The organism is Microlunatus sp. M237 (genome assembly GCF_056896895.1).
Genome location: NZ_JBXHBL010000003.1, coordinates 281,836 through 338,334 on the forward strand (window position 1 = coordinate 281,836; position 56,499 = coordinate 338,334).

The following is a 56,499-nucleotide window of genomic DNA, read 5'->3' on the forward strand; positions in this document are numbered from 1 at the left end:
GCCACGCAGCTGCTGCACCTGCCGATCGCCTGGAGCTTCCGCGACGGCGCCACCTGGGGGGTGGCCCTGGCCCTCGGCCTGTCGTCGCTGCTCGTGCTGGTCTGCCTCGTGCTCCCCTCATCGACCCGGGTGTTCCTGACCGACCCGGAGGAAGGCGCAGACGGACCGCCGGCGCCCTGACGACGGCGGAAGGATCAGTCCTCAACCGCGATGGTCTGCGCCACCGTGAGGTCGTGCTGAGCCTCGGTCTCGGCCTCCTGCCTGACCCGCCGCAAGAACGTCTGCGTCCGCTCCTCGCGCGGGTGAAGCAGCACCTGCGCCGGCGAGCCCTCCTCGACCACCACACCCTGGTCCATGAAGACCACCCGGTCGGCCACCTCGCGGGCGAAGCTCATCTCATGGGTGACCACGATCATCGTGGTGCCCTCGTCGGCCAGGCGTCGCATCACCCCGAGCACCTCCCCGACCAGCTCGGGGTCCAGCGCCGAGGTCGGCTCGTCGAAGAGCATCAGCTCCGGCTTCATCGCCAACGCGCGGGCGATGGCCACCCGCTGCTGCTGGCCACCGGACAGCTGGGAGGGATAGAAGTTGGCCCGATCGGCCAGCCCGACCATCTCCAGCAGCTCAAGCCCTTGGGCGCGGGCCTCCCGCTTGGAGAGCCGCTTCACCTGGGTCGGGGCCTCGATGATGTTCTCCAGGGCGGTCTTGTGCGGGAAGAGGTTGAACCGCTGGAAGACCATCCCGATCCGCGCCCGCTGGCGGGCGATGTCGGCGTCGGTGCGGCGGTGCAGCCGGCCCTTGCGCTCCTCGATGCCGATCAGCTCGCCACCGACCCAGATCCGGCCACCGGTGAGGATCTCCATCTGGTTGATCAGCCGCAGGAAGGTTGTCTTGCCCGAGCCGCTCGGACCGAGGAGGCAGACCACCTCGCCGGTGTCGACGGTGAGGTCCACGCCCTTGAGCACCTCGTTGCTGCCGAAGGTCTTGCTGACATTGACAGCCCGGACCAACGGGGTGGCGCTGGGTTCGGTCCGGTCAGCCCCGAGGGAGGTGGTGGACGCGGCCGGGACGTGACTCGCCGGATTGCTCACTTGGCACTCCCCGCCGCCAGGCCGACGGTGGCCAGCTCCTTGTCCGAGCGGACCGTGGCGCCGAAGCCGCGACCGAAGTGACGTTCCAGGTAGGACTGGCCGACCATGAAGATGCTGGTGATGACCAGGTAGTACACCACCGCCGCCAGGTAGGAGGGCACGATCTGATAGGTCCTGCTGCCGATGGCGCCGACCTGGTAGAACAGCTCCGCGGTCAGCGGCAGCGCGATCAGCAGTGAGGTGTCCTTCATCATGGCGATCGTCTCGTTGCCGGTCGGCGGCACGATCACCCGCATCGCCTGCGGCAGGACGATCCTGATCATCGCCTGCCGCGGCTTCATCCCCAGCGCCTGGGCCGCCTCGGTCTGACCCTTGTCGACGCTGAGGATGCCGGCCCGCGCGATCTCGGCCATGTACGCCGCCTCGGAGGCGCCCAAGCCGATCACCGCACCGACGAAGCCGCTGAACAGCAGGTTGGCGTCGATGGTGAAGAACCGCCAGTCACCCGACAGCCCGAACCACTCGATCAGCTTCCAGTCGAAGGGAAAGCCGAGCGCGATGCCCTCGGGGAAGATCAGCCCCATCCCCGCGCCCATGATCGTCAACAGCACGATCCGCGGGATCGAACGGAAGAACCAGGTATAGGCCCACGACACGGCGCGCAGCACCGGGTTGCTGGACAGCCGCATGACGGCCAGGATCACCCCGCCCACCACACCGACGACCATGGTGGCGAAGGTCACCAGCAGCGTGCCCTTGAGCAGTCCTTCGATCACCGGTCGCTGGTTCATCACCTGCAGCACGAACGCCCAGTCGAAGACCGGGTTGAAGATCAGCATGTTGAGCAGCATCAGCAGCAGCACGGTGATCACCGCGACGGCCACCCAGCGCCCGTAGTGGCGAACCGGAACGGCCGAGATCAGTCCCGGCCGTTCCTCGGTGCCCGGTGTGGCCGTCATCTCACGGGTTGACGGCGAAGTCGGTGATGGCGCCGTTCTCGACGCCCCACTTGGCCAGAGCAGCCTGATAGCTGCCGTCGGCCTGGACCGCCTTCAGCGCTGCGGCCAGCGCTTCGGCGAACTCGGTCTGGTCCTTGGGGACGACATAGCCGTAGGGCGCGGCCTCGTAGACGTCACCGAGCAGCTCCATCTTGCCGGCCGACTGCTTGACGGCGTAGGCGGTGACGGGGGAGTCGGCCAGCATGGCGTCGGCCCTGCCGCTGACCACGGCAGCGGTGGCCTGGTCCTGGCCCTCGAACGGCAAGATCTTGATCTTGTTGGCGCCACACTTGGCCTGCCGGGCGGGCAGATCTTCCTCCTGCTGCACCGTCTTGTCCTGCACCGCCACGGTCTTGCCACACGGGTCGTCGAGCGTCACGCCCTTCGGGTTGCCGGCCGGCGTCGCCCATTGGGTCCCGGCCGAGAAATAGCTCACCATGTTGACCTGGGTCTTGCGCTGCTCGTTGATGGTGAAGGACGAGATGCCCATGTCGTACTTGCCGCCAGTCACGCCGACGATGATGGTGTCGAAGCTGGACGGTTGGAACTCGGCCTTCACGCCCAGCTTGGCAGCGACCGCGTTGAACACGTCCACGTCCATGCCCTGCACCGTCTTGCCGTCCCCGGCGAGGAACTCGTTGGGCGCATAGCTGGCGTCGGTGCCGATGACGATCTTGCCTGCGGTCTTGATCTTCTCAGGCAGCTTGGCTGCGAGGGCCGGGTCGACACTGGTGGCCGTGGTGGGTGTGGTCTCACCGGCCGGCTCACCGGACAGCGAGTCGGAGCCGCATGCGCTCAAAGCCATCGTGGTGACGGTGGCCAGCACCAGACCCATCTTGACGCGGACGTTCACAAGTACCTCCTGTTGCGGGCGCTCGCCCTCGTGATGCGGCGCCCATCCTGACGACGGACCTCGGTGTCCCGAACGAAATCCTCGCACGCCGCACAAGACGTGCGCCGCGTGTACCGGTGATCGCAACCTGATTGTCGGCTTTCGGAACCTGATCGACATCGGGGTTGCGGTACGCGCTGGGCGGCGCACGCCGGTCAGATCAGCCGACCGGCTCCGGCGGACGGCAGGGCGACGAAATGGGCCGGGGCACCGAAACCGGCGGTGGCGAACTCGTCGTGGATCCGGGCGGCGACGGCTGAGGCCGAGCCCGCCTCCACCAGCGCGATGATGCAACCGCCGAAGCCGCCGCCCGTCATCCGGGCCCCGACCGCGCCCGCCCGCCGGGCCGCTTCGACGGCGAGGTCGACCGTGGGGACGGTGATCTCGAAGTCGTCGCGCATCGAGGTGTGCGACGCGTCCAGCAGAGGGCCGAGCCGACGGTAGTCGCCGGCGCTGAGCACCTCGACCGCCTCGAGCACGCGGGCGTTCTCCGTCACCACGTGGCGGACCCGGCGCTGCATCACCGGGTCGTCCAGCCGCCCCAGGGCGTCGTCGAGGTCGGTGACGTCGCGCAGAGCCGCGACGCCGAGGATGGCCGCGGCCTGGTCGCAGGTGGCCCGGCGGGTCGCGTACTCGCCGTCCACATGCGAGTGCGGGGTGCGGGTGTCCAGCACCAGAATCTCCAGACCGGCGGCGGGCAGGTCGAGCCTGACCTGTTGGGTGTCGAAGCTGCGGCAGTCGAAGAAGAGGGCATGGTCGGCGGTGCACATCGTCGACGCGGCCTGGTCGAGCAGCCCGGTCGGAGCTCCGACGAAGGCGTTCTCACAGCGTCGGGCGAGCTTGGCCCGGTTCAGCGGCTCGATCTGGAGGGCGTTCAGGTCGGCCAGGACGGTCAACGTGGCGCACTCGAGCGCGGCCGAGGAGGACAGGCCGGCGCCCAGCGGTACGTCGGAGGAGAGCACCAGGTCGGCGCCGCCCACCGCATGACCGGCTTCCTCCAGCGCCCACACCACGCCGGCGACGTAGGCCTGCCATCCGGCCATGCCGGGGACCAGCTCCGCACGGGTGAAGGTCTCGGTGCTGTCGTTGTTCAGTGACGTCACCCGCCAGCTGTCGTCGTCACGCGGCGCGGCCGCCATCATCACCCGCTGCGGCAGGGCGTACGGCATCACGAAGCCGTCGTTGTAGTCGGTGTGCTCCCCGATCAGGTTGACCCGACCCGGTGCCGCCCAGACGCCGGTGGGTGGGCGTCCCACCCGGCTGGTGAAGTCAGCGGCGAGGTCGTTCGGCGTGGTCACGGTCATCTGGGAACCCTATCGAGTCGGTGACGGCGCAGGGGGCGGGGTGGCGCGCCCGCCCCGGGGTGCGTCAGTCGTCCTCCAGATCGTCGTCCAGGCGGGCCAGCCAGGTGGCGAGCCGCTCCACCGGGACCTCGAACTCCGGGTTCAGGTCGACGAATGTACGCAGCTGCTCGGCGAGCCACGCCAAGGAGACCTCGTCGTCTCCTCGGCGTGACTCGAGCTCCTCAATGCCGCGGTCGGTGAAGTACATCCACCACAGCCATCAGCTGAAGGCAACTTCCATCAGTTCGCGCTGCTGCACGTCATGCGCCTTGGCCGATCCCACCGACGGGGCCGACGAGGACGGCCGGGTGACCGGCTGCAGGTCCACCGTCACCGAGGGATCCACCGCGGTCAGCGCCCGCGGCAGGTTGAGCGCCATGAACGGCCAGGCGCCCTGGTTCTCCGGCTCCTCCTGCACCCAGCGGACGCTCGTCGCGTTGGGATAGCCCGCCAGCACGTCGACGATCTCCTGGGCCGGCAGTGGATACAGCCGCTCGACGGCGACGATGGCCACCGAGTCGTCCACGTTGCGCTTCGCGCGCTCGGCTGTCAGCTCCCAGCGCACCCGGCCCGAGCACAGCAGGACCGTACGGACGGCGTCGCGGTCGGTCACGCTCGGATCGGCCAGGACCGGCTTCCAGCTGCCCGAGGTGAAGTCCTCGGGGTCAGAGGTCGCGGCCTTCATCCGCAGCATCTTCTTCGGCGTCATGACCACCAGCGGACGGTGCCGCTCACCGAGCGCCTGTTGCCGCAGCATGTGGAAGTGGCTGGCCGGCGTTGACGGCTGCGCGACGGTGATCGCCTCTTCCGACGCCAGCTGCAGGAACCGCTCGATCCGGGCCGAGCTGTGGTCCGGGCCCTGACCCTCATAGCCGTGCGGCAGCAGCAGCACCACGCCCGACTTCTGCGTCCACTTGGCCTGCCCGGAGGTGATGAACTCGTCGATGATGATCTGCGCACCATTGGCGAAGTCACCGAACTGGGCCTCCCACATGACCAAGGACTCGGGCCGCGCCACGGAGTAGCCGTACTCGAAGCCCATCGCCGCGTACTCGCTCAGCAGCGAGTCGAAGACGAAGAACTTGCCCTGGCCCTCCTCGAGGTGGCGCAGCGGCACCCAGCTCTCACCGGTCTCGCGGTCGACGACGGCGGCGAACCGCTGCACGAACGTGCCCCGGCGGGTGTCCTGGCCGGTCAGCCGGACCGGGCGTCCCTCGACCAGCAGCGAGCCGATGGCGAGGATCTCGCCGGTGGCCCAGTCGATCGGACCCTGGGTGATGGAGGCGGCGCGACGCTGCAGCTGGGGCAGCACCTTGGGATGCACCGTGAAGCCGTCCGGCACATTGGTGTGCGCGTCCGCGATCTGCTTCATCGTCTCCAGCGTGATCGCGGTGCCATGGCCGGCGGCGGACTTGCTCGGATAGACCGGCACCCGGCGGTACGGCGTCTCCTCCGACGTGGTGGTCGTGTCCCGCACCTCGCGGAACACGCTCTCGAGCCGCTGCTGGAACCTGCTCAGCACCGCCTCGGCGTCCTCCACCGAGATGTCGCCACGACCGATCAGCGCCTCGGTGTAGAGCTTGCGGGTGGAGCGCTTCTTCTCGATCAGGTCGTACATCTTCGGCTGGGTGAAGCTCGGGTCGTCACCCTCGTTGTGGCCACGGCGGCGATAGCAGACGATGTCGATGACGACGTCCTTGTTGAACTCCTGCCGGAAGGCGAACGCGAGGCGCGCCACCCGGATGCAGGCCTCGGGATCGTCGCCGTTGACGTGGAAGATCGGCGCTTGGACCATCCGGGCCACATCGGTGCAGTACATCGAGGACCGCGACTCGGTCGGAGAGGTGGTGAAGCCGACCTGGTTGTTGACGATCACGTGGATGGTGCCACCGGTGCGATAGCCGCGCAGCTGGGACAGGTTGAGCGTCTCCGCCACCACGCCCTGGCCGGCGAAGGCCGCGTCGCCGTGCATCAGGACCGGCAGCACCGGGAACTCGTTGCCGCGGTCGAGGATGTCCTGCTTGGCCCGGGCGATGCCTTCCAGCACCGGGTTGACGGCCTCCAGGTGGCTCGGGTTGGCGGCCACCGAGGTCTTGATGGTCGCGCCGCTGAGGGCAGAGAACTTGCCCTCGGCACCCAGGTGGTACTTCACGTCGCCGGAGCCCTGGACGGTCCGGGGATCGATGTTGCCCTCGAACTCCTGGAAGATCTGGGCGTACGACTTGCCGACGATGTTGGCCAGCACGTTCAGCCGGCCGCGGTGCGGCATGCCGATGCACACCTCCTCCAGACCGGAGTCGGCCGCCTGCTCGCAGATCTCGTCCAGCAGGGCGATGGCGGACTCGCCGCCCTCCAGGCTGAACCGCTTCTGACCGACGAACTTCGTCTGCAGGAAGGTCTCGAAGATCTCGGCCTCGTTGAGCTTGTCCAGGATCCGCAGATGCTCCTCGCGCGGCAGGGACTCGTGCGGGCGCTCCACCCGGTCCTGGATCCATTTGCGCTGAGTCGGCTCCTGGATGTGCATGTACTCGATGCCGATGGTGCGGCAGTAGGTGTCACGCAGGATGCCGAGGATCTTGCGCATCTTCATCAGACCCTGGCCACCCGCGAACGAGCCGGTGGCGAACTCTCGGTCCAGGTCCCACAGCGTCAGGCTGTGGGTCTGCACGTCGAGGTCGTGGTGGCTGCGCTGGCGATACTCCAGCGGGTCGGTGTCGGCCATCAGGTGACCGCGGACGCGGTAGGCGTTGATCATCTCGAAGATCCGGGCCTGCTTGGAGACCTGGTCCTCGTGGTTCGCGCTGACGTCCTGGGCCCAGCGGATCGGCTCGTAGGGGATCCGCAGTGCCGAGAAGATGTCGTCGTAGAAGTTGTCCTCGCCGAGCAGCAGGGCATGGAGGCGGGCCAGATACTGACCGGACTGGGCGCCCTGGATGACACGGTGGTCGTAGGTGGAGGTCAGCGTCATCACCTTGGAGACGCTCATCTCGCTGAGCCGGTCGGGGTCGGAGCCCTGGAACTCCGGCGGGTACTCCATCGAGCCGACACCGATGATGGTGCCCTGGCCGCTCATCAGCCGCGGCACCGAGTGGCTGGTGCCGATGGTGCCGGGGTTGGTCAGCGTGATGGTCGTGTTGGCGAAGTCCTCGACGGTCAGCTTGTTGTTGCGCGCCTTGCGCACGACCTCCTCGTATGCGGCCCAGAACTGGGCGAAGTCGAGGGACTCGCAGTTCTTGATCGACGGGACCAGCAGCTGGCGGGTGCCGTCCTCCTTCTGCATGTCGATGGCCAGACCGAGGTTCACGTGGCGCGGCACGACCATGGTCGGCTTGCCGTCGATCTCCTCATAGCCGTTGTTCATCGCCGGCACGGCCTTGAGGGCCTGCACCATGGCGTAGCCGATGAGGTGGGTGTAGGACACCTTGCCGCCACGGGCACGGCGGAGATGGTTGTTGATGACGATGCGCTGGTCGACCAGCAGCTTCACCGGCAGCGAGCGGACGCTGGTCGCGGTGGGGACGCTCAGCGAGATGTCCATGTTCTTGGCCGTACGGGCCGGGGCTCCGCGCAGCGTGGTCTTCTGCGGCTCGGACGGGGCGACGTCGGGTCGGTGCGACGGGTTGGGCGGATCGGCCGGCAGTCCGCCGACGTTGCCCGGCTTGCTCGGCCGTGCCTCCTTCACCGAGTTCGGCTTCTCCACGCTGGAGGCTGGGCGGGTGGGCGAGCCCTTCGCCGCGGTGCCGTTCGCGGCCTTGGCCGCGGTGCCGTTCAGCTGCTTGTCCGCGGGAGCGGACGTCGCGGCCGGGCCCGAGCTCTGCTGGGGTGCCGCCGCGGTCGTGCTGGGCTTGGTCGCTGCTCGCTGCGGGGCGGGGCTGGTGGCATTATCGCGGCCGGGCTGCGCGGCAGGGGAGGCGCCGGACTTCTCGGCGGACCCGTTCGAGCCCGTGGTCGTCTCCGCGGCTGCGTTGTGGGTACGGAAGTACTCCTGCCAACTGGCGTCGACCGAGTTGGGATCTGCGCGGTACTGGTCGTACATCTCCTCCAGCAGCCAGTCGTTGGCACCGAACTCGACGGGGGAGTCGGCCAGCGAGGCAGAACTTGAGGGGCCGTTGGTGGGTTGGTCGGGCGCGGGGGCCACTGTCGCCTTCTTCCGTTGCGTTTCATCTCATGTCGGCAGGGGCCTACCTGCCGTCGTCCCTAGGCTACCCAAGTTTACGTACCAGAGGTCGGGTGGTTGCAGCGTGGCGACGGAACCGGGCCGACCGGGTCACTCAGGCCGACGGTGCGGCGCAGCTGGGCGTGCCGGATGTCATCGCCATGTCCGCGGCCGCGCAGCGCGATCCACAGGGCGCCGGCAACACCGTCACCCGATCGGAGCACCGGAGCGTTCAGGTGGTTCAGCCGGCGGGTCAAAGCCGCGGATACCGGACCCGGCCGGGTCGCGACGGATCCCGCCAGCACGACCGGCTCGCCCGGGACCGGGTCGAGCGACGACAGCGTCTGCCACAGCAGCAAGGCGGCTTCCTCGGCGATCACGGCCGCCCGCGAGTCGATACCGGCGAGGTCGGTGACCAGGGGGGCGAAAGCGGCGAGCCAGGACGGTGACCGCGAATAGCAGGCCTCGACCAGGCCGCTCTGGTCGGCAGCGCCGCTGTGGCGGAGGACGGCGCGCGCCAAGGGGCCGAGCGGTCTGCCGGTCTGCAGGTCCTCGAGGGTGGCCCGGACCGCCGCCCGACCCAGCCAGAAGCCCGAACCGTCGTCACCCAGCAGCCACCCCCACCCGTCGCGACGGGCAGCCAGCTCATCGCCCTCGACCCGGCCGGCCACGGCCCCGGTGCCACCGACCAGGACGTAGCCCGCGACGGCCGGCGTGGCGGAGCAGAAGGCCACCGCCAGGTCGGAGACCACGCGCGGCAGCACCGCCAGGCCTGCTGGTGCCAGCGCGCCCAGGTAGGCCGCATCGCCGACGACCCGGGTGGCGCCGGCAAGTCCGACGACCAAGGTGGCGACCCGGGTGGGAGCCAGCGGGTCGAGCTCGGACAGGGCGGCGGACGCCACCCGGCGGATCTCGGTCGCGGAGCCGTGCACCCCGACGTTCGTGGGGTTGCCGGGCCCGCCGTCGGCGACCGCCAGCACCCGGCCCTGGGCATCGGCCACCGCGACCCGGGTCGCTGTGCCGCCCACGTCGGCACCCACGTACAGCTCGGTCACGGCTCCTCCGCTCGAAAACGTCGGAAATGTAACGGCGTGTTGCAAGTTCGTGCAATACCTGCCGCAAATAACTGCAGCACATCACCATCTGTGTTTAGGTGTCCATACTCATCCAGCGGGAGAGAGGAGCAGCCGGTGCGCAGGTTCCCCGGCCGCCCCACCAGCCACGACCGATCCGATCTCGCCAGCTCGGCTCGGAACCAACTGACCTCGCCAGGCGTCGGGTCACGCCAACGATCCTGTCCGCCGGAGCACGCCACCTCGACGACGAGATGGACACCTTCCATGAAAGGTATGTGATGACAGCGGACAAGAAGCCCCTACAACGTCGCCAGTTCCTCAAGGTCGCTCTCACTGCAGCGGCTCTCGCACCCATCGGAGGCGGCCTCGCCTCCTGCGCCGCCGGCGGCGGCGACACCCCGGCCTCGAGCTCGGGGCCCTCGGGAGCGGTCTCTGACACCAACCCGTTCGGCGTTGCTGACAACTCGACCATCGACGCCGTGATCTTCAACGGCGGCTACGGCATCGACTACGTCAAGTTCGCCGCGGACCAGCTCAAGAAGGGCCTACCGACCGTCACGGTCAAGATCGCCCCGTCGACCAACATCGCCCAGGAGCTGCAGCCACGCTTCGTCGGCGGCAACCCGCCGGACCTGATCGACAACTCCGGTGCCAACGCGATCGGCATCAGCACCATCGTGGCCCAGCTGGAGGACCTGACCCCCGTTCTGGATGCGAAGAACCTCGAAGGCCAGGTCATCAAGGACACCCTTTACAGCGGCGTCACCACGCCCGGCACGTTCGAAGGCAAATTCGTCGCCCTCAACTACAGCCTGACCGTGTACGCGCTGTGGTATTCCGCCTCGCTGTTCGAGGAGAACGGCTGGACTCCACCGAAGACGTGGGATGAGGCTTTCGAGCTCGGTGGCAAGGCGAAGGAGAAGGGCAAGTACCTCTTCGTCTGGGGCAAGGAGGCAGCCACCTACTACCAGACGATGGCCATCGCCTCCGCGATCAAGGAGGGCGGCGACGAGGTCCGGCTGGCGCTGGAGAACCTCAAGCCGGACTGCTGGTCGCTGCCGGCGGTGCAGGCCACCTTCACCGCGTTGGAGAAGATCGTCAAGGCGGGCTACTTCAAGCCAGGCGGCTCCGGGACCCAGTTCACCGCCGCCCAGGCGCAGTGGTCGAACAACGAAGAGGCCATCTTGTATCCGTCGGGCTCGTGGATCGAGAACGAGATGAAGAAGCAGATCAAGCCGGGCTTCGACATGACCGGCGCTCCGGCGCCGACGGTCACCAGCGACAGCGCACTGCCGTACTCGGCCCTGCACAGCACGGCCGGCGAGCCCTTCGTCGTGCCGTCTCAGGCGAAGAACGTGGCTGGCGGCAAGGAGCTGCTGCGCGTGATGCTCTCAAAGGAGGCGGCGACCAACTTCGCCAAGACCATCCTGGCCCCGACCATCGTCAAGGGCACCATCCCGGCCGACGGCTTCGGCTCCACAGCTCTGGTCTCGCAGACCGCCCTGCTGGAGGCCGCCGGGGCCGATATCTTCTCCTGGATCTTCGTCGAGTACTACGGCATGAACACCGACCAGCTGGTCGTGTGGAACGCCTTCTTGGACGGCAAGGCCGACGTCGCCGCCCTGACCTCGAGGCTGCAGCAGATCACCGACAAGGTGGCGGGTGACAGCTCGGTCACGAAGATCGAGATCACGTGACGGCAGTCGTCGCGCCGCCGCGCACGGACGGGGCCGGACCTGGCCCCGTCCGGTCGCGGCGTTCCCCCAGGACGCGGCTGACCTTCGACAAGGTGAGCTTTATGGCCGTCTTCTTGGGTCTGCCGCTCGCCATCTACGCCATCTTCGTCCTGTCGCCGTTCGTGCAGGCCTGCTACTACGCGCTCACTGACTGGTCCGGGTTCACCCCGACCCAGAACTTCGTCGGGCTGGAGAACTTCCGCAAGCTGCTCGACGACGACATCTTCATGACGGCGCTGGGGAACAACATCTTCCTGGCGCTCGTGTTGCCCGTGATCACCTTGGTGCTGAGCTTCACGCTGGCCAACCTGGTCACGGTCAGTGGCACCAACCGTGGTCAGACCCGGGGGCTCAAGGGCTCCGGCTTCTATCGGACGGTGTCGTTCTTCCCGTACGTCATCCCGGCCATCGTGATCGGCATCATGTGGGGCCAGATCTATGACCCGAGCGCCGGTCTGCTGAACGGCGTGCTGACCCGGATCGGTCTGGATCGGTTCGCCTCGTTCGCGTGGCTGGGCGATGAGCGCACCGCGATGCTGGCCAGCGTCTTCGTGATCGTGTGGAGCATGGTCGGCTTCTACATGGTGTTGTTCGTGGCCGCGATCAAGGGGATCCCGGCCGAGCTCTACGAAGCGGCGCGGATCGACGGCGCCGGCCGGTTCCGCACGGCGGTGACGATCACCTTGCCGCTGGTCCGCGACAACGTGCAGACCGCCTGGATCTATCTCGGCATCCTCGCCCTCGACGCGTTCGTCTACATGGCTGCGCTGAACCCGGGCGGTGGGCCGGACAACTCGACGCTGGTGATGTCGCAACAGTTGCTGACGACCGCGTTCCGCAAGGGTCAGTTCGGTCTCGCCTGCGCCATGGGAGTGATCCTGGCCGTGGTGACCCTCGCCTTCGCGGCCGTGGTGTTCACCGTCAACCGCCTGCTCGGCGGGAAGGAGGATCGATGACCGCCACCCTGACCGACCGCCCCAGCGCCCCCGCCACGGCCGCCCCGCGCAAGGTCAAGGCGTCCGGCTCGGAGCGTGTCTTCGGCACCGTGTCGCACACCGTGCTCATCATCTGGGCCGTGATCGTCGTCGCGCCGCTGTTGTGGACGCTGGTGACGTCGTTCAAGACCACCCGGGCGATCTTCGCCTCGCCGTTCTCGCTGCCCACGTCGCTCAACGTCGAGAACTACGTCAACGCCTGGACCACCGCGGGGATCGGGAGATATTTCGTCAACACCGTGCTGGTGGTGACCTCGGCGCTGGTGATCGTGATGATCCTCGGAGCCATGTGCGCCTATGTCCTGGCGCGGTTCGAGTTCTTCGGCAACCGGGCGATCTACTACCTGATGCTGGCCGGGCTGACCTTCCCGGTGTTCCTGGCCATCGTGCCGTTGTTCTTCGCGCTGAAGAACTTCGGGCTGCTGAACACGCTGCCCGGGTTGTCCTTGACCTATGTGGCGTTCGCGCTGCCGTTCACGGTGTTCTTCTTGTTCTCGTTCTTCAAGGCGCTGCCGGAGGAGATCGCCGAGGCGGCGGCCCTGGACGGCGCAGGGGAGTGGTCGACGTTCTTCCGCGTGATGCTGCCGATGGCCAAGAACGGGATGGCCTCGGTGCTCATCTTCAACTTCCTCGGGCTGTGGAACCAGTTCCTCATCCCGGTGGCGCTGAACACGAATGTCAACAACTACGTCTTGTCCCAGGGGATGGCCAACTTCGCCTCCCAGGCCGGCTATTCGGTCGACTTCGGCGCCTTGTTCGCCGCCGTCGTGATCACGGTTGCCCCGGTGCTGGTGGTGTACATCATCTTCCAGCGTCAGCTGCAGGGCTCGGTGTCGCAGGGCACGCTGAAATAGGCCGCAGCGGTCCCGCCCGGGTGATTCGGTCACGGGCGTGCCGGTGTGCCGACGGGCGTCAGCGAGCGCCAAGCCAGCTGGCACACCGCCACGGTGAAGACGACCAGGGCGACGTTGCGCAGCGCCGTCACGATCGTGGCGAGGACCGTCATCACCTGCCCCTGTTGGCCCAGCAGGCCGTCGTAGAGCAGCGGGTAGACCAGATGCGTGAGCAGCGCCAGGCCCAGCAGCCCGACCGCCAGCCTCGACACGTCGCGCCGGCTGGGGGCGCCTTCGGGGTCGAGCGTGTGGCGGAGCAGCAGGAGCACGGCCATCGGTCCGCCCATCCACAGCAGATACTGCGGGCTGAGCGTCTTGTTGGTGACCGTCATGATCGCCACGGTGGCCAAGATAACCAGCCCGACAGCGGTCGGACTGGGGTTCGCGCAGCGGAAGGCGCGCACGAAGAGCGCGATGATCACCACCAGGCCCGCGACCGTGGCCAGGTCACTGAGCCGCAGGAAGACGGTCACGGCGGGGCCGAAGATCTCGAACGCCTGGAACTTCGACATGTCGACCACCCAGTCGCCGGAGCTCACCGCGCGGGCGATCATCAACGGGGTGGCCCAGATCGACTCGATCTGCAGCCCGCGGCCGGACTGCCAGGTGAGCGGGGAGACCAGCCGGGTCCAGCCGCCGGCGACCAGGCTGAGCAGCGCCAGCCCGAAGCCCACGCCGACGAACCCCCAGGTGACCGCGCGACGGTCGGGCTTGTGCGCCAGAAACGCCGGCAGCAGCAGCGCCGGCCACAGCTTGATCGCCGCACCCAGGCCGGTCAGGGCACCGGTCACCCACGGACGCCGCCGGGCCGCCAGCAGCGCTCCACCGGCCAGCACCGCCGGAAGGATGTCGAACCGCAGGTGCGACAGCGGGCCGATCAGCAGCACGAAGAGCAGCCAGAAGTCCACCGACTCGTCGTGACGGCGGCCCGCGCTGCGCCACAGGGCGTACGTGAAGGCGGCGTCCAGCAGCATCATCACGGCGACGAAGGCGATGAGATAGCCGACCCGGGAGCCGCCGGTGACGGCATGCGGCAACCACAGGATCCAGGCGACCGGGGTGGGATATTCGGTCAGCGTCTTGGCCAGGCCGACGTCGAACAGCGACTCGATCTTGCGCCAGTAGTAGAAGACGTCGCCGACCACGAACCGCTCCACGGTGGCGAGCACGCCGAGGATCGCCAGTCTGGTCACCAGCCAGCCGATGACGACGAGTCGGCCACCGCGGTGTCCTGCGTACCACCGCTCGATGCGTCGGGGGACCGAGACGGTCCGGGCGTGATCGGGCGATGATGCTTGCGCAGACACGAGTCGCTTCCAGCTGGGGTGGACAGGGCTGGCCGAAATCTATCACCGGGCTCCGGTGCCGGGACGGAACCTTCCTCGCCGGGAGAGCTGTGGTGCTCGATCTCGGGTGGAACGGTCAACCTGGCCGCTAGCTGCGGATGCTGACTGCTGTCTGGTCGGGCTCCTAGCGCGGCTCACGGCGATCCGCGTGTGCTCACAGAGCCCGCACTAGAGGTTCACTCAGTCGGTGCCAACAGTTTGGCCCTTCCTCTCCTCGAGCACGCGGTCGAGCTTGTCGTTGAGGGCGGCCAGCTCGGCCCGAAGGTCGTCTGTCTGCTGCTGTTCCACGACGCTCACGTGTTCGACGAGCCAGGACGCCAGGCTTGCGGTCACGACCCCGAGCAGCGTGATCCCGCCGAGCATGAGCGCCGCGGCAGCCAACCGACCAATGCCCGTGGTGGGGTAGCGATCGCCGTAGCCGACCGTCGTCATCGTCGTGATAGCCCACCAGACCGCGTCCCCGAAGTTGACGATGTTTGCGTCGGGGCTGGTCCGTTCAGCGTCTAGAACGGCGAGGGCACCGCAGAAAGCCAGCAGGCTCGACCCACCAGCCACGTACACGGCGACCTTGCCACGAAGCCCGGTGGATGCCTTCCGGCTCAGGACCTTCAGCAAGGTCGCAAGACGCAGTAGGCGCAACGGGCGCAACAGAGGCAGAGCAATGATGGCGAGGTCGAGAAGATGGTGCACGAAGAAGCTCCGGCGGTCCTCCGCCAGCAATAGCCGAGCAAGGTAGTCGACCACGAACATGCCCCAGGTGACCCACGTGACTAGCTGGCAGGTGGTCTGTGCTCCGGGGCTGATATCTGGGCTGATTATCGGTGCGGCGTACGCGGCGAGGAAGGCTACGGCTGCGGCCATAAGCACCCAGTCGGTGGCCCGCTCCCAGCGTTCGGTCAAGGTCATGGCCTACATGGTGGGGCGCTTAAGGGGTGCGGCCGCTGTTAAGGCCTGGCTTTGTCGCGTGATCGTTACTGGGAGACTCAATGCTCGCATCGTCTGCGCAGTGACACCTCACTCAAGCGGGTCATCCCCGAACTGTTCGTCGCTGATCCCGAAGTAGTCATATAGGTCCTGACCGGCCTTCTGCGCTGGGCCGTAGTCGGCTTTGTCGCCGATCGTCGCCACCTTCAGCAGGGCTGCTTCGAAGGCCAGGGACGTGCCGACTACCGCCAGGTCGCCGCCGCACTCCATCGCCTCATCGGCAAAATCCTTCGTCTCGCCGGCGAATAGGTCGACGTACTCGAGGTGGTCCGAAGCCCCCTTCGAAGCCACGACTATGAGCCACCGACTCGAAAGGAGGCGGGCGTCCGGCTCGCCGAGAAAGCACCGGACTGTTTCGGCTGATTTTGTTGCAGCGGTGCTGGACGGCGCGCTGCTGGGGGTTAAGGCCGAAGCCGGCTGTGCGGTCGGCTCGCGGCTTGCAACGGGCGCGCCGCCGCAGCCGACCATTGTGGCAAGCACGGACGTGCTGAGCAGCCAAACGGCGATGTGACGCAGTGCGGCGGCTGATCGAGCGTTCATTGCGCCCCTCTCCGAGCTGATATCGCAACTCTGGGACATGGAGCGGTTGGAGGTCGTCACAAGGACCACGCGTGCCCTTATCGTTACCCTCTCAGGTAGGCCCCTGGCTAGATCCCAAAAACTAGCCCGTTCACTGCTGCAGGTGACACGGCCAATTCGGGCCTCTTGCCCCGTGACACAACTTCTGTGTGTCTGAGCCGCCGCTAATCGGAGGTGCGGCTCGCGGCCGCTCCCACTTCAGGTGTGATGGACCCTCACCGCCACATCGCCAAGCTGTCGCTCGAGCGATACGGCGACGAACTCCCGCGCCATCAGTTCCACGTCATCGAGCCGGCGCGCCTGAGTCAGACCAGGCACCCCATCGACGCGGATTATCCACCACTTACCGTCCCTGCTCACACGCGCCATGTATGCCTTTCTGCTGTTCACTGGCTCCCCTTCAACGCCGAGCCGAGCAGCTCGCGATGCCGTAGTCAGCAGTGGACCGATTCTCCGACACAACGGTCGGACCGACCTTGATACGGCACGAGATGGCCGTGGCCTCTGTGCCGCCCTGCACCGATAACACCAGCGGGTCACCCGCAGAGAACTCACTGGACGTCCACCGCTGGTCATCGTCCGGCTGCGAGTTGATGAACTCGATGTCTACCTGCGAGATCCCTGAAGGAGTCTGCATCGTCACCGTCGCATCTCGGGCCACGCCGAAGACCTCATAGGTCACCAGCACCTTCGGCTGCATATAAGCCGTGGGACGCACAGGCGGAGGCGCCTCAGGGACAGCCTCCGCCGAGCTGCAGCCGACCAACAGTGCCAGCACCGCGACGCCGGCCAAAGCGAGACGCACCCCAGACGCCATGATCATGCCGCCAATGGTGACATGGCGGATGGGCGCGTGATGCTGAATCAGCTCGGTTAAGCGAGCACAATCGCGGCCTTGGTGTGGCGTGCCTCAGTGCCGTCCATGCTTGTCCATCACGGTAGAGAGCACCATGATCCGGCGCGCAGGTTCACATGACCACTGGGCATTCCCCCACACGCCGATGGCTTTCACGGCCCAGTATGGGTCCGATTCGCACAGCAGATTAGAACTGACGTTCGACATTTGGGACAGGGCGTGGCGCCTCGCGCATCGCTCAATGTTCGGCGCTAGAGTAAGCAACATAGAGGCGCCGTGGAGGGCGCGGGGAACTATCGCTTGGACTGCTGTCAGGCCCTGCCGGTTCCGATCGGTTGCAGCGACCCCGGCTCTCCACGGCGCCCTCTATATGCCTTGTGGAGGCCACCAGGGGAGTCCCGTTACGGTCGAGTCGTTGCCCAGCCACTTGAATCCGTAAGTCCAGGCATCGCCCCCCGATCCCCGTCTGATTTGGTGGCGGACGGCGAGCAAATGGTCTGCTTCGTACCCTCCGAACTGGTCCACGCAGATGGCGGCGCTGAGCATTCCGGCGTAGGCGTCCGCTGCTTGGAGGCCATCCCAATGAGCCTGCCCGTCGAAAAGTTCCGGTCCTCGCTGGCGATTCCACGGGACCCAATCCGGTGGTTGCCGCCGGCGACGCTCGAAGTAGGCGCTAGTTTGGCGATGGTCGAACCCGCGGACGTGTCCGAAGATAACCTTCACGTCGTGGACCTGCTGAGGCCAATATTTTGCGGTCAGTACGATCCGCTCCAGCGTGAGACCGGCGGCGAAGTTATAGAAGATTGCATGGTCATTGCGCATTGACGAACCCGCTGGGATGGCTGCCTCCTCGACGACTACGAAATTCACACAAACGTCCTGGAGTTTCGCGAGCTCCCGTGCCGTGTGTTGGCGCCTACTGAAGGTCTTGATGTGATCTTTCCGATGGAGCGGGCTGCCGGCAGGAACGCCAAAGTCTCGTCGGAGACGCGACACGGTGGCTCGCATTTGCGGGTCAGCACTGTCCGCGACGATCACAGCTGCAAACGCGAAAAAGTGCGAAGACTTGCCACTTGTGCCGCGGTCACCCGTCTCGTCGATATATGCCCGCAGGAGCGGGCGGGGACTCCCTGCCACCAGCACAGAGTAGTAGTCACCGACGCGTTGGGATTGCTTGATTAGACAAAAGGAACCGAAATCTGTTTTGCGCCTGCGCGAGAAAACTCACAGCGACGTGGTGAAACCTTGCTGTGCCGCCCGGGTCCTCACCGCATATGGCCCCTGAACCCATCCGACATGGCGTCTCATCACAATCCGAACCGGCAACTTGCGAGGTTGTCGGCCAGGTCCCCTCCCCTCAAATCAGGGTCACTCCGCCACAGTCCTTTTCGGCGGCAGCCGCGTCCGGCCGCTCGTCTGCATCCAGTCGGCTTCATTGTCGAAGTCCTGATGTAGGAATGTCGAGTCTGGACCCCGCAGGCTTGGCACTTCAGCCGCTCGATGACGCAGCGAGGTTCCCTAATGTTGTCGTCATGCGGCTCTCCGCCGCCCTGGTAACGGGTGTACCGCACCTCGCCACGGGCGCAACAGAGTGCCCGTTTGCACCCCTCGATCGGCTCAATGCACGCGGCTCTCCGCCAGTTCTCCTCCGCCGCCATCTCACTCACCGCCCTGAACTCTCATCTGTCCGCCTCTTGCCAGCATCAAAGGTCCGCCGCCATGGACTCGACGAGCCGGCCGAGTCGCTGCATCAATAGCCGAAAGCGCTCCGCCTCGCACGACCGCATTTCGAGCGACGGTCCGATCAACTCGCCGTCCGAGTCCCGACGCTCCGCGGCGATACGTCCCACTGGCCGGCCCGCCGCCGCGGCGGCATCTTGGAACGATCGGAGCAGACCGTCGGCGAGCATCGGATCGACTCCGGCAGGAAGGCCGACGCTGGTCAGCTCCCGCTCAGGCCACATCCAGGCCGGGTGCTGAGCGCTTATGCCCTTGCACGCGCATCCCGGTCGGTGCTCGACCTGCTGAACGGGCGTGTCGCTATCGACCTCGATGAGGGGAGCGGTGGGGCGGTTGGTGATGGTCATGACTGCCTCTCGGTTGGGAGGCATTGCACGCATGTTGCACGGCGCCGGTCTGACCTGATCGAAATGTGCTTCCGACTAGGCCAGACGCTGGCGCCCCCGGCAGGATTCGAACCTGCGCTCCCGCCTCCGGAGGGCGGTGCTCTATCCCCTGAGCTACGGGGGCCAATCCACATCGACCCGTGCGGGCCGAAGAGAAATGTACCAGTGATCCGGAGGTGTTCGCCGCACCGGGCCCGTGCACGCCGCCCGGTCGGCGCTGTCCACCCGCTGAAACGACCGGGTCCTCGCCGCTCGGTCTGGCACAGTGCCGCCATGACCCACTCGCACGTCGCCGGCTCGATCCACGCCGATGTCACCTCACGGGCACCAGCCTGGCTGGGGCTGCCGACCGACGTCAACGACCTGGTGCCGCGGCTGTGGAGCCAGGGGGTGTCCAAGGACGCCGAGGGCATGCTCCACGTCGCCGGAGTCAGCGCCGCCGAGATCGCCGACCAGGTCGGCACCCCCGCGTACGTCGTCGACGAGGCCGACCTCCGGGCTCGGGCACGCGCGTTCGCCGAGGCCTTCGCCGGCTGGGACGTCTATTACGCCGCGAAGTCGTTCCTGTGCACGGCGGTGGCCCGCTGGGTGGCCGAGGAAGGGCTCGGCGTCGACGTCTGCACCGGCGGTGAGCTGGCGGTGGCGCTGCGTGCCGGCGTCGCTCCGCGGCGGATCGGGTTGCACGGCAACAACAAGAGCGAGGCGGAGCTCCGCCAGGCACTCGAGGCCGGCGTCGGTCGGATCATCGTCGACTCGTTCGACGAGATCGAGCGGCTCGGGCGGCTGGCCGCGGACCACGAGACGGTGCCGCGGGTCATGGTGCGGGTGACCACCGGGGTGGAGGCGCACACCCACGAATACATCGCCACCGCCCACGAGGACCAGAAGTTCGGCTTCTCGATCGCCGGCGGCGCGGCCGCCCGTGCGCTCCAGGCCTGTTTCGAGCATCCCGCGCTGGAGCTGATCGGGATCCACAGCCACATCGGGTCGCAGATCTTCGACACCGAGGGCTTCGAGGTGGCCGCCCGGCGGACCTTGCGGCTGCACGCCGAGTTCGCCGAGCGGACCGGGACCGAGCTGCCCGAGCTCGACCTCGGTGGCGGCTTCGGCATCGCCTACACCAGTGCCGACACCCCGGCCACTCCCGCGGTCCTGGCCGAGAAGCTGCAGACCATCATCACCACCGAGGCTGCGAGCCTGGGGGTGGCCGTGCCTCGCCTGTCGATCGAGCCCGGACGTGCCATCAGCGGTCCCGCCGCCTTCGCCCTCTATCGCGTCGGCACGGTGAAGACCGTCCGACTCGACGGTGGGGCCAGTCGGCTCTACGTCGCGGTCGACGGCGGCATGAGCGACAACATCCGAACCGCTCTGTATGCCGCGGAATATTCGGCCACGCTGGCGTCGCGCCGTTCCGAGGCCGGGCCGGCGCTGTCGCGGGTGGTGGGCAAGCACTGCGAGGGTGGCGACATCCTGGTCCGCGACGAGTTCCTGCCCGCGGACGTCCGGGCCGGCGATCTGATCGCCGTGCCGGCTTCGGGTGCCTACAGCCGCTCGATGGCCAGCAACTACAACCACGTTCCCCGGCCGCCGGTGGTGTCGGTGCGCGACGGCGAGATCCGTACCCTGATCCGCCGCGAGACCATCGAGGACCTGCTTGCGCTCGACGTCAGCTGAGCCGGTCCGTCTCCACCCGTTGCCGCGCTGCGTCCGCGCGCCGCGTTCGGTTTTCGCGCCTTGGCGACATGGTGAACAATGATTCCGCCCACCCACACGGCCGCCGGCCGACGAGAGGTCCATCCCGATGACGAGCCCGATCCCCGACCTGCGTGCGCCTGAGGTTCTCGACGCCGACGGTGGGTCGGCCGCGCCGCTGCGGGTGGCCCTGCTCGGCTGCGGCGTCGTGGGCTCTGAGGTCGTGCGGCTGCTGACCGATCAGGCGGCCGACCTGCAGGCGCGCGTTGGCCGCCCCTTGGAGCTCGTCGGTATCGCCGTTCGTCGGATCAACCGGACCCGCCCGGGCATCGACCCCGCCCTGTTCACCACTGACGCGGAGGCACTGGTACGTCGCGACGACGTGGACCTGGTGATCGAGGTGATCGGCGGCATCGAGCCCGCCCGCTCGCTGATCCTGGCCGCGCTCGAGAACGGTGCGTCCGTGGTGACCGCGAACAAGGCCCTGCTGGCCGAGGACGGTGCCACGCTGTTCGCCGCGGCGGCCGACGCCGGCGTCGACCTCTATTTCGAGGCATCGGTGGCCGGCGCCATCCCCATCATCCGGCCGCTGCGCGAGTCTCTGGTCGGCGACGAGATCACCTCGGTGATCGGCATCGTCAACGGCACCACCAACTTCATCTTGGACAAGATGGACACCGACAGCGCCGGCTTCGCCGAGACGCTGTCGCAGGCGCAGGAGCTGGGCTACGCCGAGGCGGACCCGACGGCCGACATCGAGGGCTTCGACGCCGCCGCCAAGGCCGCGATCCTGTCGAGTCTGGCCTTCCATACCCGGGTCACCAGCGCCGACGTCTATCGCGAGGGCATCACGGAGGTCACCTCGACCGACATCTCCTCGGCCCGGGCGATGGGCTGCGTGGTGAAGATGCTGGCCATCTGTCAGCTCTCACCGGCGGACCCGGATGATCCCGCCGCGGAGCGCTCGGTCTCGGTGCGGGTGCACCCGGCGATGATCCCGCGCTCGCACCCGCTGGCCAGCGTCGGCGGCGCCTACAACGCTGTCTTCGTCGAGTCGGCGTTCGCCGGTCGGCTGATGTTCTACGGTCCCGGCGCCGGCGGCGCCCCGACGGCCAGCGCCGTGCTCGGCGACCTCGTCACCGTGGCCCGCAACCGGCTCCGCGGCGCCGTCGGCCCGGGGGAGTCGAGCTACGCCGCCCGACCGGTGTCACTCATCGGGCACGTGGTCACCCGCTATCACCTCTCCCTCGAGGTGGCCGATGTGGCCGGTGTGCTGGCCACGATCGCCCACTGCTTCGCCGAGCACGGGGTCTCGATCCAGACAGTGCGTCAGCAGGGCCGCGAGGGCGACGCGCAGCTGGTGATCGTCACGCACCGTGCCACCGACGCGGCACTGAGCGCTACGGTGGCCGCGTTGCGCGAGCTCGACGTGGTGCGCGACGTGACCAGCGTGATGAGAGTCGAGGGTGAGTGACATGGTCGGTCAGACGAAGACCCCCATCGCGCGGGTGCAGCCGCCGCGGGTGCAGCGTGGGCTGATCACCCGCTACCGGGACTGGCTGCCGATCTCGGCCACCGACCCGGTGATCAGCCTGGGCGAGGGCAGCACACCGCTGGTCGTCGCCGAGGTGCTCTCGGAGCTGGTCGACTGCGAGGTCTGGCTGAAGGTCGAGGGTGCCAACCCGACCGGATCGTTCAAGGACCGCGGGATGACAGTGGCCGTCAGTGTCAGCGCCGGCGAAGGTGCGGAGGCTGTGGTCTGCGCGTCGACCGGCAACACCTCGGCCTCGGCGGCGGCGTACGCGGTCCGGGCCGGGATGCGACCGATCGTGCTGCTGCCGGCCGGCCGGATCGCCATGGGCAAGCTGGCCCAGGCGGTCGTCCACGGTGCTCACGTGGTGCAGATCGACGGCAACTTCGACCAGTGCCTGGAGCTGGCGCGGGCCCTGGCCGACAGCTATCCGGTCGCTCTGGTCAACTCGGTCAACCCGGTCCGGATCGAGGGCCAGAAGACCGCCGCCTTCGAGATCGTCGACGAGCTCGGCGACGCACCCGACCTGCATGTGCTGCCGGTCGGCAACGGTGGGAACATCTCGGCGTACTGGCGGGGCTACAGCCAATACCGGGAGGCCTCGATCGCGACCCGGACGCCCCGGATGTGGGCCTTCCAGGCCGCCGGCGCGGCGCCCCTGGTGCTCGGCCACCCGGTGATCAGCCCCGAGACCGTTGCCACCGCCATTCGCATCGGCAACCCCGCCTCGACCGCTTTGGCGATCGCAGCGAAGGAGGAGTCCGGTGGCCTGTTCGACGCCGTCACGGACGCCCAGATCCTTTCAGCACAAGCGTTCCTGGCCGCGAAGGAGGGTGTCTTCGTCGAGCCGGCCTCGGCCGCCGGGGTGGCCGGGCTGCTGGCCCTGCACGACCGGGGCGAGCTGGACAGCGGTCAGCAGATCGTCGTCACCGTAACCGGCAACGGTCTCAAGGACATCGATACCGCGCTGTCGCAGCGGGAGCCGTTGCGGGCCGAGGTCGTCCGGGCCGAGGTCCGCGACGTGGCCGCCGCCTGCGGCCTCGGCGGCCGGTAGCCGCTCATGATCAGCCTGGAGCTCGAGACGTCGGTGACCGTGCAGGTGCCGGCCACCAGCGCGAACCTCGGGCCCGGCTTCGACTGCTTCGGGCTGGCCCTGGACTGGTTCGAGTCGGTCCGTCTCGACGTGATCGACGGCGGCTGCGTCGTCGAGGTGACCGGTGAGGGCGCGGCCGACGTCCCCCGGGATGAGACCCACCTGATCCTCGCCGCCGCCCTGCGGGGCCTGAGTGATCTCGGCGTACGCGCTCCCGGCCTGCGGCTGACCTGCCACAACACCATCCCGCACGGGCGCGGCCTCGGATCCTCCGCGGCCGCCATCGTCGCCGGACTGGTCGCCGCCCGCGGCCTCGCGGGTCTGGCGCCGGACGAGCACTGGCTGTTGCGGCATGCCGATGCGATCGAGGGCCATCCGGACAACGTGGCGGCGGCCATCCACGGCGGTTTCGTGCTGGCGTACGCCGGCCGGCACGGCCTGACGGCGGTGCGCGCCCGGGTGCAGGACGACCTCGGGGCCCTGCTCTTCGTGCCCGAGGCGCCGGTGTCGACGAGAACGGCGCGCGGGCTGCTCCCGGCCGGGGTGCCACACGCAGACGCGGCTGCCAACGCCGGCCGGGCAGGCCTGCTGGTGCACGCGCTCGCCGCGGACGCCGACCGGTTGCTGGACGCCACCCGTGACTGGTTGCACCAGGGATATCGTCGCAGCGCGATGCCGCAGTCCTACGCGTTGCTGGAGTCGCTACGCGACCGAGGTCTGGCCGCGGTGATCAGCGGCGCCGGGCCGACCGTGCTGGTTCTCGGCCGGACGACGGAGCTGCGGGCGGCTGACCTGGTCGTACCGGGGTTCCGGACCGTCCGCTGCGGCATCGGCGGACCGGCCCGGGTGGTCGCGCAGCAGGTCCCGGTCGGCGGCGGCGGGCACGCCCGGGAACATATGTGACAGTTAGACGGTTGTCAGTGATAGCCTTGGTCCTGCCAGCAAGGTGAGCAGCATTCGAGCCGTCGAGTCGCTCATCAGCACCAGGCGAGCGCCTCAAAGGTCGGGCGCGATGGGCGAGAGCACCTCAAGATCTCCCGTTACAGACTCTGCTGAGAATCTCTTTTCTCCTGACGACTGGGACCTTACGTAAAGCATCGCCCGTGTGCGAAAACCGCTTCGGGCATAGGAAGGGCATTCCGCCCGTTCCGAAAGGAAACACGTGACAGATACAGCCGAAGTGACGAACGCGCCCGTCGACGACAAGACGTCCGGACGCAGGCGCAAGGGCTCCGGGCTGGACTCGATGGTCCTGCCCGAACTGAAGCAGCTTGCGAGCACACTCGGTCTCAAGGGCACCGGCGCCATGCGCAAGGGCCAGCTGATTGAAGCCATCCAGTCCGCCCAGACCGGTCGGTCGGGCGGCAACGGGGGCGCACCGGTTCGCGAGAACCGCACCGCCGAGGCGGCTCAGCCCGCGCTCGACGGCGTGGCCACCCGGCCGCAGCGCACCCGTGGTGAGCGCGCCAACGGCGGTGCCGAGCGGGCCAACGGCGGTGCCGAGCGGGCCAACGGCGGCGGGGCCGATCGGGCCGACGGCGCCGGTACGTCCAACCGGGCCGACAGCTCCGAGCCGGCGGCCCGCAACGGCCATGGTGGCGAGCGTAACGAGCATGCAGACGGCGACCGGGCCGTGGCCCACGCCGAGCGCGGTGACCGTCGCGAGGATGGCGAGCGCAGCAGCCGTCGCGAGGGTGACGAGCGCAGCAGCCGTCGCGAGGGTGACGAGCGCAGCAGCCGCCGCGAGGACACCGAGCGCAACGACCGCCGCGAAGGTGACGAGCGCAACGACCGTCGCGAAGGTGACGAGCGCAACGACCGCCGCGAAGGTGACGAGCGCAACGACCGCCGCGAGGACACCGAGCGCAGCAGCCGCCGCGAGAACTCCGATCGCAACGACTCCGGTCGGGACCGTGACGGCGAGTCCAGCGGCACCTCGCCGGTGGTCGAGCGGCTCGAGCAGACCCGCGCTGAGCGCCAGCAGGAGGCCCGCGAGGGTCGCCAGAACCGGGGCGACGACTCCGAGTCCCGGGGCCGCCGCGACGAGCAGGGCGATGGCGACGCCAACCAGGGCGAGCGCCGCAGCCGCCGGCAGAACCGTGACGGGCAGAACCGTGATGGGCAGCGGGAGGGGCGCAACCGCGACGCCGGCAACCGCGAGTCGCAGAACCGCGAGTCGCAGAACCGGGAGTCCCAGAACCGCGAGTCCTCGCGTGACGGCGGACGTGACGCGCAGGGCGACTGGGACGACGACGGCAACCGTCGTGGCCGCCGCCGGCGCAACCGCGATCGCCAGAACCGTCGGGGTGGTCGCACCACCGGCGGGATGGGGATGGACCGCTATGAGGCCGACCCGGTGGTCAATGACGACGACGTCCTGACGCCGGTCGCCGGCATCTTGGACGTGCTGGACAGCTACGCCTTCGTCCGTACGTCCGGCTACCTGCCGGGCTCCGACGACGCGTACGTCTCCCTCGCGATGGTCAAGAAGGCCGGTCTGCGCAAGGGTGACGTCGTCACCGGGGCGATCCGGCAGAGCCGCGAAGGCGACCGAAACGCGAAGTTCAACCCGCTGGTCCGGATCGACACCATCAACGGCACCGACCCCGAGCTGGCCAAGAACCGGCCCGAGTTCGCCAAGCTCACCCCGCTCTACGCCCAGGAGCGGATGCGGCTCGAGACGACGCCGAACCAGATGGCCACCCGGCTGATCGACATCATGGCGCCGATCGGCAAGGGCCAGCGCGGCCTGATCGTGTCGCCGCCGAAGGCCGGCAAGACGCTGATCATGCAGGCCATCGCCAACGCGATCACGACGAACAACCCCGAGGTGCACCTGATGGTCGTCCTGGTGGACGAGCGTCCCGAGGAGGTCACCGACTTCGAGCGCACGGTGAAGGGTGAGGTCATCTCCTCCACCTTCGACCGACCGGCCACCGACCACACCATGGTCGCCGAGCTGGCGATCGAGCGGGCCAAGCGCCTGGTCGAGCTGGGCCACGACGTGGTCGTGCTGCTGGACGGCATCACCCGGTTGGGCCGGGCCTACAACCTCGCCGCCCCGGCCAGTGGCCGCATCCTCTCCGGTGGTGTGGACTCGGCTGCGCTCTATCCGCCGAAGCGGTTCTTCGGTGCCGCCCGCAACATCGAGAACGGTGGCTCGCTCACCATCTTGGCCACCGCCTTGATCGAGACCGGCTCCAAGATGGACGAGGTCATCTTCGAGGAGTTCAAGGGCACCGGCAACATGGAGCTGCGGCTGCGTCGGGAGTACGCCGACAAGCGGATCTTCCCGGCCATCGACGTCGACGCCTCCGGCACCCGGCGCGAGGAGCTGCTGCTCAGCCGCGACGAGCTGCAGATCATCTGGAAGCTGCGCCGCGTCGTGTCCGGGCTGGACGGCCAGCAGGGTCTGGAGATGTTGCTCGATCGGCTCCGCAAGACGCAGAGCAACGGTGAGTTCATGCTGGCCATCACCAAGGCCATGCCGGGCCGCGCCGAAGAGTGAGCCGACGCGCCGCCGGGCGGGACTAATCCCACCCGGCGGTGCGTTGACCATTTTGTGCCGCGCGGAAACTGCGGCACACTATCGAGTTGGCACCGGTTCACGCGAGATCATCCGATCTGCGACCCGGTGCTCGAAAACCGAGGAGATTCCATGAAGCCGAACATCCACCCGACGTACGTGGAGACCCAGGTCAGCTGCACCTGCGGCAACACGTTCACCACCAAGAGCACCGCGCCGGACGGCGTCCTGCGCGCCGACGTCTGCTCGGCCTGCCACCCGTTCTACACCGGCAAGCAGAAGATCCTCGACACCGGTGGCCGCGTGGCCCGCTTCGAGAAGCGCTACGCCAAGCAGGCCGGCAAGTAGCTCGACGACAGCGCCGGGAGGCAGGGGTTCAGCCCTTGCCTCCCGGCGCTTCGCACGTCCCGCCCCGACTTCTCCAGGTCCTCCCGGGGTGCGGACACCTCGAGGATCTGACCCGTCGGAAGAAGTCCCTGTCATGTTCGAGTCCGCCCGCCCGTTGCGGGATGAGTTCGCCCAGCTCGAGGCCGCCCTCTCCGACCCCGCTGTGCACGCCGACATGGCGCGCGCCCGCAAGGTGGGCCGGCGCTACGCCGAGCTGACCCCGATCGTGCGCGGGATGGACGAGTACGAGCGGCTGGCTGACGACATCGCCGCCGCCAAGGAGCTGGGCGCCGACGACGAGGCCTTCGCCGCCGAGGCGGTCGAGCTCGAGACCCAGCTCGCCGCCGTGACCGAGCGGCTGACCCGGCTGCTCGCTCCCCGCGACCCCAACGACAGCGGCGACGCCCTGATCGAGATCAAGTCGGGCGAGGGCGGGGAGGAGTCGGCACTGTTCGCCGGCGACCTGCTGAAGATGTACAGCCGCTACGCCGAGAGCCGTGGCTGGAAGGTCGAGATCCTCGATGCCCAAGAGACCGATCTCGGTGGCTACAAGTCGGTCACCGCAGCGATCAAGGCCCCCAGCGTGGGGGAGCCGGACATGATGCCGTACGGCGTGCTGAAGTTCGAGGGCGGCGTGCACCGGGTCCAGCGGGTGCCGGTGACCGAGTCGCAGGGCCGGGTGCACACCTCAGCGGCCGGCGTGCTGGTGATGCCCGAGGTGGAGGAGACCGAGGTCGAGATCGACGAGAACGATCTGCGGATCGACGTCTTCCGCGCCTCAGGACCGGGTGGCCAAGGCGTCAACACCACCGACTCGGCGGTGCGGATCACCCACCTGCCGAGCGGCATCGTGGTCTCCTGCCAGAACGAGCGCTCGCAGCTGCAGAACCGGGAGCAGGCGATGCGGATGCTCCGCGCCCGGCTGATCACCGCGGCCGAGGAGCAGGCCGCCAGCGCTGCATCCGCCGCGCGCCGCAGCCAGGTGCGCACCGTCGACCGCTCCGAGCGGATCCGCACCTACAACTACGCCGAGAACCGGATCGCCGACCATCGGATCGGCTTCAAGGCCTACAACCTGGACCAGGTTCTCAACGGCGACCTGTCGGCCGTCATCGCCGCGCTGCAGGAGGCCGATACCGCCGAGCGGCTGTCCCAGGTCGGCGAGGCTTCGGCGGGATGAGCACCACGTCGACCTCGAGCCCTCGGTCGCTGCTGTCGGTGGCCGCCGAGCGGCTCCGCCAGGCCGGCGTGGACAGTCCGGATGCTGACGCCCGGTGGCTGCTGGCCCATGCCTGCGGGATCGAGCCCAGTCGGCTGCCGCTGCTCGACTCCGTGTCGCCGGCCCAGGTCGACGTGTTCTGGACGCTGGTCGAGCGGCGCACGGCGCGGGTCCCGCTGCAGCACCTCACCGGGACCGCCCATTTCCGCTACCTGAGCCTCGAGGTCGGCCCCGGGGTGTTCGTTCCCCGGCCGGAGACCGAGGTGATGACCGGCTGGGCGATCGAGCAGCTGCGAGAGCGCACTGGCGGGAACCGTCAGTTGCAGGTGGTGGAGCTCTGCGCCGGCTCCGGCGCGATCGCCAAGGCGATCGCCACCGAGGTGCCCGGTGTGGCCGTCCGCGCCGTCGAGGTGTCGGAGGAGGCCTCGGTCTGGGCCGAGCGCAACCTCAGCGGTACCGGCGTCGAGCTGTACACCCTGGACATGGCTGAGGTGCCCGCAGCGTGGGACGGCACCGTGGACCTGGTGATCGCGAACCCGCCGTACATCCCGTGGGAGGCGTACGAGTCGGTCACGCCGGAGGCACGCGACCACGACCCGACGGTGGCGCTCTTCTCCGGTGACGACGGGCTGGACGCGATGCGGGTGCTCGCCGGGGTCGCCGCGCGACTGCTGGTCGATGGTGGCCTGGTCTGCGCCGAACACGCCGAGGTGCAGCACGAGTCGGCCCCGGCGGTGTTCACCGCCGACGGGCGGTTCCACACGGTGCGCGATCAGCCAGACCTGACCGGTCGGTGGCGCTTCGTCACCGCCGTCCGGGCCGCTCGCACTGGTGCCGGGTCCGGCCCGGTCGATCTGGCAGGATTGGCCGGGTGACCAACCCCGCTGACGAGCACGAGCCTTCCGAGACCGACGTCGAACGCGCGCCAGGCACGTCAGCCATCCCCGATCCGACCGGGGTCGACGGCGTCGGCGCCGGCGAGCTCGGGCCGCGCGACCTCGACTTCGACGCCACCGGGTCCGGTACGGCCGGCCGGCCGCGCGCCACCGACGGGTTGCCACCGGAGCCGGTTCCCGTCCAGGCCTCGCCGAGCAGCGCCGCTCCGCCACCGGTGGACGAGGGTGCTGCGCCCGAGACCACCGACGACGCCGTTGCCGCCGAGCCGACTGACGAGCCCGCGATTGTCGGGTCGGAGGAGGATTCGGCGACGGTCGACGGGGACGCCCCGGTCGAGACGACGGACGACACCGACCCGGCCGAGGCAGACGCAGACCCGGGCGAGACGGACGCAGACCCGGGCAAGACGGACGCAGACCCGGACGGCACGGACGCAGACCCGGACGGCACGGACGCAGACCTGGGCGACCCGGACGCCGACGCGGCCGACCCGGACGCAGACCCGGCGGAGGACCCAGACGCAGAGGTGGTCCCGGACGAGCCCAGCTATGTCCGGTTCGACTGCGCCGACCCGGCCGACGATCACGATGAGGCGGCCGAGGCGGCTCGAGCCGCGGTGGAGCGGGGGGAGTGCGTCGTGCTGCCGACCGACACCGTCTACGGCATCGGCGCCGACGCGTTCAGCGCCGCAGCCGTGCAGCGACTGCTGGACGCCAAGCACCGGGGCCGGGACATGCCGCCGCCGGTGCTGATCGCCGACGCTCACCTGGTGCGGGCGTTGGCCGTCGACGTACCGGCCGCCGCAGAGGCGCTGATGGCCCGGCACTGGCCCGGCCCGCTGACCGTCATCTGCACCGCGCGCGGGACGCTCAACCTCGATCTCGGCGAGACCGGCGGCACCGTGGCCCTGCGGGTGCCCGACCACGAGCTGGCCCGTGAGCTGCTGCGCCGTACCGGACCACTCGCGGTCAGCAGCGCCAACCTGAGTGGCCGGCCGGCTGCGGTCACCTGCGACGAGGCGGTCGACCAGCTCGGCAGCTCGGTCGCGGTCTATCTCGATGGTGGACCGGTGACCGGTACCGGTGCCGCACCGTCGACCATCGTCGACTTCACCAAAAACGAGAATGGCGACGTGCTGCGACACGGGGCGATCTCGGTCGCGGAGCTGCGCGAAACCTGCCCGGACGTGGTGGACCTGGTCGACCCGCCGGAGCCGGTCCCGGGTGCGGAACCTGATCGCGAGGACGACAGTCAGACGCCGGACGAAGAGAATCCCGCAGTCGCGTCGGAGGGTGCACCGCTGAGCTCCGCGGCGCCGACCGGCGAGGTGGCGGATCCGGCGCCGCTGGAGGAGACGGCAGCAGCCCCGACGGCTTCCGGCGACGATCACGAGACCACGCCGCCGAGCGCGTCGACCGACGATGCCTTCCGACTCGATGGTGTGGATGACGCGGCACCTGCGCCCGGCGTGCAGGCTCCGGATGGCGCAGACGGCGCGAATGGCGCGAATGGCGCGAATGGCGCGAATGGCGCGAATGGCGCGGACGATAACCACTCCAGCGGGGCCGGGGCTCACGCCGTGCCGGAGCGCTAGTGCGCGAGTACCTGCTGGTCCTGCTGATCGCGGCCGCCACCACCTATCTGGTGAGCGGACTCTGCCGACGCCTGGCGCTGCGGACCGGGGCCATGGCCAAGGTCCGAGACCGGGACGTGCACACCGTGGCCATGCCGTACTTCGGCGGCGTCGCGATGCTGGCCGGGGTCGCTGCCGCGTTCGTGATGGCCTGGCAGCTGCCGTTCCTCGGCCAGCTGCCGTTGGTGCACCAGGACTCCCGGGCCGTACTGGTCGCAGCAGCGGTGATCTGTCTGGTGGGCGTGCTCGACGACTTGTTCGAGATCAGCCCGTTGGCCAAGTTCGCCGGCCAGGTGCTGGCCGCCGGGATCGTCGTGGCCATGGGGGTACGGATGCTGTGGATCCCGCTGCCCAACCAGACGATCACGCTGGACAGCTCCGCCTCGATCGCGATCACCGTCTTCTTCATCGTGCTCTGCTCCAACGCCGTCAACTTCGTCGACGGACTCGACGGCCTCGCCACCGGCGTGGTCTGCATCGGTGCGCTGGCATTCTTTGCCTACTCTTATCTGCTGACCGTGACCCAGGACCTGACCCGGGCGACCACCGCGAGTCTGATCACGGTCGCCATCGCGGGCGCCTGTCTGGGCTTCCTGCCGCACAACTTCTTCCCCGCTCGGATGTTCATGGGCGACTCCGGTGCCATGCTGCTGGGCCTGCTGCTGGCCACCTCCACCATCAGCCTGACCGGTCAGCTGGACACCTCGCAGCTGGACAGCGGCGGCGGTCTGCTGCCGACGGTGCTGCCGCTGGTGCTGCCACTCGCCATCCTCGCGTTACCGTTCCTGGACGTCCTGCTCGCCTACATCAGGCGTACGTACGCGGGAAAGTGGTGGTTCGTGGCCGACAAGCAGCATCTGCACCACCGGCTGGTGCAGCGCGGCCACAGCCAGCGGGGCGCTGTCATCTTGATGTATCTGTGGTCAGCGCTGGTGTCGTTCGGCGTCATCGCCCTGGGTCTGCTGCGCAGCTGGACCTCGGTCGCGGTGATCGCCCTGCTGGCCCTGGTGCTGGTCCTGGTGACGCTCGGGCGGCCACTGAATGAGCGCCCGGCGGGCAAGAACGGTGCCACCCTTCCGTAGCCGCGAGGGCTGTGCTGCAAGCGCTTACCGGCCACTGGCGGGGCCGTTGTCCGATTGGGCTGCGGCAGGGTCCTTGTGCTAGTTTTCACAAGCACCCCACAGCCCGCGACGACCTCTGGTCGCACGAGTGAAACGGCCTTCGCGCCGCAAGACAGGACAGCCGCCGCCATGACGACTGACAGCCACACCCCGGAGCCGACTTCGGCCGCGGACGCTCGCGTCAGCGTGCATGTCGTCCGAGCCCGGAAGCTGCTGTACGGCGGTCTGGTCGGTGGCGTGGTGGCCTCGATCGTGTGCCTGATCATCTTCTTCCTCACCGATGGCACCCGCGGTCTCGCGTCCGCCGCTCTGGCGGCCGGCATGGTGCTCTTCTTCTACGCGGTCGGCCAGCTCGTGATGGTGCTGTTCGCCGACGCCGGGGCACGGACCCTGATGCTGGTCTCGATGCTGAGCTACACCGCCCGGGTGGCCTTGCTCGGCCTGGTCCTGCTCACCTACAACAACAACCGTGACGCGTGGCCCACGCTGGTCCCGATGGCCATCTTCCTCACCACCATCGTGGTGGTCGTCGGCTGGCTGGCGGTGGAGGTCTTCGTGTTCTCCCGCCTCCGGATCGGCGTCTACGACACCGACGACGCGCCGCCCGCCAAGGGCGGTGACGCAGCGTGACCGCCGTTCCCGCAGACTGCTACGGTGTGACACGCCATGAGCCAACGTCAGGACGGGATGAACGAGGCCCTGCAGGTCCTGTCGTACCTGTTGTCGGGCATTGCGGTGTACGGCTTCCTCGGCTGGCTCGGGGACCGATTACTGCACACCAACTTCCTGCTGCCGCTCGGCATCGTGCTCGGCGCGGCGGGTGGCATCTATTTGATCGTCAGGCGTTTCGGCAAGGGAACGGATTCCTCCGGATCCACGATGAAATGACTTCTCAGGCCTGCTGGTCTGACCGTAGAGAGGAGGAACGTTGGGACGGCTGAGCCCGATTCTGGTTCCGATGGAAACCGGGGGAGAGGGTTTCCGATCCCCGGGCGTCGAGGACTTCAATCTCCCGCCGATCTTCGACAACCCTGCGTTGTCGTGGTTCGACAAGCCCATGTTCCAGGCGACCCTGTCCGTCATCTTGGTGATGGCGTTCTGGCTCGTGATGGCGCGCAAGAACAAGATGGTGCCCGGCAAGGGGCAGTTCATCGGTGAGAGCGCCTACTACTTCATCCGCAACAGCATCGGCCGCGACATCATCGGCCACGACTACTTGCGATACCTGCCGTACCTGATCGCGCTGTTCTCGTTCGTCTTGGTGAACAACCTGTTCGGGCTGTTCCCGCTGCTGATGTTCCCGACCGCCTCGCATGTCGGCTGGGCCTACGGCCTGGCGCTGATGACCTGGGTGATCTACAACGTGGCCGGGATCGCCAAGCACGGCTTCGGCGGCTACCTGCGGCGGACCGTGCTGCCCGAGGGCGTGCCGTGGCCGCTGTGGATCCTGGTCATCCCGATCGAGTTCCTCTCCAACATCTTGGTCCGGCCGCTGACGCTGTCGCTGCGTCTGTTCGCGAACCTGTTCGCGGGTCACCTGGTGGTGCTGGTGTTCGTCCTCGGTGGCGAGTACCTGCTGCTCCACAGTGACTCACTGTTCAACAAGGTGGCCGGCGGCGTCTCGCTGCTGTTCAGCTTGCTGATCATGTCGCTGGAGCTGTTGGTGCTCTCCTTGCAGGCATACATCTTCACCGTTCTCACCGCCCAGTACATCTCTTCGTCGATCGCCGAAGAGCACTAGTAACCCACCCATGTTTCTGCTGGTTACCAGTGGAAAACCCGAAAGGAACAGCACATGACTCCAATGGAGATCACCGGTTCGCTCAGCTCCATCGGCTACGGCCTCGGAACGCTCGGCCCGGGTATCGGCGTAGGTCTGATCTTCGCCTCCGTCATCCAGGGCACCGCCCGTCAGCCCGAGGCCCGCGGCGCCATGATGGGCACCGCCTGGATCGGCTTCGCCCTGACCGAGGCTCTGGCCATCATCGGTATCGCTCTGGCCTTCGTGTTCCAGGGCCAGGCCTGAGCGAGTGGGTCGGATGACACCCATGGCCATCCCCTTGGCGACTGATCTGGGACCACTGCTGCCGCACGTGGTCGAGATCATCGTCGCCATCGTCTTCATCACCATCCTCACCGTGCTCATCAAGAAGATGGTCATGCCTCGCTTCGAGGAGACGTACGCGGCGCGTACGGCGGCCATCCAGGGCGGTATGGAGAGGGCTGAGAAGGCCCAGGCTGAGGCTCAGGCTGCGCTGGAGCACTACCAGGCGCAGCTCGCCGAGGCTCGGGGCGAGGCAGCCAAGATCCGTGAGGATGCCAAGACCCAGGGCGCCCAGATCCTGACGGAGATGCGTGAGCAGGCCCAGAACGAGGCCGCACGCATCTCGGCCAGTGCCCAGGCACAGCTCGAGGCCGAGCGGACCCAGGTGATGAACCAGCTGCGCAGCGAGATCGGCAGCCTGGCCACCACCCTGGCCGGTCGGATCGTCGGCGAGTCACTGGAGGACGACGACCGCGCGCGGCGCACCGTCGACCGCTTCCTCGCTGACCTCGAGGACAGTGACACCACCTCGGTGAGCTCGTCATGAGCCTCAGCTCGGACGCTCGACTGTCGGTCCTCGACAAGGTTCTGGACGAGCAGCTGCGCAAGGCCGGCGGCGTGGTCAACCGGGTCCTCGACAAGGTCACCCCTGGTGGCCGGCCCACCGGTGAGACGGTGGCCGACGACCTGTTCTCCGTGGTGGAGGTGCTGGACAGCTCGGTCACGCTGCGTCGTGCTCTGGCCGACCCCGGTTCGCCGGAGCAGGCCCGACGCGCCCTGGTGCACGGGCTGTTCGACGGCAAGATCTCCGCCGCGGCCGTCACGGTCGTGGCTGAGGCCGCCGGTGTGCGGTGGCCCGGTCCCCGGGTCCTCGTCGCCGCCCTCGAGCGGCAGGCGGTCCGAGCCGAGCTGCAGAACGCCGAGGCGGCGGGTGAGCTGGAGGAGACCGAGGACGAGCTGTTCCGGTTCGCCCGGCTGGTCGCCTCCACCCCTGACCTGCGCAACGCGCTGTCGGACCAGCAGGTCAGCTTGGAGCACCGGCGTGAGCTGGTCGGCGAGCTGCTGGCCGGCAAGGTGACGGACGCGACCGTCGCGCTGGCTCGTCGCGGTGTGGCCGCCCGGGACCGGACCTTCGACCACACGCTGGAGTCCTACGTGGCGCTGGCGGCGGAGCAGAAGAACCGCCTGGTCGCCACCGTCCGGGTCGCCCGGCCGATGGAGTCCGACCAGGTCGATCGACTGCGGGCAGCGCTGAGTCGACAGGTCGGTCGCGAGGTGCACGTCCAGGTGGTCGTCGACGAGCAGGTGCTCGGCGGTGTCCGCGTGGAGCTCGGCGACGAAGTGATCGAAGGTACGGTGGCCACGAGGCTGCAGAACGCTCGACGGCTCTTCTCCTGAGCTGTCGCGGTGCCAGTACGACGTTTTCCCACTGATTGAGATACGAGAGCAGGATTAGGCGATGGCAGAACTCACGATTCGCCCGGAGGACATCCGGGACGCCCTGGACCGGTTCGTCCAGAACTACACCCCGGAGACCTCCTCCCGCGAAGAGGTCGGCACCGTGGTCTCCTCCGGTGACGGCATCGCCCGCATCGAGGGTCTGCCGTCGGCCATGGCCAACGAGATGCTGGAGTTCGAGAACGGCACGCTCGGCATCGCCTTGAACCTGGACGTCCGCGAGATCGGTGTCGTGGTCATGGGTGACTCGGCCGGCATCGAGGAGGGCTCCACCGTCCGTCGGACCGGCGACATCTTGTCGGTGCCCGTCGGCGACGGTTACCTCGGCCGTACGGTCGATGCCCTCGGCAACCCGATCGACGGGCTCGGCGAGATCGCGAACCTCGAAGGCCGCCGTGCCCTCGAGTTGCAGGCCGCCGGCGTGATGGACCGCCAGGAGGTCCGCCAGCCGCTGCAGACCGGCATCAAGGCGATCGACGCCATGATCCCGATCGGCCGCGGCCAGCGTCAGCTGATCATCGGCGACCGCAAGACCGGCAAGACCGCCATCGCGATCGACACGATCATCAACCAGAAGCAGGCCTGGGCCTCCGGTGACCCGGAGCAGCAGGTGCGCTGCATCTATGTCGCCATCGGTCAGAAGGGCTCCACCGTCGCGGGTATCCGCGGCGCCCTGGAGGAGGCCGGCGCGCTGGAGTACACCACCATCGTGCACGCGCCCGCGTCCGACCCGGCCGGCTTCAAGTACGTCGCGCCCTACACCGGCTCGGCCATCGGCCAGCACTGGATGTACGCCGGCAAGCACGTCTTGATCGTGTTCGACGACCTGACCAAGCACGCCGAGGCCTACCGGGCCATGTCGCTGCTGCTGCGTCGGCCGCCGGGCCGCGAGGCGTACCCGGGTGACGTCTTCTATCTCCACTCCCGCCTGCTGGAGCGCTGCGCCAAGCTCTCCGACGAGCTCGGCGGCGGCTCCATGACGGGTCTGCCGATGGTGGAGACCAAGGCCAACGACGTGTCTGCCTTCATCCCGACCAACGTCATCTCCATCACCGACGGTCAGATCTTCTTGCAGTCCGACCTGTTCAACGCCAACCAGCGTCCGGCCATCGACGTCGGTGTCTCGGTGTCGCGGGTCGGTGGTGCGGCGCAGATCAAGGCCATGAAGAACGTGTCCGGCTCGTTGAAGCTGGAGCTGGCTCAGTTCCGTGACATGGAGGCGTTCGCGATGTTCGCCTCGGACCTGGACGCGACCTCGCGTCGTCAGCTGGACCGCGGTGCGCGCCTGGTCGAGCTGCTCAAGCAGCCGCAGTACACCCCGTACCCGGTCGAGGAGCAGGTCGTCAGCGTCTGGGCCGGCATCAACGGCCAGTTCGACGAGGTGCCGGTCGACGACGTCCTGCGGTTCGAGCAGGAGCTGCTCGAGCACCTGCGTCGCAACGGCAGCGTGCTGACCAACATCCGCGAGTCGAAGGTCTTCAACGACGACACCGCGGAGGCGCTGAAGGGCCTGATCGCCGACTTCAAGAAGGAGTTCCAGACGTCCGACGGCAAGCTGCTCGCCGGTCGCGAGGAGTACGAGGCCACGGACGCCGAGGATGTCGGCCAAGAGCAGATCGTCAAGCAGAAGCGATGATCGCGCCGAACCTGCCACTCCGAGCGGAGGAAGACCATGCCAGCCAGTCTGCGTGAGCTGCGTCAGCGGCGGACCTCGGTCTCGACCACGAAGAAGATCACCCGGGCGATGGAGCTCATCGCCGCGTCGCGGATCATCAAGGCGCAGCAGCGGGCCTCCGCCGCAGCGCCGTACGCCCGCGAGCTGACCCGTGCGGTGTCGGCGGTGGCGACGTTCTCCGACGTCGACCACCCGCTGACCACCGAGAAGCCCAACCCGAGCCGGGCGGCCATGCTGCTCATCACCTCGGACCGCGGTCTGGCCGGCGGCTACTCGTCGTCGGTCATCCGCGAGGGCGAACAGCTCACGTCCTTGCTGCACAGCGAGGGCAAGGAGGTCCGGCCGTTCCTGGCCGGCCGCAAGGCAGCCGCCTTCTACGCCTTCCGGCGTCGTGAGGTGGCCGCAGCCTGGGACGGGTTCTCCGACGCGCCGACGTACGCCGACGCACGGGAGATCGCGAACGCGCTGATCGAGGCGTTCCTCACCCCGACCGAGGAAGGCGGCGTGGACGAGATCCACATCGTCTTCACCCGGTTCGTCTCGATGCTCACGCAGAAGCCGGAGATCATCCGGCTGCTGCCGCTCGAGGTCGTCGAGAGCGACGCGGCCCCGGCCGAAGAGGACCTGCTGCCGCTGTATGAGTTCGAGCCCGACGCCGAGACCGTGCTGGACGAGCTGCTGCCGCTGTATGTGGCCAGCCGGATCCAGTACTGCCTGCTGCAGTCGGCCGCCTCCGAGCTCGCCAGCCGGCAGAAGGCTATGAAGTCGGCCACGGACAACGCGCAGTCCCTGATCGAGCGTCTGACCCGGGAGGCCAACCAGGCCCGGCAGGCAGAGATCACCCAAGAGATCAGCGAAATCGTCGGCGGCGCCAGCGCGCTGGCGGATGCTAACGCCCAGAACGACTAGGCGCCGAGAGTGAGGATATGAAGATGAGTGTCACGTTGGAGAAGAGCAACACCGAGGCCCAGTCGTTCGGGGTGGGCCGGGTGGCCCGGGTCATCGGTCCGGTGGTGGACGTCGAGTTCCCCGTCGACCAGATGCCCGACCTGATGAACGCCGTGCTGGTGGACACCACCATTAACGGCAAGACCACCACCATGACGATGGAGGTCGCCCTTCACGTCGGCGACAACATGGTCCGCGCCATCGCGCTGAAGCCGACCGACGGCATGCAGCGTGGCGCCGAGGTGCGCGACACCGGTGCCCCGATCTCGGTGCCCGTCGGTGACGTGACCAAGGGCCGGGTCTGGAACGTGACCGGTGACTGCCTCAGCCAGGACGCCTCGGAGTTCGAGATCACCGAGCGCTGGCCGATCCACCGCGCTGCGCCGAAGTTCGACCAGCTCGAGTCGAAGACGGAGATGCTGCAGACCGGCATCAAGGTGCTCGACCTGCTGACCCCGTACGTCCAGGGCGGCAAGATCGGCCTGTTCGGCGGCGCCGGCGTGGGCAAGACGGTGATGATCCAGGAGATGATCTATCGGATCGCTCACAACTTCGGTGGCACCTCGGTGTTCGCCGGGGTGGGGGAGCGTACCCGTGAGGGCAACGACCTGATCAACGAGATGGACGAGGCCGGCGTCTTCAAGGACACCGCCCTGGTCTTCGGCCAGATGGACGAGCCGCCCGGCACCCGGCTGCGGGTCGCGCTGAGCGCACTGACGATGGCGGAGTACTTCCGCGACGTGCAGAACCAGGACGTGCTGCTGTTCATCGACAACATCTTCCGGTTCACCCAGGCCGGCTCGGAGGTATCGACCCTGTTGGGCCGGATGCCCTCAGCCGTGGGCTATCAGCCCAACCTGGCCGACGAGATGGGTCAGCTGCAGGAGCGGATCACCTCCACCCGCGGTCACTCGATCACCTCGATGCAGGCGATCTACGTGCCCGCCGATGACTACACCGACCCGGCTCCGGCGACCACCTTCGCCCACCTCGACGCCACCACCGAGCTCAGCCGCGAGATCGCCTCCCGCGGTCTGTACCCGGCCGTGGACCCGCTGACCTCCACCTCGCGGATCCTGGACCCGCAGTACATCGGTCAGCACCACTACGACACCGCCACCGAGGTCAAGGGGATCCTGCAGCGCAACAAGGAGCTGCAGGACATCATCGCCATCCTCGGTGTCGACGAGCTGTCCGAAGAGGACAAGGTCGTTGTCAACCGGGCCCGCCGGATCCAGCAGTTCCTGAGCCAGAACACCTACATGGCCGAGAAGTTCACCAACATGCCTGGTTCCACCGTGCCGCTGGCGGAGACCATCGAGGCCTTCCAGATGATCTGCCGCGGTGACGTGGACCACATCGCCGAGCAGGCCTTCTTCAACGTGGGTGGCATGGAGGACGTGGAGCGTCGCTGGTCTGAGCTGCAGAAAGAGCAGTGATGGCCGACGTAGCGCGAGGCGGGCGGCAGCATGGCTGACCCGATGCAGGTCGAGGTTGTCGCGGCCGACCAGGTCGTCTGGTCGGGCAAGGCTGCCAACATCATCGCCAAGACCGTGGACGGCGACATCGGCATCCTGCCGGGGCACTCGCCGCTGCTCGCGGTGCTGGTGCCGAGTGCGGTCGAGGTGATCGGCGAGGACGGCAACCGCGAGATCGTCGCCGTCGACGGCGGATTCATCTCGGTGGCCCAGGGTCGGGTGTCGATCCTGAGCGAGTACGCCACCATGGCCGGCGAGCTCAGCCTGGCCGACGCCGAGCGTCAGCTTGCCGAGGCGCAGAGCCGGCTCGACGCCGGTGAGGACGACGAAGAGACCCGTGCCAACTTCCAGCGCGCCAGCGCGCAGGTGAAGGCCGCTCAGAAGGTCAGCTAGGTGTCCACTCCGCCCGCCCACGCCCCCTCGCCGCAGAAGCGCAGGTAGGAGGCGTGGGCTGGCTCGGGGTGGTCGAGATCGTGGTGGTGCTGGTCCTGGTTCTGGCGCTGCCGTTGCTGCTGTTCGCGCTGCGCCGTCGCTGGCTGGCTCGCGACGGCGGGACCTTCGAATGCAGCCTGCGGCTGCGCAAGACGACGCCCGGGTCCGGTTGGGTGCTCGGGATCGGGCGCTACAACGAGGAGAACCTGGAATGGTTCCGATTCTTCTCGCTGTCGCTGCGACCGCGGATGTCGTTCCTGCGGCCTGAGGTGCGGGTACTCGAGACGCGGGACCCGAACCCGGTCGAGGCGGTGTCGCTCTTCGCCGGTCAGCGGGTGGTGCGGATCGAGTCCTTCGACCACGCGCCCGACGAGGACTGGGAGCTCGCCATGAGCGGGGAGTCGCTCACCGGCATGCTGAGCTGGCTGGAAGCCGCGCCGCCGGGTATCGCCGGCTACTGATCCCCGGGACCGACCTGCGGCTTCTGAGCGCCGCTCTTGCGGCTACTGGTGTCATGCTGGCGACCGGCTGGGCGCGCTAAGAGCTACTGCGAGGACGTCGTTCGTTACCCCGCACCCGGCGTGGAGCTCGCTCAGAGCTTGTGGAGCTTCGTGTAGGGAGCCTTGACCCGGATGCGCTCGGTCCCGAAGATCACGGTGACCGCATAGCTTCCCTCGATGGTGGCGATCTTGCCCACCCCGTACTTGTCGTGGCTCACCTGATCATCGACAGCGAATTCCTTGGCCGGCTCGCTCTCGCGGTTACTGAAAGGACTGTGGGCAAGGTGTCGCCGGGACCCGGCAGGTGCATTCATCCCTTCCAGTATGGTCCCCAAAACGGCCACCGGCAAACAGCGGGCGCTCTCGAGGCTGTGGTTGGCGCCCCGTAGGTCGAAACCTACGCTTCCGTAGGTAAGTTCTGCCCCGCTCGGAAAAAGCGACCGGTGCGCCGCTACGCTGGCCACGGCCGCACCGTTTGTGCACTCGCGATCCTGGCCCGGTCGACCTGACCGAAAGGTGGGCTGAATGCCGACTGCTGTTCTCGCCGAACGACCGATGCCGCGCCCGACCCGTGCGGCCAGCGACTACTCCGAGCTGCTCAACCTCGTCCGCGCCGCCGGGCTGATGGAGCGCCGCCGGGGCTACTACATCACCAAGCTGGCGCTCACGCTGGCGGTCGTGGTGCTGGCGTGGGCCTGCGTCCTGCTGCTGGGCGACGGGTGGTACCAGCTGGGTGCCGCGGCGGTGCTGGGCATCGCCGTCACGCAGCTGGCGTTCATCGGGCACGAAGCCGCACACAAGCAGATCTTCGCCTCCGGTCGAGCGAACGAGTGGTGGGGCCTGGTCATCTCCAACCTCTTCGTCGGCCTGAGCTTCTCCTGGTGGCTGAACAAGCACAACCGCCACCACGGCAACCCGAACACCATCGGCAAGGACCCCGACCTCTACGACCCGGTGGTCGCCTTCACCCCCGACCAGGCGCGGGAACGTACGGGTGTGATCCGCTGGATCAACCGGCGCCAGGGCTACCTCTTCTTCCCGCTGCTGACGCTCGAGGGCATCAACCTCTATCGGGACGCGTTGCGAACGGTGTTCGGCCCGCGCCCGGTGAAGCGCCGGGCCATGGAGATCTGGATGCTGGCGGTGCGTCTCGGTCTCGGTAGTGCGCTGCCGTTCGTGCTGCTGCCGCCCGGGGTGGCCGCGGCGTTCCTCGGGGTCTTCCTGGCCGTGTTCGGGGTCTACATGGGCTCGTCGTTCGCACCCAACCACAAGGGGATGCCGGTGTTGGAGGAGCGTTCCCAGCTCAACTTCTTGAGCCGCCAGGTGCTGACCTCGCGCAACATCCGCAGCAACCCGTTCGTCGACTGGATGATGGGCGGCCTGAACTTCCAGGTCGAGCATCACCTCTTCCCGAGCATGCCCCGGCCGCACCTGAAGGCTGCGCAACAGATCGTGCGGACCTTCTGCGCCGAGCGGGGCGTGGCGTACACCGAAGTGGGGTTGTTCCGTTCGTACCGGATCGTGGTGCAGTACCTCAACCGGGTGGGCCTGGGTCACCGCGACCCGTTCGAGTGCCCCCTGGTGGCCAGCCACCGCCCGTTCTGAGCCCGGGTCAGCGGCGCAGCTGGCGCACCGACTCCATCTGCTGTCGCATCGCGTTCGTGAGCTGCTGGGCGGCAGCGAGGTCGACATCGGTGGCAGCCGCGACGTCGCGACCGTAGTGATAGCGGTATTGCCAGGTGATGGTGTTCTGCAGCCGGAAGACCTGGGTGGCGAACCGGCCGCCGCCGTCGGGCCGGGCGAGAAGATAGCCGAGCTGCTCGTCCGCCGGCCGCCCGGCGGACGGCAGCGCACGCAGCGAGACCGACCGGCCCGCCACCCGCAGGCTCGACCGGACGGCGCAGGCATCGAGCGCTTCGGCCACGGCGGCGAAGTCCCGGTCGGCGGCCGCCGCGTCCGGGTAGCGATAGGTGAACAGCGAGATCGATGAGCTGCCTTCGTTCAGCCAGTACGTCGACACGCCGTCGACGGCGGCCTCGGGGAACTGGTTGCCCTCGGTCGGGTTGAACAGCGGGCTGCACGCGACCGGATCGACCACGAGGCTCGATGGACGGGGACTGTCGCGGTCCAGGGTGGACACGTCGTTGGACCCGTCCGACCGGACCATGCCGGCGTAGACCCCGGCGAGCTCGTCGGCGGTGAAGTCCGCCGGCGGCGCCCAGACCGCGCGCCAGAGGCCGAAGGCGAGCGCAGCCACTGCGGCCGCCGCGACCAGGATCAGCAGGGCCCGCCGGGCTCGCCGGCGCACCGGCCGGGGTCCGAAGTCGAGCACATCCGGCTCGCCCGGAACTGCGGCCGGAGTCGTCGCACCGTCGTGGGGCGAGGTCATCGTGAAAGTCTATTCCGGGCCCGGCGGCGCCGCCGGGCCCGGAGACCTCAGCTCACTCCTTGGTGGCGAAGGCGGCGTCGAACGACGAGGCCGGCGGAGTGATCGCGTTCAGGGTGCGGATGAACTGCAGCGCCTCGGGCGCGCCGTCGAGGCGGTCCATGCCGGCGTCCTCCCACTCGATCGAGATCGGGCCGGCGTAGCCGATGTGGTTGAGCATCCGGAAGATGTCCTCCCACCGGGTGTCACCGTGCCCGGTCGAGATGAAGTCCCAGCCGCGACGCGGGTCGGCCCACGGCAGGTGCGAGGACAGCTGCCCGTTGCGGCCGTTGTGCATCCGCAGCTTGGTGTCCTTGCAGTCGACGTGCAGGATCTTGTCCTTGAAGTCCCACAGGAAGCCGACGTAGTCGAGGTTCTGCCACACCATGTGGGAGGGGTCGAAGTTGAGCCCGAACGCCTCGCGGTGTCCGATCGCCTCGAGGGTGGCGACGGTGGTCCAGTAGTCGTAGGCGATCTCCGACGGGTGTACCTCGTGGGCGAACTTCACCCCGACCTCGTCGAACACGTCGAGAATCGGGTTCCAGCGGTCGGCGAAGTCGGTGTAGCCGGCCTGGATCACGTCGTCGGCCACCGGCGGGAACATGGCCACGTAGTGCCAGATCGAGGACCCGGTGAAGCCGATCACGGTGTCGACCCCGAAAGCCCGGGCGGCGCGGGCCGTCATCTTCATCTCCTCGGCGGCGCGCTGGCGCACCCCCTCCGGGTCGCCGTCGCCCCAGACGCGCGGGTTCACCATGTTCTTGTGCCGGTCGTCCACCAGGTCGCAGACGGCCTGGCCGTTGAGGTGGTTCGAGATGGCCCAACAGCCGAGCCCGTACTTCGCCAGGGTGTCCTTCTTGGCCTGGACGTACGCCGGGTCCGACGCCGCCTTGGCCACGTCGAAGTGGTCGCCCCAGCAGGCGATCTCGAGGCCGTCGTATCCCCAGTCCGACGCGAGCCGGCAGACCTCCTCGAAGGGCAGATCGGCCCACTGCCCGGTGAACAGGGTGACGGGTCGGGGTTGACGGGGCTGGGCCTGGCCCGTCGCCTCGGCGAGGGTGGCTACGTCGTCGGTCATCTGGGATCTCCTCGTTGTGATCGGATGGGAACTTCGATACAGGGTAGGGGTGGCCGGTCAGGCCGGTGGCTGCTGCGGTCCGGATCGGTCTGTGGTCGGGGTGGACGTGCCCACCCGGTCACCGCCGGGCACCCAGAGTGTCTCGCCGTCGGTGCCGTTGACCACCCTGGTCAGGATGAACAGCAGGTCCGACAGCCGGTTCAGATAGGTCAGGGCCGCCACGTTGATCCCGCCCGGACGCTCACCGTCGGACGGTTCGGTGCCATAGGTCTGCGCAGCGTGCCAGGCGGCGCGCTCGGCGCGGCGGGTGACCGTCCGGGCCACGTGTAGGTAGGCCGCCGCGGGGGTGCCGCCGGGCAGGATGAAGGAGCGCAGCGACGGCAGCGGGTCGCCGAAGGCGTCGCAGTCGGCTTCCAGCCGGTCGACGTAGTCCTGCGTCACCCGCAGCGGCTCGTACGCCGCGTCGAGTGCCAGTGGGTTGCTGAGGTCGGCGCCGAGGTCGAACATCTCGTTCTGGATCCGCTGCAGCACCGTGGTCACCTCGACCGGCAGCCCGCCCAGCGCCAACGCCACCCCGAGTGCCGAGTTGGCCTCGTCGACGTCGCCGTACGCCGCGACGCGGGGATCGGTCTTGTCGGCCAACGACATGTCGGACAGCCGGGTCTGGCCACCGTCGCCCGTGCGGGTGTAGATCCGGGTCAGGTTCACCATGGCTGAACCCTACGGGGATCTCCGACGGGCGCGTGTCCGGGTCCCGAGATGCATCGCGGCCTGTGGCAGGCTGGTCGGCGTGTCGACATCTGCCCGCCGGCTGCTCCTCCCCGCAGCCCTGCTGACCCTGCTGCTCACCGCCTGCGGGAGCATCCCGACAACCGGATCGGATGCCGCGGCGCCGAACGGGCCGGCCGGTCAGGAGCAGTGCGAATACCCAGCGAGCGGCCAGCCGGCGAAGCAGGTCGACCCACCGCCCACCACCGGGGTGGCGACCAGCGGCGACCTGTCCGCCACCTTGGCGATGACCGAGGGTGACGTCACCCTGACCCTCGACCCGGCCCGCGCACCCTGCACCGTCAACTCCTTCCTGTCGCTGGCCGACCAGGGCTACTTCGACAAGGTGAAGTGCCACCGGCTGGTCGACTCGGGCATCTTCGTGCTCCAGTGCGGCGACCCGTCCGGCAGCGGCAGCGGCGGCCCCGGCTACACCTTCGCCGACGAGCTGGACGGGACCGAGACGTACGGCGCCGGGGTGGTGGCGATGGCGAACGCGGGGCCGAACACCAATGGCAGCCAGTTCTTCTTGGTCTATGAGGACTCCAGCTCGCTGTCGGCTGACTACACGGTGTTCGCGACGATGGATGAGACCTCGCGCGGTGTGGTGGCACGGATGGCGACCGAGGGTCAGGATGGCTCCAGCCCCAGTGGCGGCGGGGTGCCGAACAACCCGTCGGAGATCATTTCCGTGCGCACCACCGGGTGAGCCGGCGAGCATGACTGCGGAGCCCGGGGAGCCGCGACGGCGGTGGCTGCGGTCGCTGCCCGCCCCGGCGGCGGTGGAGGTGCTGGTCACCGCCGAGTACGGGCTCACCGGACTGCACCCACGGTTGTACCGCTCGCTGGTCAATGACGTCTTCGTCCTGATCGACCAGGTCGGCACCCCGCGCTTCGCGCTCAAGGTCTACGCCGCTGACGGCTGGTCGGCCGATGAGGTGCGATGGGAGCAGGAGCTGGCCGGCCGGCTGGTCGGCGTGGCGCTCAGCGCGGCGGAGCCGCAGCCAAGACTCGATGGCGACCTGGTCGGGGTGTTGGACGCGCCCGAGGGGCCGCGGCCGTACGCGCTGACCCGCTGGGCCGGCGGCGAGAAGCCGGTGCCGCCGTGGTCGGATCAACTCTACGCCGACTTCGGCACCCTGCTGGCCCGCTTCCACGAGGTGGGCGACGCTTTCGTCACCCCGTGGCCACGGGCAGCCGCGGACCCCCTCGCCCGGCTGCCCGGGGTGCTGGACGCCCTCGCCGGCACACCGCAGCAGCAGCTGGTCGAGCGCACCGTCGACTTGGCGATGGCTCAGCTGGCGGACCTGATCGGCGGCGGACCGCAGGTGCCCACAGTCCCCGGGGAGCCACAGCCCGGGGAGCTGCGGCACGGGGTGCGGCACGGTGACGCCTCGCTCGACAACCTGCATCGCACCTCGGCGGGGCTGCGCCTGCACGACTTCGATCTGTCCGGGCCGGGCTGGACCTGCGCCGACCTGACCGGGGCGCTGTCGACGCCGCACGCGGGGGCATTCCTCGCCGGCTATATCGCGGTTCGTCCGCTGACGGACGCCGAGCTGGCCGCTCAACCGGCGCTGCGTACCCTCGAGCTGGTGGCCAACCTGGGTTTCCACCTGGTCCAGAAGCCGGCTCTGCTCGGGACGGCCACGCTGACCGAGGGCTGGGTGGACCGCGAGCTGTCGGCCCTGGCCGTCATCGACCGCCAGGCCCGCTAACGGATGGGGCGGTGACCCCGCCTTCGGTCGCCGACCCCACGGTGAGCGTCCGGGCACCGACGATCAGCGCCAGCAGCACCGGAAACTCCAGATAGGCGTGATAGGTCGCCAGTGCGGCGTACAGCGCCTTGCCCTGGATGTAGTCGCTGACGAACAGCACCGCCAGCACCCCACCGCCCCCGAGGCCGACGGCCCAGGCGCGCCAGCCCCGCAGCCACGGCACCCTGGCGTCGAACGCGGCGGCCGCGTCCGGGGCGAAACGCGGCAGGAACCCGACCCAGACGACGTAGTGCATGGTCTGCAAGAAGGCGAAGACGACGAGGAAGCGCAGCCCCCAGACCGGGTCGGCGGCCGGGGGAGCGCTGGCCGCGACCACCTGGGCGCCGGAGCCGACGAACCGCTGCACCAGGCCCGGGTTCACCGACGTCCACCGGTCGAACACCCCCACCAGGACCAGCGTGGGTACGACCACCACCCAGCCGACCTGAGCGAACCGGAACGCGAACCGTGCGCGTGCGCGCGGCAGCCGCCGCGCCCAGTCCCACAAGAAGACCAGCGGCACCAGGTTGTGCAGGTGGGTCAGCACCACGAAGTGGTACGCCGGCGCGCTCAGCGAGGCGACCGCGGCGAGGACCAGGCCGACCAGCCCGACCAGCAGCCGCACCCCACGCAGCCCGATGAGGCAGCCGGCGGCCAGGATGGCGTAACCCAGCACGATCTCGGCGGTGCGCGCCGGTGCGGGCCACCAGCCGGCGGCCAGCCGGCAGCCGACGATGCCGGTGCTCAGGCCCAGCAGCAGCAGCAGGAACCGGCCGGTGAGCAGACCCGCGAATCGGCCGGCGACGTAGCGGATCTCCAGCACGTTGTGCAGCACACCGAACACCATCAGCCCGAGCACCGTGGTGCTCAGCGGCGCGCGCAGGGCGATGCCGAGCGCCACCACGGCCGAACCGCCGATGACCGCGACCAGCAGCTGAGCAGCAGGCACACTGGTGCCCGTGGTCGGAGCGAGCTGGTGGGCATCGCTCGTGCTGACCTGCGTCATCGAGGTGCCTTCCTATCTGCTGGCGTTCCGCGCTCTGGGCTGGCTGTCGTGGCGCACCGCCGATTCCGGCCACGGCCTGCGGCCGAGAAGCGTCATCGTGCTCGCTCTCGGGGTCAATCTGGCGACGCACCCGCTGCTATGGGCGGCACTGACGGCGACCCGGTGGTCGGCGACGGAGCCGGTGCTCGCCTTGGCACTGGCCGAGCTGGCCGTGGTCGTGGTGGAGGGCACCGTTCTCGCCGTCGCTCTCCACCGGGAGGCCGGCTGGGCCTACCTGGTGGCGCTCGGCGTCAACGCAGCCTCGGTTCTCGCCGGGCTGGTGCTGGCGCCCCTGGTCAGCGCCGGTGCTTGGGTTTCCGGCTGATCCAGACCGTGACCAGCGCCAGCAGGCCAACGACCACCAGCGCGATCACGATGGTGCCGGCGAAGCCGTTGGTCCGGCTCGGGAAGACGGGCTCGGGGGTCTGCAGCACCACCATGGCGAGCAGCTGGGCCACCGCCAGGGCAGTCACCGGCGTCGCCGGAGTGCGCGGAGGACGATGATCAGGCCGACGGCCACCACCACGGCCAGCACCACGATGATCACCACCGGGGCAGCAGCGTCGGCCGGCGACGGCGCGACATCGAGCGGCAGCAGCAGCCGAGGCAGGTAGGACGACGACAGGGGCATTCAGGACTCCTTCACGAGACTGGTGCGCAGCGGCGCCACGAATCGGCGCAGTGCGTCGACGAAGACCGTCGGCTGTTCCGCGTGCACCCAGTGCCCGCTCCGTTTGACGGTCAGCGACAACGTCTGCGGGAACAGGCGGCGCATCGCGGGGACGCGTTCGGGGGTGATGTAGTCGGAGTCGGCACCGGCCATCCACAGCACCGGCCCGGGGTACGGGTCGACGTCCAGCTCGGGCCAGTCACCGAGCGCGGGCAGGGAGTCGCCGAGCAGGTCCAGGTTCATCTGCCAGCGCCAGCGACTGCCGTCCCGGCGGAGGTTCTGCAGCAAGAAGGAGCGGATGGTGGGGTCGGCGACGTACGGCTGCAGGCCGGCGTCCGCGGCGGTACGGTCGGCCAGCGTGTCGAGGTCTAGGGCGCGCATGCCACGGACGTACTCGGCGAAGTTGGAGAGCCGCTCGTAGCGCACCGGGGCGATGTCCACCACGCACAGCCGTTCCACCAGCTGCGGGTGGGTCAGGCCCAGCGCCATCGCCACCTTGCCGCCCATCGAGTGGCCCACGACCGCCACCCGGGGGTCAGCTGAGCGCCGCACGTGGTCGGCAATGGTGCCGGCGACCTTCTCGGCCATGGCCAGATAGCTGAACCGTTCGGACCACGGTGAGCGGCCGTGATCGGGCAGGTCGACGAGCAGGCAGCGGTGGTCATCGGCGAGGGCCTTGGCGACCGAGGTCCAATTCTTGCCCTGACCGAAGAGGCCGTGCAGGAAGACGACCGCCGGACCGGTGTCTCCGATGGTGGTGGTGTACAGGCTGCCCGAGTCGGTGGCGCTCATCGGCGGCGCTGCCAGCAGCTGGTGTGCCAGTGTCGCCGCTCGTCCAGGCCACTGGCCGACAGCAGACCTGGCTGGTCGGGCCAGACGACGACGTGCGGCGTGCCCGGCGCGATCGACTGGTTGCAGCCGGGACAGCGGTACGCCTTGGTGGCCGCGGCGCCGGAGATGCTGCGGACGATCCAGCGGCCGTCGTGCTTGGTGGCGGCGCTGGCGTGGCCGGAGCTCAGCGGTCGAGCCGGACGGGTGTGCTTGCTGGGTCGACGGGCCACCGGTCAGCCCCGTCCGGGTGCGTCAGACCGCAGCGCGGCCAGGGCGGTGGCGGGGTCCGGGTCGGCGGCCAGCTGTTCGAGCAGCCGGGTCGGCCGGTCGGTTGGCTGCGCGGTCTCATCGAAGATCGCGGCCTGGGTGTCACGGACCGCGACCGGGCCGAGCTCGGCCAGCAGGTCGAACGGCTTGGGCATCGCGCAGCCCAGGCTCATCCCGGTGTCGATGTCGGAGCAGCGGGCGTAGCCGGTCTCGACCATCCGGACAGCGGCGTTGAGGTAGGGCGTGACGAGGGCGTCCACCACCTCGTCCGTCCGTGGCCGGCGAGGGGGAGCCAGCACGGCCGGCGCCGCGGCGTCGGCGTAGCCGTAGAAGCCCTGACCCGACTTCCGGCCGAGCATTCCCGCGGTGACCAGCGTCCGCAGCAGCGGGGCGGGTGCCTGCGTCGGATCCTTCGTCTCGTCGTACAGCCGTTCGCAGACGGCGAGGGAGACGTCGAGGCCGACCAAATCCAGCAGGGCCAGCGGGCCCATCGGATAGCCGGCCCGTTCGGTCATCGCCGCGTCGATCTCCTCCCGGCTCGCCCACCCGTCGGCGTAGAGCCGGACGGCGCGGTTCAGGTAGGACACCAGCAAGGCGTTGACCACGAAACCGGCGCGGTCGGTGCAGGTGATCGGACTCTTGCCCACCGCAGCCAACACCGACCGAACCTGGTCGAGCACCGCTGGGTCGCTCCGTATCGTCGCGACGACCTCCACCAGCGGCTGGACCGGGGCCGGGTTGAAGAAATGCACACCGACCACCCGCTCGGGCCGACTGGTCGCGGCGGCGATGGCGGTGACCGACAGCGATGACGTGTTCGTGGCCAGGACGGCGTCGGGATCAGCAGCCTTGTCGATGCGGGTGAACAGCGATGTCTTCAGCGCGAGGTCCTCGCTGACCGCTTCGATCACCAGCGACGACCCGGCCACCCGAGCGAGATCGGTGGTCAGCTCGACCCGGTCGTGCAGCGTGCGCTGGGCCGCGGTGGTGAGCTTGCCCCGGGCCACGGCGCGGTCGGTGGAGCGGGTCAGGATGTCCCGACCGCGGTCCAGGGCCGCGGCGTTGTCCTCGATGCCGGTGACCGCGTACCCGCTGCGAGCAAAGACCTCGGCGATCCCGGCGCCCATGGCGCCCAGCCCGACGACGGCCACGCTCTGCTCGGCGAACTTGTCCACCGGCAAAGTCTCGCAGATGGCCGAACCGAGCCCTCGGTGTGCGCAGCCGCCGGAGCGGCGCGACGTCTCGGGTACGGTGAGGCCCGTGCGTTTGGTGATTGCTCGGTGTCAGGTGGACTACGCGGGTCGGCTGACCGCCCACCTCCCGATGGCGACTCGGCTCATCCTGGTCAAGTCCGACGGGTCGGTCTCCATCCACGCCGACGACCGGGCATACAAGCCGCTCAACTGGATGAGCCCGCCGTGCACGCTGACCGAGCTGCCGCCTCCGGATCCCGCCGATGACGCGGTGCCCGGTCCCGAGCCGCTGACAGCGGTCTGGGAGGTCAAGGGCAGAGACGGCGACACCCTGCAGATCTCGCTGGCCGACGTGCTGCACGACTCCAGCCACGAGCTCGGCGTCGACCCCGGGCTGCGCAAGGACGGCGTGGAAGCCCATCTGCAGGCGTTGTTGGCCGAGCACCCGGAGACCTTCGGACCCGGCTGGTCGCTGGTACGCCGGGAATACCTCACCCCGATCGGCCCGGTCGACCTGCTCTGCCGCGACGCCGGCGGCCGCTACGTGGCGGTGGAGGTCAAGAGGCGCGGCGACATCGACGGGGTGGAGCAGCTGACCCGCTATCTCGAGCTGATGCGCCGCGACCCGCTGCTCGGCGACGTGCACGGCGTCTTCGCCGCCCAGCAGATCAAGCCGCAGGCGAAGGTGCTGGCCCAGGACCGCGGCATCACCTGCGTGACCGTCGACTATGACCTGCTGCGCGGGATGGACGACCCGTCGGAGCGGCTCTTCTAGTCGGCCGGGCCCCGCCAGGCAGGGGTACGGCGGCTCAGCTGCGGGCAGTGCCCGACTCGGGCGCACCCGGTTCGGACCCAGCCGGTCCGGACCCGGCCGTTTCAGACCCGGCCGGTTCGGACCCAGCCGGTTCGGACCCGGCCGGTTCGGGCGCCGCTGATTCGGACGCCGGTGACTCGGACGCAGCCGACTCGGTGTCCTCGCCGGCCACATCGGAGTAGGACAGCTCCGGCACCTCGGGCAGGTTCTCCGCGGTCTGCAGGGCCAGGGCGCTGAGTGAGGCCAGCTGGCTGAGCATCTCGTGCTTGCGGCGGTTGAGCAGGTCCTGCTCGGTCCGCATCTGCCGCTTGCGCCAGGCGAACTCCTGCCGTGCCCGCTCGTCGATCGTGCTCGCGCGCTGCCGGGCCTCGGTGACCATAGCCTCGGCGTCGCGGGCGGCGGCGAGCCGCGTCTGCTCGGCCTCGGCGAGGGCGGTGGCCCTGACCTGCGCTGCCTGCTCGGTCTCGCGACTCAGGTGCTCCGCGGACTCGCTGTGCCGCGCGGTCGCCTCGGCCAGCAGCGCACTGGTCTTCGCGGTCGCCTGGTCGTGGGCGTCGCGCAGCTCGGCCAGGGTCTGCTCCCGCTGCGCCAGCGCCGCGGCCCGAACGGCGTTGGCCTCGTTCTCGGCCTCCGCCCGTGCGGTGGCGACGTCGCTCTCCGCGGCCGCACGCAACGCCGACGCTTCCGCCTCGGCGGTGACGCGCAGCGACTGGGCCTCCAGCTCGGCTGCCTGCAGCAGAGCGCGGGCGGCCGCGTCGGCCTCGGCGGTGACGGCCTCGGCGCGCAGCCGGGCGGCGGCCAGCAGCTGGGCGGACTCCGCCATCGCCTTCTCCACCACGGCGGCCGCGTCGGTCTCGCCCTGACGTCGCAGCGCCTCCACCGAGGCCAGCTCAGCGGCCTTGACGTCGGCGAGCTCGGCGGCGGTGTTCTCGCTGACCCGCCGAGCCTCCAGCCGCGCCTCCTCGATCGTACGGTCGGCGTCCCGGTTGGCCTGCTCGGTGACGTCGCGCGCCTGCTCCTCGGCGATGCGCAAGATGTCGCCGGCGCGACCTCCGAGGTTGGCGTAGCTCGGCTCGTTGTCCGCGGCACGCGACTGCAGCTCGGCGAGCTGGCGGGTCAGCTGCTCCTTCTCCTGTGCGGTGGCGGCTTCCACGCTGTCGAGGTGCTCGGTGACGCGCCGCACGTAGTCGTCGACCGCAGCGGGGTCGTACCCCCGGCGAACCACGGGGAAGGCGGATCCAGCTGCACGCTGGTGATGGTCGAGTGCGGTCACGTTCGAGTTCCTCACTGTGCTGAGTTCGGGTCGGCTCCGGGCCGCTCCCGCACCGCGCTGTCGGGCCCCCGGGCGTGCTCAGCCTAACTTCTGGGTCGAAGCGCTGCCAAAGCGCGACGACCGGTGTCGGCTCAGCGCAGATAGCTCGCGCCGTTGAAGTCGACCACCGCGCCGGAGACCCATTCGGCGCTCGGCTCAGCCAGGGTCACGATGGCGGCGGCCACCTCTTCCGGCGTGGCCACCCGGTCGAACGGGCTCTGGCCTCGAACGGCGTCGCCGCCGGGGCCGTCCAGCGCAGCGGCGGCCATGTCGGTGGCGATGAAACCGGGCGCCAGACTGACCACACTGATGCCCTCGGGGGCCAGCGCGACAGCCATCGACTGCCCGAACGCGTGCAGCCCGGCCTTGCTGGCACCGTATGCGGGCACGTCCGGCTCACCGCGGTAGGCGCCGCGCGAGCCCACGTTGACGATGCGTCCCCGGGGCAGACCCTCGGCCGGCGGCACCTCGATCATGTGACGGGCGATGCACCAGGTCAGATTGGCGGCGCCCATCAGGTTCGTGGCCAACGTGGTCTGCCAGGCCTGCACCCACGCGTCGTAGTCCACGTCGGTGATGCGGTGATCCCCGCGCCGACTTCCCTGGCTGGGGTTGAGGAAGAGGGCTGCGTTGTTCACCAGCACGTCCACCCGACCCAGCGCGGCGATGGCTTGTCCGGCCAGGTCACGAACAGCACCCGGCTGGGACAGATCGCCCTGGACCACGCAGTGCCCCGTCCCCGGGAGCTCCGACAGCAGCCGGCGAGCCAGCTCCTCACCCGAGTGGTAGTGCACCGCGACCCGGTCGCCACGCTCGGCGAAGGTTCGTGCGGCCGCTGCGCCCACCCCGCGCGACGAGCCGGTGATCAACACGCCGCGTCCAGGAGCTGCCATGAGGGCAGCGTAGACGCCCGGGACGGCAGCCGCGTCCCTTGCCCGACAACAGGCTTCACCGCGCCGACAGCGGTGGAACTTCGTCCACCGCCCCCCGGCTCAGCCCTGGTCGCCCGGCTGGTTGGCGCGCAGGCGTTCGGTCCCGGCCGGCGGCAGCTGTCCCGGTGGGATCAGCACCGTCGCGTCCGGATCCGCCTCCGGCGCCGGGGTCTCGCGGATCAGCGTTGTCTCCTCGTCGGGGCCAGGGTCAGCCTCGGCGCCAGGATCAGCATTGTCGGTGTTGGCGTTGTCGGTGTCGGAACGGTCGGTGTCGGAACGGTCGGTGTCGGAGCTGTCGGCGTCGGAACTGTCGGTGTCATGGGCTGAGCGGGAACCGGCCGGTGGCATCGACGGCGGCAGGCTCGGCGGCCGGAGCACCGTACGGTCGGGGCTGTCGCCGTCGAAGTCGTCCATCTCCTCGAGCTCGGGGAACGTCGACGCGGTCTGCTCGGCCAGCGCCGACAGACTGGCCAGCTGATTCATCACCGCCTGCTTGCGCTGGGTGAGCAGCTCGGTCTCGCGCCGCAGCTGCTGCTTGCGCCAGGAGAACTCCTGCTGCGTACGGTCGTTGATGGCGGCGGCCTGCTTCTTGGCCACAGCGATCCGCTCCTCGGTCTCGCGCAGGGCCTCGAGCTTGACGCGTTCGGCCTCGGCCAGTGCCTCGGCACGGATCCGCACCGCCTCGGCGATGTCGGCCTCCAGCCGCTCGGTGGCCTCCTTGTTGTGCTGGCTGGCCTCGGCCAGCAGAGCGGCGGTCCGGGCGACCGACTCCTCGTGCACGGCGCGGAGCTGGGCGATGGCCTGCTCCCGCTCGGCGGCGATCTGCTGCCGGACGTCGGCAGCCTCCTTCTCCACCGTGCGCCGCAGCGTCTCGGTGTCGAGATAGGCCGTCTGGCGCAGCGTCTGCACCTCCTGCTCGGCCTCGCGCCGCAGCGCCTCGCCCTCGCGACGGGCGGCGGCGACGATGGCGGCGGCTGTCGCCTTGGCCTCGGCCAGCTGTTGGGCCGCATCCTCCTCGCCGCGCGCCCGTAGCTGCTGGATCTCGGCCAGGCCACGGCTCCGCAGCTCGCCACCATCACGTTCGGCGGACAGCCGCGCGGCGTCGGCCTCTCGGCGCGCCACCTCCTTGATCCGCTCCGCATCGGTGGTCGCCCGGTCGACGACCTCGCGGGCCTGCTCCTCGGCCAACCGGAGGATGTCGGTGGCCCGCCCGCCGAGGTTGGTGTAGTCCACGTCCTCGGCGGCGGTGCGGGAGGAGGCGTCTTGGAGCTGTCGCTCGAGCTCCTCCACCCGCTGCTCCAGACCGCCGGCCTGCCGACGGGCGTGCACCACTGCTCCTTCGAGCGTACGGACGTAGTCGTCGACCGCGGTTCGGTCGTAGCCACGCAGCGCAGCCGGGAAGTTGCCGACGGCGCTCGCCGTCTCGTCGAAAAGGTTGAGTCCGGTCTCGTCGGAAGAAGTCACATCGGGTCCTCTCGTGATCATCACCCACCGTAGCGGCTGGGCGTGCGGAGTCCTGGGGTCAGCCGGCAGTCGGCGGCTGCGTTTCGAGATCGTTAACTTGCACCAGCTCCACCAGTACGCCGCCGGTGTCCTTCGGGTGCACGAAGTTGATCGCCGAGCCCCGGGTGCCAGTCCGGGCGTGATCGTAGAGCACCCGCAGGCCATGCTCCCGCAAGGCGGCCGCGGCCGCAGCCACGTCGCTGACCCGATAAGCCAGCTGCTGCAGCCCCGGGCCGGAACGCTGCAGAAACGTGGCGAGTGCGGAGTCCGGACCGAGCGGCGCGAGGAGCTGGACCTGGCTGGCGGCGGGGTTCTCCGGACCGGCGGCGAGCATCGCCTCTGCGACACCCTGGGCCTCGTTGACCTCGCGATGGACCAGCCGCAGACCCAGCACCTCGGTGTGGAACGCGATGGCGGCGTCCAGGTCGGCGACAGCGATGCCGACATGGTCCACGGCCAGCAGGTACGGGGCCAGGACCGACCCCGGGGCGGGTGTGCTCACGTCGGCTAGTGTCGCGCACAGGTGCCAGACTGGCGTCGGCGGTCGGTACGGCCACCGTGATGCGCGGCGCGGCGGAACGAGGAGGGTCATGGGATCGGTCATCGTGGGCGGGGCACGGACCCCGATCGGGAAGCTCCTCGGCGGACTCAAGGACTTCTCCGCCGCCGACCTCGGCGGGTTCGCCATCGCGGCCGCCCTCGAGCGGTCGGGCGTGCGGGGCGCCGACGTGGACTACGTGATCATGGGTCAGGTGCTGCAGGCGGGCAACGGCCAGCTCCCGGCCCGGCAGGCCGCGGCGAAGGGCGGGATCCCTCTCACGGTCCCCGCCATCACCGTCAACAAGGTGTGCCTGTCCGGTCTGAACGCCATCGCGCTGGCCGACCAGCTGATCCGCGCCGGTGAGTGCGACATCGTCGTGGCCGGGGGGATGGAGTCGATGACATCGGCGCCACACCTGTTGCCCCGGTCCCGCTCCGGCTTCAAGTACGGCGACGTGACGCTGCGCGACCACCTGGCCCACGACGGGCTCTGGGACGCGTTCACCGACCAGGCGATGGGTTCGCTGACCGAGGGCTGCAACCTGGGTGACGTCGGTGTCAGCCGGGAGGAGCAGGACGCGTACGCGGCCCGCTCGCATCGCCGCGCCCAGGCCGCCACCGAGTCCGGGCTGATGGCGGAGGAGATCGTCGCGGTCCGG

Annotated in this window: 58 protein-coding genes and 1 tRNA gene (2 of these 59 cut by a window edge); 31 read left to right on the forward strand and 28 right to left on the reverse strand. The window is 68.9% G+C overall.

The genetic code is table 11. From position 1 onward, the window contains the following. A protein-coding gene (locus tag AC1XX3_RS12380; protein ID WP_483321449.1) for a hypothetical protein crosses the window boundary here: on the forward strand, positions 1–180 show its end. Its footprint begins 237 nt before the window's first position; only the last 180 of its 417 coding nucleotides appear in the window; its start codon lies off the left edge, out of view; it ends in the stop codon at positions 178–180. Positions 181–194: 14 nt separating this feature from the next. On the opposite strand, the gene AC1XX3_RS12385 is transcribed toward AC1XX3_RS12380, so the two are convergent. From AC1XX3_RS12385 to AC1XX3_RS12415, 7 genes are all read right to left on the reverse strand, one after another. After that, a complete protein-coding gene (locus AC1XX3_RS12385) occupies positions 195–1,010 on the reverse strand; it encodes an amino acid ABC transporter ATP-binding protein (RefSeq protein WP_483322094.1) in 816 nt (271 codons plus the stop codon). 77 nt (positions 1,011–1,087) lie between these two features. Then, the gene (locus AC1XX3_RS12390; protein ID WP_483321450.1) at positions 1,088–2,050 is read right to left on the reverse strand and encodes an amino acid ABC transporter permease; all 963 of its coding nucleotides are present in this window, start codon (positions 2,048–2,050) and stop codon (positions 1,088–1,090) included. A gap of 1 nt (position 2,051) precedes the next feature. Further along, entirely contained in the window at positions 2,052–2,942 is an 891-nt protein-coding gene (locus AC1XX3_RS12395) for an ABC transporter substrate-binding protein (protein WP_483321451.1), read from the reverse strand. A gap of 194 nt (positions 2,943–3,136) precedes the next feature. Continuing rightward, the gene (galK, locus tag AC1XX3_RS12400; RefSeq protein ID WP_483321452.1) at positions 3,137–4,285 is read right to left on the reverse strand and encodes a galactokinase; all 1,149 of its coding nucleotides are present in this window, start codon (positions 4,283–4,285) and stop codon (positions 3,137–3,139) included. A gap of 64 nt (positions 4,286–4,349) precedes the next feature. After that, entirely contained in the window at positions 4,350–4,532 is a 183-nt protein-coding gene (locus AC1XX3_RS12405) for a DUF6104 family protein (RefSeq protein WP_483321453.1), read from the reverse strand. A gap of 12 nt (positions 4,533–4,544) precedes the next feature. After that, on the reverse strand, positions 4,545–8,411 hold the full coding sequence (locus AC1XX3_RS12410) for a multifunctional oxoglutarate decarboxylase/oxoglutarate dehydrogenase thiamine pyrophosphate-binding subunit/dihydrolipoyllysine-residue succinyltransferase subunit (RefSeq protein WP_483322095.1): 3,867 nt from the start codon (positions 8,409–8,411) through the stop codon (positions 4,545–4,547). Positions 8,412–8,536: 125 nt separating this feature from the next. Next, complete coding sequence (locus tag AC1XX3_RS12415; RefSeq protein WP_483321454.1) at positions 8,537–9,535, reverse strand: N-acetylglucosamine kinase; 999 nt, start codon at positions 9,533–9,535, stop codon at positions 8,537–8,539. Positions 9,536–9,834: 299 nt separating this feature from the next. Here AC1XX3_RS12415 and ngcE point away from each other — a divergent pair, with 299 nt between their 5' ends. The 3 genes from ngcE to AC1XX3_RS12430 all read left to right on the forward strand — a co-directional run bounded on the left by ngcE (position 9,835) and on the right by AC1XX3_RS12430 (position 13,141). Beyond that, positions 9,835–11,253, forward strand: coding sequence for an N-acetylglucosamine/diacetylchitobiose ABC transporter substrate-binding protein (gene ngcE, locus AC1XX3_RS12420; protein WP_483321455.1), 1,419 nt, complete (start codon positions 9,835–9,837; stop codon positions 11,251–11,253). A 101-nt stretch (positions 11,254–11,354) separates the two neighbouring features. Continuing rightward, positions 11,355–12,248, forward strand: a complete 894-nt coding sequence (locus AC1XX3_RS12425) for a carbohydrate ABC transporter permease (RefSeq protein WP_483321456.1) — start codon at positions 11,355–11,357, stop codon at positions 12,246–12,248. Further along, positions 12,245–13,141 carry a carbohydrate ABC transporter permease gene (locus tag AC1XX3_RS12430; RefSeq protein WP_483321457.1) on the forward strand — a complete coding sequence of 299 codons (897 nt, stop codon included), beginning with the start codon at positions 12,245–12,247 and terminating at the stop codon, positions 13,139–13,141. Before AC1XX3_RS12425 ends, AC1XX3_RS12430 begins: the two co-directional genes overlap by 4 nt. 29 nt (positions 13,142–13,170) lie before the next feature. Here AC1XX3_RS12430 and AC1XX3_RS12435 read toward each other — a convergent pair whose 3' ends face one another. From AC1XX3_RS12435 to AC1XX3_RS12465, 7 genes are all read right to left on the reverse strand, one after another. After that, complete coding sequence (locus AC1XX3_RS12435; RefSeq protein WP_483321458.1) at positions 13,171–14,487, reverse strand: glycosyltransferase 87 family protein; 1,317 nt, start codon at positions 14,485–14,487, stop codon at positions 13,171–13,173. A gap of 219 nt (positions 14,488–14,706) precedes the next feature. After that, positions 14,707–15,432, reverse strand: coding sequence for a potassium channel family protein (locus AC1XX3_RS12440; RefSeq protein WP_483321459.1), 726 nt, complete (start codon positions 15,430–15,432; stop codon positions 14,707–14,709). Between the two features lie 108 nt (positions 15,433–15,540). Next, the gene (locus tag AC1XX3_RS12445) at positions 15,541–16,119 is read right to left on the reverse strand and encodes a hypothetical protein (protein ID WP_483321460.1); all 579 of its coding nucleotides are present in this window, start codon (positions 16,117–16,119) and stop codon (positions 15,541–15,543) included. 370 nt (positions 16,120–16,489) lie between these two features. Then, positions 16,490–16,912, reverse strand: coding sequence for a hypothetical protein (locus tag AC1XX3_RS12450; protein WP_483321461.1), 423 nt, complete (start codon positions 16,910–16,912; stop codon positions 16,490–16,492). 399 nt (positions 16,913–17,311) lie between these two features. Further along, complete coding sequence (locus AC1XX3_RS12455; protein ID WP_483321462.1) at positions 17,312–18,082, reverse strand: DUF3800 domain-containing protein; 771 nt, start codon at positions 18,080–18,082, stop codon at positions 17,312–17,314. Positions 18,083–18,648: 566 nt separating this feature from the next. Then, the gene (locus AC1XX3_RS12460) at positions 18,649–19,032 is read right to left on the reverse strand and encodes a hypothetical protein (RefSeq protein WP_483321463.1); all 384 of its coding nucleotides are present in this window, start codon (positions 19,030–19,032) and stop codon (positions 18,649–18,651) included. A gap of 88 nt (positions 19,033–19,120) precedes the next feature. Further along, positions 19,121–19,195, reverse strand: a tRNA-Arg gene (locus tag AC1XX3_RS12465). 149 nt (positions 19,196–19,344) lie between these two features. Here AC1XX3_RS12465 and lysA point away from each other — a divergent pair. From lysA to AC1XX3_RS12570, 21 genes are all read left to right on the forward strand, one after another. Continuing rightward, positions 19,345–20,745: a diaminopimelate decarboxylase gene (lysA, locus tag AC1XX3_RS12470; protein WP_483321464.1), complete on the forward strand. Its 1,401-nt coding sequence runs from the start codon at positions 19,345–19,347 to the stop codon at positions 20,743–20,745. A 127-nt stretch (positions 20,746–20,872) separates the two neighbouring features. Next, positions 20,873–22,237 carry a homoserine dehydrogenase gene (locus AC1XX3_RS12475; RefSeq protein WP_483321465.1) on the forward strand — a complete coding sequence of 455 codons (1,365 nt, stop codon included), beginning with the start codon at positions 20,873–20,875 and terminating at the stop codon, positions 22,235–22,237. 1 nt (position 22,238) lies between these two features. After that, entirely contained in the window at positions 22,239–23,348 is a 1,110-nt protein-coding gene (gene thrC / locus AC1XX3_RS12480; protein ID WP_483322096.1) for a threonine synthase, read from the forward strand. Between the two features lie 6 nt (positions 23,349–23,354). Continuing rightward, complete coding sequence (gene thrB / locus AC1XX3_RS12485) at positions 23,355–24,290, forward strand: homoserine kinase (RefSeq protein ID WP_483321466.1); 936 nt, start codon at positions 23,355–23,357, stop codon at positions 24,288–24,290. A 277-nt stretch (positions 24,291–24,567) separates the two neighbouring features. Beyond that, entirely contained in the window at positions 24,568–26,895 is a 2,328-nt protein-coding gene (gene rho / locus AC1XX3_RS12490) for a transcription termination factor Rho (protein WP_483321467.1), read from the forward strand. Positions 26,896–27,045: 150 nt separating this feature from the next. Beyond that, positions 27,046–27,261: a 50S ribosomal protein L31 gene (gene rpmE, locus AC1XX3_RS12495; RefSeq protein ID WP_483321468.1), complete on the forward strand. Its 216-nt coding sequence runs from the start codon at positions 27,046–27,048 to the stop codon at positions 27,259–27,261. Between the two features lie 133 nt (positions 27,262–27,394). Further along, entirely contained in the window at positions 27,395–28,480 is a 1,086-nt protein-coding gene (gene prfA / locus AC1XX3_RS12500) for a peptide chain release factor 1 (protein ID WP_483321469.1), read from the forward strand. Beyond that, a complete protein-coding gene (gene prmC / locus AC1XX3_RS12505) occupies positions 28,477–29,394 on the forward strand; it encodes a peptide chain release factor N(5)-glutamine methyltransferase (protein ID WP_483321470.1) in 918 nt (305 codons plus the stop codon). Before prfA ends, prmC begins: the two co-directional genes overlap by 4 nt. After that, positions 29,391–31,010, forward strand: a complete 1,620-nt coding sequence (locus AC1XX3_RS12510; protein WP_483321471.1) for an L-threonylcarbamoyladenylate synthase — start codon at positions 29,391–29,393, stop codon at positions 31,008–31,010. The genes prmC and AC1XX3_RS12510 overlap by 4 nt, the downstream gene beginning before the upstream one ends. After that, positions 31,010–32,131 carry a glycosyltransferase family 4 protein gene (locus tag AC1XX3_RS12515; RefSeq protein WP_483321472.1) on the forward strand — a complete coding sequence of 374 codons (1,122 nt, stop codon included), beginning with the start codon at positions 31,010–31,012 and terminating at the stop codon, positions 32,129–32,131. The genes AC1XX3_RS12510 and AC1XX3_RS12515 overlap by 1 nt, the downstream gene beginning before the upstream one ends. A gap of 168 nt (positions 32,132–32,299) precedes the next feature. Then, entirely contained in the window at positions 32,300–32,800 is a 501-nt protein-coding gene (locus AC1XX3_RS12520) for a Cg1360 family ATP-synthase-associated protein (protein ID WP_483321473.1), read from the forward strand. 36 nt (positions 32,801–32,836) lie between these two features. Next, positions 32,837–33,058 carry an AtpZ/AtpI family protein gene (locus AC1XX3_RS12525; protein ID WP_483321474.1) on the forward strand — a complete coding sequence of 74 codons (222 nt, stop codon included), beginning with the start codon at positions 32,837–32,839 and terminating at the stop codon, positions 33,056–33,058. 49 nt (positions 33,059–33,107) lie between these two features. Further along, the gene (atpB, locus tag AC1XX3_RS12530; RefSeq protein ID WP_483322097.1) at positions 33,108–33,911 is read left to right on the forward strand and encodes a F0F1 ATP synthase subunit A; all 804 of its coding nucleotides are present in this window, start codon (positions 33,108–33,110) and stop codon (positions 33,909–33,911) included. Between the two features lie 54 nt (positions 33,912–33,965). Next, positions 33,966–34,196, forward strand: coding sequence for a F0F1 ATP synthase subunit C (locus tag AC1XX3_RS12535; protein ID WP_483321475.1), 231 nt, complete (start codon positions 33,966–33,968; stop codon positions 34,194–34,196). A 13-nt stretch (positions 34,197–34,209) separates the two neighbouring features. After that, a complete protein-coding gene (locus AC1XX3_RS12540) occupies positions 34,210–34,761 on the forward strand; it encodes a F0F1 ATP synthase subunit B (RefSeq protein WP_483321476.1) in 552 nt (183 codons plus the stop codon). Then, positions 34,758–35,612, forward strand: a complete 855-nt coding sequence (locus tag AC1XX3_RS12545) for a F0F1 ATP synthase subunit delta (RefSeq protein ID WP_483321477.1) — start codon at positions 34,758–34,760, stop codon at positions 35,610–35,612. The genes AC1XX3_RS12540 and AC1XX3_RS12545 overlap by 4 nt, the downstream gene beginning before the upstream one ends. Before the next feature lie 61 nt (positions 35,613–35,673). Next, entirely contained in the window at positions 35,674–37,308 is a 1,635-nt protein-coding gene (gene atpA / locus AC1XX3_RS12550) for a F0F1 ATP synthase subunit alpha (protein WP_483321478.1), read from the forward strand. 36 nt (positions 37,309–37,344) lie between these two features. Further along, positions 37,345–38,256 carry a F0F1 ATP synthase subunit gamma gene (locus tag AC1XX3_RS12555; protein WP_483321479.1) on the forward strand — a complete coding sequence of 304 codons (912 nt, stop codon included), beginning with the start codon at positions 37,345–37,347 and terminating at the stop codon, positions 38,254–38,256. Between the two features lie 23 nt (positions 38,257–38,279). Continuing rightward, positions 38,280–39,734, forward strand: coding sequence for a F0F1 ATP synthase subunit beta (atpD, locus tag AC1XX3_RS12560; protein ID WP_483321480.1), 1,455 nt, complete (start codon positions 38,280–38,282; stop codon positions 39,732–39,734). A gap of 30 nt (positions 39,735–39,764) precedes the next feature. Then, positions 39,765–40,166, forward strand: a complete 402-nt coding sequence (locus AC1XX3_RS12565) for a F0F1 ATP synthase subunit epsilon (RefSeq protein WP_483321481.1) — start codon at positions 39,765–39,767, stop codon at positions 40,164–40,166. Between the two features lie 53 nt (positions 40,167–40,219). Further along, positions 40,220–40,666, forward strand: a complete 447-nt coding sequence (locus AC1XX3_RS12570) for a DUF2550 domain-containing protein (protein ID WP_483321482.1) — start codon at positions 40,220–40,222, stop codon at positions 40,664–40,666. A gap of 131 nt (positions 40,667–40,797) precedes the next feature. Here AC1XX3_RS12570 and AC1XX3_RS12575 read toward each other — a convergent pair whose 3' ends face one another. Beyond that, positions 40,798–40,923, reverse strand: coding sequence for a hypothetical protein (locus AC1XX3_RS12575; RefSeq protein WP_483321483.1), 126 nt, complete (start codon positions 40,921–40,923; stop codon positions 40,798–40,800). A gap of 307 nt (positions 40,924–41,230) precedes the next feature. Here AC1XX3_RS12575 and AC1XX3_RS12580 point away from each other — a divergent pair, with 307 nt between their 5' ends. Further along, the gene (locus AC1XX3_RS12580; RefSeq protein ID WP_483321484.1) at positions 41,231–42,310 is read left to right on the forward strand and encodes a fatty acid desaturase family protein; all 1,080 of its coding nucleotides are present in this window, start codon (positions 41,231–41,233) and stop codon (positions 42,308–42,310) included. 7 nt (positions 42,311–42,317) lie between these two features. Here the strand turns inward: AC1XX3_RS12580 and AC1XX3_RS12585 are convergent, their stop codons facing one another. From AC1XX3_RS12585 to AC1XX3_RS12595, 3 genes are read right to left on the reverse strand one after another with little or no spacing between them, the layout of a single operon-like run. After that, positions 42,318–43,094 (reverse strand): hypothetical protein, encoded by a 777-nt coding sequence (locus AC1XX3_RS12585; RefSeq protein WP_483321485.1) that lies wholly within the window; start codon positions 43,092–43,094, stop codon positions 42,318–42,320. Between the two features lie 52 nt (positions 43,095–43,146). After that, positions 43,147–44,208 (reverse strand): sugar phosphate isomerase/epimerase family protein, encoded by a 1,062-nt coding sequence (locus AC1XX3_RS12590; protein WP_483321486.1) that lies wholly within the window; start codon positions 44,206–44,208, stop codon positions 43,147–43,149. 57 nt (positions 44,209–44,265) lie between these two features. Further along, positions 44,266–44,919 carry a cob(I)yrinic acid a,c-diamide adenosyltransferase gene (locus AC1XX3_RS12595; protein ID WP_483321487.1) on the reverse strand — a complete coding sequence of 218 codons (654 nt, stop codon included), beginning with the start codon at positions 44,917–44,919 and terminating at the stop codon, positions 44,266–44,268. Between the two features lie 79 nt (positions 44,920–44,998). On the opposite strand from AC1XX3_RS12595, the gene AC1XX3_RS12600 reads away from it, so the two are divergent. Together AC1XX3_RS12600 and AC1XX3_RS12605 are read left to right on the forward strand one after the other, a co-directional pair. Continuing rightward, on the forward strand, positions 44,999–45,685 hold the full coding sequence (locus tag AC1XX3_RS12600) for a peptidylprolyl isomerase (protein WP_483321488.1): 687 nt from the start codon (positions 44,999–45,001) through the stop codon (positions 45,683–45,685). Positions 45,686–45,695: 10 nt separating this feature from the next. After that, the gene (locus AC1XX3_RS12605; protein WP_483321489.1) at positions 45,696–46,694 is read left to right on the forward strand and encodes a phosphotransferase enzyme family protein; all 999 of its coding nucleotides are present in this window, start codon (positions 45,696–45,698) and stop codon (positions 46,692–46,694) included. Here the strand turns inward: AC1XX3_RS12605 and AC1XX3_RS12610 are convergent. After that, positions 46,672–47,739, reverse strand: a complete 1,068-nt coding sequence (locus tag AC1XX3_RS12610) for a hypothetical protein (protein ID WP_483321490.1) — start codon at positions 47,737–47,739, stop codon at positions 46,672–46,674. The genes AC1XX3_RS12605 and AC1XX3_RS12610 overlap by 23 nt on opposite strands. Between AC1XX3_RS12610 and AC1XX3_RS12615 the strand changes: the two genes are divergently transcribed. Then, on the forward strand, positions 47,723–48,103 hold the full coding sequence (locus AC1XX3_RS12615) for a hypothetical protein (protein WP_483321491.1): 381 nt from the start codon (positions 47,723–47,725) through the stop codon (positions 48,101–48,103). The two genes, AC1XX3_RS12610 and AC1XX3_RS12615, sit on opposite strands and share 17 nt — an antisense overlap. Here AC1XX3_RS12615 and AC1XX3_RS12620 read toward each other — a convergent pair. Genes AC1XX3_RS12620 through AC1XX3_RS12640 form a run of 5 tightly spaced genes read right to left on the reverse strand, consistent with a single transcriptional unit; the run spans position 48,075 to position 50,721 of the window. After that, positions 48,075–48,251 carry a hypothetical protein gene (locus AC1XX3_RS12620; RefSeq protein WP_483321492.1) on the reverse strand — a complete coding sequence of 59 codons (177 nt, stop codon included), beginning with the start codon at positions 48,249–48,251 and terminating at the stop codon, positions 48,075–48,077. The two genes, AC1XX3_RS12615 and AC1XX3_RS12620, sit on opposite strands and share 29 nt — an antisense overlap. Then, a complete protein-coding gene (locus AC1XX3_RS12625) occupies positions 48,248–48,409 on the reverse strand; it encodes a hypothetical protein (protein ID WP_483321493.1) in 162 nt (53 codons plus the stop codon). Before AC1XX3_RS12625 ends, AC1XX3_RS12620 begins: the two co-directional genes overlap by 4 nt. After that, positions 48,410–49,240 (reverse strand): alpha/beta fold hydrolase, encoded by an 831-nt coding sequence (locus AC1XX3_RS12630; protein ID WP_483321494.1) that lies wholly within the window; start codon positions 49,238–49,240, stop codon positions 48,410–48,412. It abuts the gene before it with no gap. Continuing rightward, positions 49,237–49,509 (reverse strand): hypothetical protein, encoded by a 273-nt coding sequence (locus AC1XX3_RS12635; protein ID WP_483321495.1) that lies wholly within the window; start codon positions 49,507–49,509, stop codon positions 49,237–49,239. Before AC1XX3_RS12635 ends, AC1XX3_RS12630 begins: the two co-directional genes overlap by 4 nt. Positions 49,510–49,512: 3 nt before the next feature. Further along, positions 49,513–50,721: a 3-hydroxyacyl-CoA dehydrogenase gene (locus AC1XX3_RS12640; protein WP_483321496.1), complete on the reverse strand. Its 1,209-nt coding sequence runs from the start codon at positions 50,719–50,721 to the stop codon at positions 49,513–49,515. 85 nt (positions 50,722–50,806) lie between these two features. Between AC1XX3_RS12640 and nucS the strand changes: the two genes are divergently transcribed. Then, the gene (nucS, locus tag AC1XX3_RS12645; RefSeq protein ID WP_483321497.1) at positions 50,807–51,514 is read left to right on the forward strand and encodes an endonuclease NucS; all 708 of its coding nucleotides are present in this window, start codon (positions 50,807–50,809) and stop codon (positions 51,512–51,514) included. Between the two features lie 34 nt (positions 51,515–51,548). On the opposite strand, the gene AC1XX3_RS12650 is transcribed toward nucS, so the two are convergent. The 4 genes from AC1XX3_RS12650 to mce form a co-directional block, all read right to left on the reverse strand. After that, the gene (locus AC1XX3_RS12650; RefSeq protein ID WP_483321498.1) at positions 51,549–52,826 is read right to left on the reverse strand and encodes a DivIVA domain-containing protein; all 1,278 of its coding nucleotides are present in this window, start codon (positions 52,824–52,826) and stop codon (positions 51,549–51,551) included. A gap of 131 nt (positions 52,827–52,957) precedes the next feature. Beyond that, complete coding sequence (locus tag AC1XX3_RS12655; RefSeq protein ID WP_483321499.1) at positions 52,958–53,758, reverse strand: SDR family NAD(P)-dependent oxidoreductase; 801 nt, start codon at positions 53,756–53,758, stop codon at positions 52,958–52,960. 99 nt (positions 53,759–53,857) lie between these two features. Continuing rightward, positions 53,858–55,261: a hypothetical protein gene (locus AC1XX3_RS12660; RefSeq protein WP_483321500.1), complete on the reverse strand. Its 1,404-nt coding sequence runs from the start codon at positions 55,259–55,261 to the stop codon at positions 53,858–53,860. A 58-nt stretch (positions 55,262–55,319) separates the two neighbouring features. Then, complete coding sequence (gene mce, locus AC1XX3_RS12665) at positions 55,320–55,802, reverse strand: methylmalonyl-CoA epimerase (protein ID WP_483321501.1); 483 nt, start codon at positions 55,800–55,802, stop codon at positions 55,320–55,322. Positions 55,803–55,890: 88 nt separating this feature from the next. Between mce and AC1XX3_RS12670 the strand changes: the two genes are divergently transcribed. Beyond that, on the forward strand, positions 55,891–56,499 hold the 5' portion of the coding sequence (locus AC1XX3_RS12670) for an acetyl-CoA C-acetyltransferase (RefSeq protein WP_483321502.1). It continues 594 nt past the right edge of the window; the window shows 609 of its 1,203 coding nt (coding positions 1–609); the start codon lies at positions 55,891–55,893; the stop codon falls past the right edge of the window.

Coding starts and splice junctions, on each gene's coding strand:
- AC1XX3_RS12655 (WP_483321499.1), bottom strand. CDS start 53,758: ATGGCAGCTCCTGGACGCGGCGTGTTGATCACCGGCTCGTCGCGCGGG.
- AC1XX3_RS12555 (WP_483321479.1), top strand. CDS start 37,345: ATGCCAGCCAGTCTGCGTGAGCTGCGTCAGCGGCGGACCTCGGTCTCG.
- AC1XX3_RS12625 (WP_483321493.1), bottom strand. CDS start 48,409: ATGCCCCTGTCGTCGTCCTACCTGCCTCGGCTGCTGCTGCCGCTCGAT.
- rpmE (WP_483321468.1), top strand. CDS start 27,046: ATGAAGCCGAACATCCACCCGACGTACGTGGAGACCCAGGTCAGCTGC.
- prmC (WP_483321470.1), top strand. CDS start 28,477: ATGAGCACCACGTCGACCTCGAGCCCTCGGTCGCTGCTGTCGGTGGCC.
- AC1XX3_RS12535 (WP_483321475.1), top strand. CDS start 33,966: ATGACTCCAATGGAGATCACCGGTTCGCTCAGCTCCATCGGCTACGGC.
- prfA (WP_483321469.1), top strand. CDS start 27,395: ATGTTCGAGTCCGCCCGCCCGTTGCGGGATGAGTTCGCCCAGCTCGAG.
- AC1XX3_RS12605 (WP_483321489.1), top strand. CDS start 45,696: ATGACTGCGGAGCCCGGGGAGCCGCGACGGCGGTGGCTGCGGTCGCTG.
- AC1XX3_RS12520 (WP_483321473.1), top strand. CDS start 32,300: ATGACGACTGACAGCCACACCCCGGAGCCGACTTCGGCCGCGGACGCT.
- AC1XX3_RS12565 (WP_483321481.1), top strand. CDS start 39,765: ATGGCTGACCCGATGCAGGTCGAGGTTGTCGCGGCCGACCAGGTCGTC.
- galK (WP_483321452.1), bottom strand. CDS start 4,285: ATGACCGTGACCACGCCGAACGACCTCGCCGCTGACTTCACCAGCCGG.
- AC1XX3_RS12590 (WP_483321486.1), bottom strand. CDS start 44,208: ATGACCGACGACGTAGCCACCCTCGCCGAGGCGACGGGCCAGGCCCAG.
- AC1XX3_RS12390 (WP_483321450.1), bottom strand. CDS start 2,050: ATGACGGCCACACCGGGCACCGAGGAACGGCCGGGACTGATCTCGGCC.
- atpA (WP_483321478.1), top strand. CDS start 35,674: ATGGCAGAACTCACGATTCGCCCGGAGGACATCCGGGACGCCCTGGAC.
- AC1XX3_RS12475 (WP_483321465.1), top strand. CDS start 20,873: ATGACGAGCCCGATCCCCGACCTGCGTGCGCCTGAGGTTCTCGACGCC.
- AC1XX3_RS12425 (WP_483321456.1), top strand. CDS start 11,355: ATGGCCGTCTTCTTGGGTCTGCCGCTCGCCATCTACGCCATCTTCGTC.
- AC1XX3_RS12630 (WP_483321494.1), bottom strand. CDS start 49,240: ATGAGCGCCACCGACTCGGGCAGCCTGTACACCACCACCATCGGAGAC.
- AC1XX3_RS12585 (WP_483321485.1), bottom strand. CDS start 43,094: ATGACCTCGCCCCACGACGGTGCGACGACTCCGGCCGCAGTTCCGGGC.
- AC1XX3_RS12610 (WP_483321490.1), bottom strand. CDS start 47,739: ATGACGCAGGTCAGCACGAGCGATGCCCACCAGCTCGCTCCGACCACG.
- AC1XX3_RS12405 (WP_483321453.1), bottom strand. CDS start 4,532: ATGTACTTCACCGACCGCGGCATTGAGGAGCTCGAGTCACGCCGAGGA.
- AC1XX3_RS12545 (WP_483321477.1), top strand. CDS start 34,758: ATGAGCCTCAGCTCGGACGCTCGACTGTCGGTCCTCGACAAGGTTCTG.
- AC1XX3_RS12450 (WP_483321461.1), bottom strand. CDS start 16,912: ATGATCATGGCGTCTGGGGTGCGTCTCGCTTTGGCCGGCGTCGCGGTG.
- thrB (WP_483321466.1), top strand. CDS start 23,355: ATGATCAGCCTGGAGCTCGAGACGTCGGTGACCGTGCAGGTGCCGGCC.
- AC1XX3_RS12525 (WP_483321474.1), top strand. CDS start 32,837: ATGAGCCAACGTCAGGACGGGATGAACGAGGCCCTGCAGGTCCTGTCG.
- AC1XX3_RS12580 (WP_483321484.1), top strand. CDS start 41,231: ATGCCGACTGCTGTTCTCGCCGAACGACCGATGCCGCGCCCGACCCGT.
- lysA (WP_483321464.1), top strand. CDS start 19,345: ATGACCCACTCGCACGTCGCCGGCTCGATCCACGCCGATGTCACCTCA.
- AC1XX3_RS12540 (WP_483321476.1), top strand. CDS start 34,210: ATGACACCCATGGCCATCCCCTTGGCGACTGATCTGGGACCACTGCTG.
- atpD (WP_483321480.1), top strand. CDS start 38,280: ATGAGTGTCACGTTGGAGAAGAGCAACACCGAGGCCCAGTCGTTCGGG.
- AC1XX3_RS12430 (WP_483321457.1), top strand. CDS start 12,245: ATGACCGCCACCCTGACCGACCGCCCCAGCGCCCCCGCCACGGCCGCC.
- AC1XX3_RS12595 (WP_483321487.1), bottom strand. CDS start 44,919: ATGGTGAACCTGACCCGGATCTACACCCGCACGGGCGACGGTGGCCAG.
- ngcE (WP_483321455.1), top strand. CDS start 9,835: ATGACAGCGGACAAGAAGCCCCTACAACGTCGCCAGTTCCTCAAGGTC.
- thrC (WP_483322096.1), top strand. CDS start 22,239: ATGGTCGGTCAGACGAAGACCCCCATCGCGCGGGTGCAGCCGCCGCGG.
- AC1XX3_RS12460 (WP_483321463.1), bottom strand. CDS start 19,032: ATGACCATCACCAACCGCCCCACCGCTCCCCTCATCGAGGTCGATAGC.
- AC1XX3_RS12440 (WP_483321459.1), bottom strand. CDS start 15,432: ATGACCTTGACCGAACGCTGGGAGCGGGCCACCGACTGGGTGCTTATG.